The following is a 55,573-nucleotide window of genomic DNA, read 5'->3' as shown; positions in this document are numbered from 1 at the left end:
CACTCCCCCGGCGGTTTCTTCTGGGTCGGTGCTGTGGGGTGGTCGGTCGTCGCGGTCGAGGTCGATCCATTCGCCCGGCCAGTCCGGTGGCGCGGGCAGTGAGGACAGGCCGGTGACCGGTTGGCGGAGGGCGTGGGCGATCTGGGTGGCTCGGGTGAGGTGGCCGGCGCCGTGGTGGTGGATGTAGTAGCCGATCCGGTGTGGGGGTGTGGTGGGTGTCATGCGCCGACTTCCCGGGGGAGTCTGTTGTGTGACCGTAGTCGCGTGTAGATGCGTTCGTGGAGGGTGGCGATCCGGGTGAGTTCTTCGGTGCGTCGTCGTGTTGTCGGGCGGGTGGCGCGGAGTCCTGCGGTGTGTGCGGAGAGGGCTGCTCGGAGTGCGCGTTCGAGGTCGCCGTCGGTGTGGGGGTTCCAGGTCCAGGCGGGGCGTTGTTCGGCCAGGTGTCCGGTGGTGCTGGGGACGAGGACGGGGGTGCCGAGGTCGTGGCACATCTCGAGCCAGCCGGAGTGGGTGCCGCTGCGGTAGGGCAGGACGGCCAGGTCGGCGTCGAGGAGGTCGTTCCACAGTTGTGTGTCGTCGAGGGGGTCGTGGACGAGGATTTCCACGGTGTCGGGTGGGTTGGCGACGAGGCTGGCCAGTTCGGTGTTGTGGCGGGGGTGGTTCTTGTGGAGTGCGTCGGTGTGGAGGTGGAGGCGTAGTCGGGCGCCGGGGATGCGGCTGACGGCGGTGGGGAGTTCTCGTATGGCGCTGTGGAGGTCGATGTTGGCGCGCAGGCTTTTCAGGTGTGTTCCGACCACCCAGCCGTCGTGTTCGGGTCGTTCGCGGTTCAGCCAGGTCCGGTTCACCAGGTGGGGGTGGGGGTGGACGGTGGCGGTGCGTCCCCAGCGGGCGTGTATCTGGGTGGCGGCTCCGGGGGTGAGGGTGAGGATGTCGTCGGCTGCGGCGGTGAGCAGTCGGAGGTTTTCTGCGTAGCGGGCGTGTTCTGCGGGGTGGGTCAGGTGGGGGTTGGTCAGGTCGTGCACGGTGAGTACGAGGGCGGTGGATGTGTCGTGGAGTGCGCCGGTCCATCGTCGGATCTGTTCGGGGGTGCGGTGTTCGAATCCGAAGTGGAGGTGGACGACGTCGATTCGGTCGGCGTGTGTTCTGATCCAGTTCTCTTCGAGGGCTGGGTGTGGCCACCATTGCCCGGGGGGTGCGCCGGGGATCGGTGGGTCGTGGAGGAAGGTGGTGAGTTCTTCGGTGCAGGCGGTGGCGATCGTCCGGGTGTAGGGGTGTCCGGCGGGGATGGCTTGGACTCGGGTGGGTGGGGTTTTCGGGTGCCGGGTGGTGTCGTCGGGGCTGGGTCGGGGTGTTTTCCGGTTCAGCATTCTGATGTCGGCCCGGGTGGTGAGTTCTTCTGCGATGAGTTCTTCGTATTGGTCGAGCATGCGGTCGGCGCCGAGGGTGGTTCTGGCGGTGGCGCAGGCTTGTTGCCGGGAGAGTGCGGTGGCTTGGGGGATCGCTTGTGCCAGTCGTGCGGTGAGGGTGGTGTCGTCGTCTCCGTTGTCGGCGACGAGTACGCCGGTGTGTGCGGTGACCACTTCTTTCAGTCCGCCGCGGGCCAGGGCGACGACGGGGGTGCCGCAGAGTGGTCCTTCGGCGGCGACGAGACCGAAGGGTTCTTCCCATCTGGGGGTGACGAGCAGTGCGGCGCATGTGCCGACGATGTTCGACACCTGTTGGTTGCTGAGGTGTCCGTGGTAGCGGACGTCTGGTCCGATGTGGGGTGAGATGTGGCGGTGGAAGTAGTCGTTGTCGTAGATCGGGCCGCAGAGGTGAAGGCGGTATCCGGCGGCGGCTGCTGCTCGGATGGCGAGGTGGGCGCCTTTTTCGGGGGTGATCCGGCCTATCCAGCACAGGTCGGGGCCGCCGGGGCCGGGGGTGAATTCGTCGAGGCAGATGCCGTTGAGGATGACGTCCGGGCGCCGTGGTGGTGAGGTCCATTGTCGGGCGAGGGCGGCGCTGACGGCGATCTGGCGGGATTGGTGTCCGGCGAGGGCGAGGGCGGCGTCGAGCCAGGGGATCGGTGGGGTGTGGAGGGTGGTGAGGGTCGGTGCGCCGAGGATTTGGCGGATGAGGGGGGCCAGCAGAACTGGTGTCGGGTGGAGGCTGTGGTTGAGCACGGCGTCGATGTCGGTGCGTGTCAGGAGGTTTCGCATGGCACCGTCGAGTGCGTGGTGGTCGGCGAAGAATTGGGGTTCGGGCAGGTGGGGGTCGAGTGCGGCGATGGCGCTCAGTGTGGGCAGGGTGGGGAACTGGATGAGTTCGTCGGCGAGGTCTGGGTCGGAGCCGGCTGCTGCGTAGAGGAGTACGTGGTGTCCGCGGGCGCGTAGGCCTCGGGTGGTCGTGGCTACCAGGGCTTCTTGTCCACCGACGAATGGTGAGGCGATCGGGTGTCGGGTCGGGCCGAGGACTGCCAGCCGGAGGGCTGTCAAGGTCGGGCCGCTGTCGGCGGGTGGCGTCGCTCGGATGGCGCAGCGCCAATCACGGTCAGGTGTCTGATTATTGACATATGTCGGACACTAGTCCGATGGGCGGCCGTCCGCATCGGCAGCTGTTTTGTCGGCGACGTCTTCGCCGGTCGGGGTGCGAGGCTGGGTGTCTGTTGGGGTTGCTTTCTCGGTGGTTCGCGGCTCGGGCGGGGTGAGGCGGTCGCCTGGTCCGATTCTGATCGGGCCGCGTGTCTTCGCGGGGTCGACGACGAGGCCTTTCTGTTGGATGCGCACGATGTCGGCGGCGGCTAGTTCTCGGGCTACTTCGCGGACCAGGTCGAGGCTTTCGCGCCAGTCGGTGCCGCCGATGATGCGGGCGATTTCGCTGGGGCAGATCGTTCCTTCTGCGCGTCGGCGGAGCAGGGCACGGATGGCTGCTGCTGCACGGTCGCTTTGTCCTTGTCGTGTCGGTGGTTCCCACCAGGGTTCGCCGCGTTCCCCGAGGGCTACTTTCGCGTCGGAGACGCGGGGGCGTGCGCTGGTGGGGTCGGTGCGGACGAGTCTGCGGGCTTGCATGAGTTCGGCGACCAGTTCGGTGCGTAGCGCGTCGGGGATGGCGGGGTCGGTGGCTCGCCAGCGGCGGCCGCCGACGACGATATGTCGCCCGTCGGGTGTCTTGTCGACCATAGGTGACCTCGCTGTGCCGGTTCGGGCCTTTTCTTGAGCGGACGGTGGATATTTTCCGGCGACGCCGTGCGTTGACCGCAATCGGTCCCGCGTTGACCCTCGGGCGACCGGGCATCTTCTTTTTCAGGCAGTCACTCGACGGCGTGAGTTTCTGATGTAGAAGGCCACCATTCCTGGGGTTGACAGCCCCACCAAGAACCAATTGTCAAGAAAATAGGCCAGAGTCAAACCGGCTAATATGTATGTGACATCGACTACTCGATGGGCGACTTCATGCTCCGTCTCCCCGACGGCGCTTTCTGGGATTTTTTTCAAAAAAATTGTCGAGACAAGTATCTCGATCACTCCGAGCAGAATGAGAGCGAAGCTGATGCTCTTGTTGCCATAAAGGTAGAGGAGCACCCCTGAGATGAACAGGACAGTTCCGGTGCCGCAGATAATAGCTCGGATGCTCTTCAAGGCCGCTCCAAGTTTCATCGACATGTCCTGCCGAGATCAGCAGATTTCTGATGGCGACGCTGGACCACCGACGTCGAACCTACGGGAAGCTCGATCCTCTGCCACTGTCTTGGCAGTCGCGCGCAACTCTCTTTGCATCGCTCGCGCCACATGTTACCCGTATAAGTCACGCGATAAACGCCGCTTCTATCACTAGGGCTGATTTCCGTCCAGGAACTGGCCCATCAGGCGAAGGCCAGTCATCAGGGTTTCGGTGTCATCGGCGTAGCCGATGCGGACAGTCCGTTCGAGGTCGAAGGCTGCGCCGGGGGTGAGCATGACGCCGGTCTCTTTGAGCAGACGGGTGCAGAACTCGTAGGAGTCCAGCGGTGCCTCGTATCGCAACAGGGCGGTGGTACCGCCGCGAGGCTTGACGTAGTGGACGTCTGGGCGGCCGGCCACCCATGCGTCGAGGATCGCAAGGTTGGTCCGGACAATCCGGCGGGCACGGTCGAGGATCACCTGTCGGTGTTCCAGGGCCAGTGCCGCCAGTGCGTCATCGATGCGTCCCACACTGATGGTGGTGTAGTCGCGGTGGACGGCCACCCGGTCCAGGAGGTCTGTGGCGCCCACGATCCATCCCAGGCGGAGGCCTGCCAGGGAGAACGGCTTGGACATGCTTCCGGTGGAGATGCCTCGGACGTAGAGGTCCGCGATCGAGGCGGTGACCCCGTCGCCGTCCTGGTCGATCCCTCGATAGACCTCGTCGCACAACACCCACGCCCCCACCCGGTCTGCGATCTGGGCGATGCGCCGAAGTCCTTGCTCGTCGATGAGCGCGCCCGTGGGATTGTTCGGGTTGTTGATCGCGATCAGCCGGGTGTCGTCCGTGGTCAGTCGCTCCAGCTCGTCCAGATCTGGCAGCCAACCTTGGTTCTCCCGCAGGCGAAGAGGGGAGACGCGCGCACCATAGCTGGCCGGGATGGAGTAGTGCTGCTGGTAGGTGGGCACGACCGTGACCACGTGGTCCCCCGGTTCCACGAGCGTGGCGTGCACCAGGGCATTCGCACCGACAGCGCCGTGCGTGACGAGCACGTTCTCAGGGCGTTGTTTCTCGTAGAGGTCTGCGATCAGCGCGCGCAGCCGTGGGCTCCCGGTGATCGGTCCGTATGTCAGCTGTGTGGCTTCCAGTTCTGCCAGCACTTCTTCCCTGCGTCCCGACAGTTTCAACAGGTCACCGGTGGTCAAGGAGCGCACGCAGGTTTCGGCCAGGTTGTACCGGCATGTCTCCTCGTACTCGTTCATCCACTGTTCGACGGCGAATTCCTTGATCTGCACCATGTCCGTCCTCTGTGCTCTTGATGTTCCGCGCTGCGGCCCAGGCCGGCGTACTGTCGCTCATCTCGCACCTGAGGGAATGGCAGGGCGTGTGCTCAGGCGCTTGAGGATTCGGGGCAACCCGCATGAATGAGCACTATACTGCGCATTATTACTGAGGGACAATAGTTTTGCGCACTATAATGCGCGTCATGGGTGAGCAGATGGCGGCCGCGTCGACATTCGTCCTTCGCATCGGTCGCCGGATACGGGATATGCGCAAGCAGCGCGGCTGGAGTGTGCAGCGGTTGGCCGATGTCAGCGGGCTGAGTCGGCGGATGCTGACCCAGATCGAGCTGGGCCAGGCCAATCCGAGCCTCGCCACCATCGACCGTATCGCTCACGGCCTGGGCACCGACTTCGCCGCCATCGCCCTTCCTGAAGCGGAACCGGTGCCTCACGCAATGGAGGGAATACTCGCCTGGCAAGGACCTGGCGACAGTCGGGCGCTCTTGCTCAGCGCGACGATCGACCCTCGCGCCGAGCTGTGGCGTTGGACACTCAACCCTCAGGTGCGTTACGAGGCGGAACCTGATCGACTCGGCGCCCAGGAGATCCACCACGTCCTCTCCGGAACGCTCACTCTCGTCCTGGAGGACGAACAACTTGTCGTAGCATCCGGGCAGACCACCACCATCCGGACCGATCAGCGTTACGCCTATCTCAACGACACGGCCCGCCCGGTCACCTTCATCCGAGTCGTCACCGGCGCCTGACGGCACACCAAGACGCCCTACTGCATTTCGCCCGGGCTGCCTTAGCAATATCAGCGGGTTCCACTACGCGAAGGCCCCGGTAACTGCCACTCAGCGATAGAGCTGGAGAAGAGGCCCAAACCCTCGCCCTTCTGTTTCGACTCGTGGCGCTTCGGGTTGGTTTGGTTGTGCGCTGTATTAGCGGCCCCACCTGCACACTTTGTTCGGCTGTGTCTCGTTGCGCTTCGACCGCTTCGGTCGTCTCGGGGGCAAAAAGATGGGCAAAACGATGGGGAGCTGCCCGGTGACCGCACCTGCCTTGACCAGACAGAGCCGCCGACCCTTAGCGGAGCACGGGAGCCGGACGCAGTGCCCGAGTCAAGGGTGGCGCAGCCATCGCGAAGCGACGCGACGAAGGAGCGCCCTGGACGCGGGTACGGAGACCTGCGGATGCTCAGCGCCGGGTCGTCAGCGTCCATCGAGAGCGATTGGCCTGCCCGTGGCGCATACTGCCCAACAGAAGGCTTGCACCGGAAGGACCTGTTTAGATGCGCGAGTGTATGGCGAAGACGCGGCTACGCGTCTCGGCAGGAAGGATTGCGGCGTGGGCACTGGGGGAACCGTTTGTAAAGCTAAATACACCAAGATCGCGGGCCGACGGAGAGCCATCGCCGGTCGCGAACGGGTTGGATAGCGCAGCTTCACAGAGGCAGATATATGACCCCAATCAAGTCGTCATTGGCACGGCAGCTGCGTGTTTTGCTTCCCTTGTGTCATCCCTACTCTTGACTTACGCTTCCTTCGTTCGGAACTCAGTTGATTGCATGGGGAGCAGCCCAGCGACATGTCAATTCTTATCATTTGAATACTTTGGGTGGATCTTCAGCTCAAAGAACACAAGCACCGACCCATCTGGATTGCTGGCAGCAATAGCGTCATTCTGCCTACCACTCTTCGTTGCCGTTCAGTTTCAAGACTGGAAAAGCACCAGTGACGAAGAAGCCAATGCGCTTTCAACTACGACCATAGCAGCGTTGTATTTCTCTGCTATCGCAAGCTGGGGAGCCATCCCTTCAGCGCTGGCCTGCGAGCGGATTTCGACGCTTGGGCCGATTGCGCTCGCATTCCCAGTGGTTCTCTGTGCACTCGCAGCGACCCTGCAGCGGCCGCCAGGCGCGCTCATGAAGTCCATCGAGGGGAGCAATCAACTGGCCGAAAAGGCTCGGCGGTTGTATTCCGCCCTTCCAGAGCAGACGAAAGCTGCCCCGACTGAACCTGTAGAGGCGTCGCCCAAAGAGTCCAATCAGTCGAGACTGCAAGAGCTCTCCAAAGAGGGGGTAGAAGATTCAAAGAAGATCAGGATATGGAATGCAGCCAAGGATATTGTACGCGCCTGGCTTGCCTATATGAAGAGGAGTGCCGCGTGGGCACTCGTGGTGCCCGTCTCTGTAATGCTATGGTCCAGCACCACTCGCCTTAAGGTCCCGGATCTGACCAGCCTCGGGGCCGGATCCTTAGTTTGGCTTACGTTTCTACTTTTAGAGTGTTTTTATGCGCGCGCCTTCGTGCAGGCTACCGTTGCCCGGGGCACCATAGGGCGAGGCGCCGCCATCGGCTCCCTTGCGTTGCCTGCGCTCGTAACGGTTGCGCTCGCCCTGTCCGCGATGATGATCCTGTTCTCGGAGCCAAGCGTCGCTCCGACGATCTTTCTCTGGTTCTTCGGGCCCGCGCTCCTTGCATGGTTCCGGCGAAGACGAGTTGACGTTCTGCCGCTGTTGCGCTTTGCGCTGGTCAAGGTTGCTCGACACGCCGCGCTACGGGCAGAGAAGGACAAAGCACGTTCAGCTGAGCCAGAGCAGAAGGGCGCTGCCAACGCAGACGGCCCCCGGCGAAGTGCTGTTGGGCGGGATGCACGCAGCGCAGCCCGGAGCGTGAGTCCCCGCCGTCGCGCAGCGCGGCGCTCTTGAGAGAGTACAGATATTGCTCCCGCAGCCGGAGCATCACACGATGCAGGCCACGAGTATGGACGGCAGGGAAACTCCTTGCGTGCGCGGCTCAATGGCACTGCGATCCGCCCTCATTGGATGTTGTACTGGTGAAGTAGCTCTTATCGATAGCAATCGGTGTCGGAGACAACGGCGACACGTCATCCGTCACGATGAGGCCAATCACGCGACTAAAGAGCAGCGCGAGCCTGAAGAACTTGAGGACAGCCAGGAGGGCGGCAGCGATGAAAACCCAGATTCCCGCGTACGAATCTACTGTGGATCGAGCGTCTAGCACCGCAGCGATTAGGAACAGCAAGGCAGCCAAACCGGAGCCCAAGAACGTCCCTCGCCAGATACGACTCAATTCAGAGCCATAGACTTTCTTGAGGAGCATCACCCGGTCACCCCTACCGGAAACATACTGGCCGATGCTGACGCTAGCCAAAGTTCCGGTGAGTGAAATAACTACCGCCCATGCGGTGTACAGAGAGACCCTCTTTTCAGGTGGGACTTCCCCCAACAGTAGCGAAACCCCCCAAACATTGTGGGAGACCGCCAGGAGCGCCAGAATCATGAGCAAAACCGGAACGTCCGCCTTTGATTTGGAGAGCCACCAGTTTTCGACCGTCGCAGCGATCGCGGCCGCGCGGCCCCTCGAAGTCATCTTCTTGAACCCCATGCCCAGCACCCTCCCATCGCCCACCGACAGCCCTCAGGCTAGGGCAAATGTCACGTCCTGTCAGCGGCCGTGAGCTCCGCCAAGAGCGCCTCGTCGGTCGCCCTGCTCCTGATGGCTCGCACCGCGCTGTCGTCCTTGATCAGCCTGCCGTCGTCGTCGCGTGTCATAATGAGGGACTTGACGCTCAATTTCTGATTGATGAAATTGATTTCTTCCCTCCGCCGACGGTCCTCGTGATCGCTCAGAACCTTGGCCGACAGCTTATCAACCCCGGGGATTTCCAGGAGTGCCCGGGTGTGATCGCGCAACTCGTTGCGAGCCTCGTCCTTAGTTGGAGTCTGGCCCGGCGGAACCGTAAGGGTAACGGTGACCTGGAGTTCATCGGAAGACTGCAGAGTTTGCATGAACTCGCCGAGTCTGCGAACCAAGTTGTTTTGAGCTTGGCGCATGACGTTGGCTTGTGTGGTGCTGACGCGCACCGTTGCTGAGGTCACCCCGTCAGACCTTACCAATTTTTCCCGCATCTTCTTGGATACGCATGGATCAGCCACGAAAGTGTACTTGGACCCATCCGTGGGCGGAAACATTTTGGTCAGCCATAGGGCGAACGCTGATGCCTTTGGTGCCGCCTGAGAGCCAGTCACGATTCCAAAGATGTTGTTCAGCCCCGGAATGAACGTGACCACGCTCGTCTCGACCAGCGACTGATTCTCTGCCAATTCAAGCTCGCTCGTCTCGTGATCGACGTCAGATCCCGCCTGATTGAGGACTGCGAGCCACGAGGTTTCGTCGCGCGGCGACATTAAAGCGACTGCATACTCCTCTTCGACAAGGAATGGGCGCCCCATGAGCTGTCCGTCGGAAGCAGGCACGGTCCGCTCCTGCAGTGAACGTTGCCGTAGTTTTCCCAGGCCTATTTCCCACTCTTGGGCAGTCATGCCTGTTGACGTCCTGGCCCCTTGGGCATCCTCAACCATGACCTTCCAGAAGCTGATGGTCTTGGTGAGGGGCCCCGTATGCCGCGAGTCCTCTTCCACGGCAACCATTTTGCCAGGCCCGAGAACATGGTGGGGGCAAGACGCGCGATCCCGTGCCCTGATTCGCAGGATCCAACTCACGCGTCGAAGTTGTAGCGGACGACGAAGGCGGCTGCGTCGAGGGTCATGTGGTTGATTTCGACGGGGGTGCCGTCGGCGGTGACGGCGATGCGGGTGATGTCCAGGACGGGCGTGCCGGGGCCGATGTCCAATGCCTGGGGGGCTCCTCGGGCGTGGGCATGCGGGCGATGACGTCTTCGCTGAAGTGTTGGGGTGCATGCCCGAGTTCCTTCAGCCGGGCGTGGGTGCCGCCAGGGTGGGTGATCGCGGAGCCTGCGACGATGCGGGCGGGCAGGTAGGACGTCGCTACCGTGACGGGCTCCCGTCGAGGACGAACCGACGCTTACGGATCGTGACCTTCTCCCCCTCGGTGAGGGCGAGCACCTGGCGTACATCAGCGGGGGCCTCAGCCTCGGGGGTGACGTCCACAGAGTCCACGACCAGGTTGCGCGAGTCGGTCTCGTCCTCCCAGATGGCGCGCCCCGCGCCCCATTGCCGCTCACTGACGCGGGCGATGCTGTTACGGACGATGGGGCGGAAGTCGCGCACGAAGACCCCGGCGCCCTTGCGGGTCCACGTCAAGCCTTCGTTGCGGAGCATGCCCAAGGCATGACGGGCCGTCATCCGGGCCACTCCGTAGGCCTCTATCAGGGCGTTCTCCTCTGGGAGGCGATCACCGGCGGCGTAGACGCCGGACGCGATGGCAGCACGCAGCTCGGCTGCGATCGGTATCTGGCTGGGGCACGGAAGAAAGCGGGTATGGATTAGGTGACCTCGCACGCCTGGCGCAAGACCACCGCGAGCGTGCTGGACGAGTCCGGCCTCACAGCCCGGTTGATCGTCAACCAACTCGGTCGCTCCTGCGTCTCGATGGACTAAGACGTTTACCTTGGCAGGAGCGCAGCAGACCTCGGCGTGGTGGCGGTATTGGAGCTGGACAGCCCGTGGACCGACCGTCTAAAGGTGAATAAAACGATGGCTTCACACCCGGCGAGATGAAGCCACTGCTCAGAGAGCTGGAGAAGGGACTCGAACCCTCAACCACCTGTGTCGCATGGCTGAGTTTCGTATTGCTTCGGCTGTTCACGGTGCTGGTGACCCCACCTGCGGCGTTCCCCTCGTGTGGCCTCGCACTGCTCACGCTGGTTCGTAGCGCTTCTGACTCAAAGCGAGGACGTAAGCGTGTACCTCGCCACGCCCCAGACGGGCTGGGCAAGGTAAGCCACCGAACCGATAGCGCCTCTGTGTGTCAAGGCCTTGGGCTTGTGAATACATGTCGGGGCCGGACACTAGCCGTGGTTCGGAGCTTGCCGCGCGGGTCAAGGGCTGCCGAAGGCAGGTGCGAAGCACCGCGCAGCGTCCTTGAGGCGTGCGGCGGGGTCCGTATGCTCGGGCGGTCCGGTCCTGCGGGGTTAGCTGGCGTGTCGCAGGGCGCGCAGTTGTTCTCGGCGCAGGCGCCGGTAGATGACGTCGGAGAGGCGTCGCTTCAGGGCGCGGCGGGCTTCGCGGGGAGTCTTGGATTCGGCCTTCTTGACTTGGTAGTAGGTCCGGCCCGGGCTGGGGCGGGCCATTTGGGTCACCGCGACGATGTGCAGGGCGGAGTTGAGGCGACGATGGCCGAGGCGGTTCATCCGGCGGCGGGTGTTCTCCCCGCTGGAGGCATCGACCGGAGCGGTCCCGTTGAAGCTGGCGTAATGCCCGGCTGTGGGGAAGCGGGTGATGTCGCCGGTGTGGCCGATGATCGTGGCGGCCACGATGGGCCCCACGCCGGTGATCTCGGTCAGCGTGGTCCCCGACGCTGCGACGAGGGTTTCGATCTGCTTGGTCACGGCGGCGATGCGCGCGTCCAGGTGCCGAATGCCGGTAAGGAGATCGCGGGCGAGGTCCTTGCGGACACGGTCAGCTTCGGTCTGGGGCCGGGCGTGGCGCAGCAGTTCGCTGGCTTGCTTGGCGGTCAGCCGTACGGGTGCCCCGCCGGGGATAAGCTCGCGCAGCAGCTTGTGTAGTCGGTTGACCACGGTGGTGCGTTCACCTACGAGCTCTTCGCGGTGGTCCACGACCAGGCGCATGACAGTGGCCTGATCCTCAGGCTGCACGCGCCGGAGCCCGTGGTGGTGCTGGGCGACCAGGGCCACGGCCAAAGCGTCCGCGGCGTCCGTCTTGCGGCCCGCGCCGGTCGAGAGCAGCCGAGCCCGCGCCGCCAACGATGCCGGGACATCGACGACGGATTCCCCCGCGCTGACCAAGGCTTGAGCAACCCCCAGGCCCAGACCGCTGGCCCCCTCAACACCCCAGCGACGCTCGGGAAAGCGCTGGGTGAACTCCAGCAACCGGGCCAGCAAGTCGCGGTCCACGACCAAGCGGGCCCGTGCGATGACGGCACCGTCGGCGCCGATGGCAACCGCGGTGATCGAGGCTTTGTGCGGGTCGATTCCGATCGTGATCATGAGGGTTGCCCTTCCATCGGGAGAAGTGAAACCCGCGGCGGACATGCTGACTTCAAGGTCGGTCACGCCTCTGCTGAGTCACGCCGCGACGGACGCCGGCAAGCCGGACAGGCTATAGGCAAGCCAGCCACGAGGGCGGCACGGAGCACAAAGAATCAGGCCCACCGGCGTCCTTGGCACCCTAGGGCTGCAGACCCCTTGATGCCTTCCCCCACTTAACAAGTCAGCGGAGCACAAGAGGCCGTCGAAGGTCCGGGTCAGGGGCGGCTCAGCCATCGCGAAGCGACGCGACACAGGAGCGCCCTTGATGCGGTCCGAAGTCGGCCGGATGCTCGGCCTTCGGGTCGGCGGCGACCACTTCATTGCGAGCGTCAGCGGACTAGCCGTGCGGCGGCCAACCGCTTTGGCCTGCGACGACCGTACGTATCGGGTCGCCTCGGGCCGGTCGTTCTCTGTGGGCGTACGGCCGAAATGCGGCCACGCACCCGGACCAGAACCCACACCTCTCGTCCATGCCTGCAATGAACACCGGGGGCGTTGCCCTGCTGCCAGACCAGTGTGCGGCGCCGACCCGATACCGGAGCACAAGAGGCTCACGGAGCGGTGGTTTCAGGGGTGGCCGTAGGCCTTCGCGTAGCGATGCCTGTCAAGCGGCCTTGAGTCCACAAGAAGTGGGCTGGATGCTCGGCGGTCGGCTCGGCGTCATGCAGGCGACACGTGACACAAAAGATCGGGGGGAGTTTGAAACTGCGCCAAGGCCTGCTCAAGGCGGGCATGCATGCGCGGGCTCTCGAACCATGTCTTGTAGCTCAAGGTTCGCCAGTGATTGGGACCAAACTTAGCGTTCGCCCGGTTGGCTTCGTCGGCCAGATGTCTTCTGATCCTTAAAGGCGGAAGCTCGGTGGATTGTGAGAGGCGCAGTTCCTGGAGGACTACGGGCAATTCGCTAGCTGATAGCGCTTCATATTGGGTTTGAAGTTTAAGTTGCTTCCACTGCGCACAAAGTCTTTGATAGTCACGGTCGGAGGTTGCCGTATCTTGCGGTGCCAATGAAAAGGTAAGAACGCCCGACTCTTCATCACTCTTGAAGCTTGCGAGGATCCAACAACCGCCCGGGAGATAATCAAAATATGCGTGGTGGTAGCGGGTCGACTCTTGATTCGGGACACTTTGAAGTTTCACTCTATTGCATTTACCGCAAATTGGGACCAGGTTGGCAGGGGTGAATGCCAGAGTGGGAAATTCCCCCTGTGGCAAGTAGTGGTCTAGCTCGTCAGCTGGATTTATGCTGCAATAGGGGCAAAGCTGTTGCTGCCTACCGAGAAGCTCATCGTATATACCCCGCCTTTTATGATTCACAACGTACTGCTTGTAGATATACCGACATTCGCAGTCGGTCATGGGGATAGCGCATCTATTGCTTTTTGCGTGACCTGGCATCTCATACAGGGCAGCTGTCTGAGCGTGGGCTATATAGGCCGACTCTAGCCGTTTCAGCGCTAGCCTGGAGTTCTTTACCTGATCCTCCAGGGGGGGGCGAAAATGAACGCCGTCTAAGACTGAGTCTATGCAGTGTGCGGGAAGATTCAATGACCGCATGGCTAGAAATCCAAACGGGGTTCGCGTTGTGAGGGCTGAATGGCGCGCAGAAGCGCGCGCGCTTCACTTCCTAGCTGGTCATTAAACTTCGCAATCGTGGCGTCATAATCACAACCAGTACCGGTGACAACTTCGCGAATTAGTCGATGAAATCCTGAAGCATCCACTTCTAGGCCGAAGACATCTCGTGTCAGAACCCCAACGTTCTCACCAAACGTCTCGCTCATCGGAGACCTTAAAGACCCCGCGTCACCGTGTCTCTCGACAATGTGAACGCACTTCGATGGGACTTCTTGCAGAACGACAGGCGAGTGAGTCGCTATAAGTGCAACAGCGTTATTTTTCTCCAGAAGCTCGGATACGGCCCGAATAAGTGCAGCAAGTAGGGGTGGGTGAAGGTGCCCCTCTGGTTCGTCGAAGAAGACGATACTTCGCTCCTCGAGATTTGCGACAAGAGCGGTGACCGTCAACAGGACTACTTGGTGTCCCGAACTTAGCTTTTCGAAGCGGCGCTCCCCCGAGCTGGTCAGCCTAGGAGGCTCTTGAGGCGCTGCAGGGGCCAGTTCGTCGATAAATCGCAGAGGTTCAACGTTGGCAAATAGTGGGTCTGATTGGAGAGTTTCCACTGCCTGCTCCCATCGTGTTTGCGACCGCATTTTGCATCCATAGAGGGCTGCGGCCATATCGGCCAATATATCTGTGTAGTCTTTGATTGCCACGGCATCTTGCAGCGGCGCCTCTTCGCGGATAATTTCGCCAAGTCGTTTGGGTTCGCGGCTGCTGCGGCTGGAAAGAGGCGCATCGTCCGCTTGACCGTCGGCGGAGGCTCGCACGTTCTTTCGTAGGCCGACATTAAATACGGGAATATCGACGCCATTCAATCCCGGAGTGAGAGGTGGACTGTGATCAAAAGCGCTGAAAGAAATGTAGCCGACGTTTCCGATCGCATCAGCGTGGTCGTTGGCGTCAGATTCAAAGTAGCCGTATTCTGACTCGCCGCCCGCCATTAGGGTGTGGGTCATACGCTGAATCAGTCGTGTTTTTCCGCTCCCGTTCCGACCAATCAGAACGTGGATGTTGGTAGGCGGAGTAGCGTGGCTGCGGCCCTCGAAAGAGATCTCATGGCCTTCGCGGTCAACGTATTTTAGCGTAAAAGGCTTCTCTTTCCGCTCACGCTGGACTATGCGGGTAAATTGACCATTGATGGAAGCGTCGGACACTGTTCTAGTTAGCGAGACTTGCATAACTCGGGTGTCCTTGCACTGTTCGTAAATGTCGCGCTTGTATACAATGTCCCTGAGGGCCGCCAGTGCCGCCTCGCCAGCTTCGCTTGGGAGTTCCATGAGGGCTGAGTAGTACTCTTTATCCTGCCCTAAAGAAAAAAATTGTGGGTCTAGCTTAGTGAACTCGCTGGGCAACTCCGGCCTACTACCTTCCATGGGCTCGGAAGCGATCTTGACGGCACCTATAGGAGTAGCGGACCCGTTCTCCCAGTATGTGAGAAAAAAAGGGTTTCGAACTCCCAATAGTCATTCCAGTTATCATGCTCAAGGGTGAAATGGGGCCTATTGCTCAAAGTGCGAGGGCGGTCAGAGTAGAATCTCATCGGATAAATCTCCTTGCAGTGCCCAAGTATCAGCCATGGTGGGAGCGCGTAGGCCGAGGGCGAAGCCCGGAGGCCGGAGCGCAGGGTCCCTCCGCTGCGCCCGCGGAGCGGGCGCCTTGAACCAGTAAGGATATTCCTCACGCCGCAGCCGGTGGCGCTTCACCAGCAGGCGGATGTGTCGAGAGATTGGGAGCATTGAGGCATGGCGATGACGGTCGACACGGCGCGGGACTTGGCCCGGACGCTGGTCGGCGAGATGGGCCGTCGCTGGGAACACGTGCAGGCTGTTGGTCAGCGGGCGGAAGAACTTGGCGACTGCTGCGACCTTCCCGAGCACGTCATCGTCGCTGCCTGGCTACACGACGTCGGTTACGCCCCGCCGCTGGTCTCGACTCACCTGCATGCCTTGGATGGCGCCCAGTTCCTCAGCCAGGAGGGCGCCCCTGATGAAGTCGTGCGGTTGGTCGGTTGGCACACAGGCGCTCAGTTCGAGGCCGACGAACGCGGCCTCGTCGCAGAGTGGTCGATCATCCCTGAGCCGCAGCTTGTAGGGCTGGATGCGCTGACAATGATCGATTTGTCTACTGGACCGGACGGCGCTCCCATGGTCGACACGGCGCGGCTGGCAGAGATCCTGCGCCGCTACTCCGAGGACGATCCGGTGCATCGCGCTGTGGAGCGGTCGGCCCCCGCGCTACTGGCGGCCTCCCGACGGGCGAAGGACCGTCTTGGTCTACCGCAGGACTGGCCGATCTGCAGTTAGAGCATCGTCGATGCGCTGCCGCATGGACGGATGCATAGTCAAAGCGCCCAGGTCAGCCACCGGCACCCATTCCACCTGATCACTCTCACTGCTCGTCCGGGCTTCACCGCCGACCAACCGGGCCCGGAAGGCCAGAGAGAACTGCTGGCGCACCTCTCCATCGTCATAGGCCATCACGTGCCGAGGATTGGTGTAGGTCCCCGTGAGCGTCTCCACCTCGACGTCGTACCCGGTTTCTTCCTTGACCTCGCGGACCACGGTCGCGGTAATGCTCTCACCGGGGTCATGGCCGCCGCCGGGCAGGGCCCACTTGTCATTGTCCGTCTTGTGGATGAGCAACAGCTCGCCTCGATCGTTCTGCACGATGGCAACCACCGACGGCACCACGCTGTTGACCGCTGGGGCATTCGGGTCATCGATGTAATCGATGCGGACCATGACGGCATGGTAGGCCGCGCAGGCTAGGGCGTGTTGCTAAAGGGTTGTCGAGGCGTGTGAGTGACCCTGGCGTCAAGAGATGTCATCACGGACGAGGTGTGGGAACTGATTCGGGGGGTGTTCCCGCCAGTAGCGCTCAGGGAGCGTCCGCCGGTGGATCGGCGCACTGTGATCGAGGCGACCGCGTAGCGCGGTTCCGGACGGGGCCGGCGTGGCGGGACCTGCCCGAACGGTTCGGGTGCTGCCGTCATACAGGCCGCGCGGGATCACGCCGTGCGGATCGGTGGGGGCCGGGAGGCGTTCGAGGCCGCGCTGACCGAGAACGACGTGCAGTGGCGCGCCAACGTTGCGTCCACGGGACGGATGAACGGCTATTCCTTCCGCGACACCGGACACGTCGACGCAGCCGGGAAACCGGTGGGGCTGAAAGCCTCCGACCTCGACCGGGAGGCTGTCCTGGGGCGACTGCCGAAGGATCTGGTGCTGCGCCCGGTCCAGGTGCGGGTGCCCCCCGGTAGAGCCCAAGAAGTTCCTTGAGCGCGCGTCGTCCTACGAGGCGCGCGTGCAGACCGCGACCGTGGCCGCGCACGAGAAGCACCGCGCCATGAGCGCGGTCACGATGCACCGGCAGATCAGCGCGGGCAGCGTGCAGGGAGGTTTGTTCTGGGCCACACGGCGCGCGAAGAAGGCCACGGTGGTCAAGCAGCGGACAATGAACGCCCAGCAGCGGTCCGAGCAGCGCGCGAACCTGGCTCAAATCCAGGCGATCCGACGCGCCAACGGCAGCCGCCTCGGGCCCCTGCGGGGCATACCTGCCCTCGGTCCGGGAGCCGTCGTGCAGGGCTTGAGCCACCTGGACCGAGCCCGCCTCGACCTCGATACGAACCGCACCCGTGGGATGAGCCGGTAACGGCCGCGTCGAGCAGCGTTGTGGCGGTGTCTGGTCCGGAAGTATCGAGGAGCGTTTTGACCCAGCGCCCAGGTCAGGCCGGATATCCTAGGACGGTCATATTGGGCATCAGGAAGGAGACGACATGACTCCCTCACGGCCCAACGCCCTGACCCTGGGTCTTGTGGCCCTGACCGTACCAATTGCCTCTTTTCCTTCACGGTCCGCGCAGGCTGCCGTAAAGGAAAAGCAGCTGCCTGAGCACGCTCCGGCTCATAGTCGACGACGCCAGTGCGCTGTCGCCCCTGTTGCACAGTTGACCTATCAAGACATTCAGGAGGCCCAGTCTCTTATCGACTCGGGGTATCTCTCTGATGAGATCATCAGAGCTCTGGATGGCGTTGAGGTTCAATATGAATTGATCGGGCCAGCGCCTCGTGCGCTTCCTGCCGTCGCCGCTATTGCTGTAGCTGCCGTTGCTTGGTTCGCCAAGGGGGCGCTCAGCTCCTTGCCTGCCTCCGCCATCCAGGATCTTGCTAGCCGGGCGAACCAGAATATCCCCCCTCCCACGTGGGTTTGGAACGCGATCTTTGACTGTGCGGGTGGGCCTGTGATTGGCGCCCTTACATCGCAATGGATGAAGACGAAGTTCATCGCTGCCGTCTTGGCTATGATTATTCGACTCTCTTCTTGAAATGAGTCAGATCTGGTTCCCCATCCTGATCCTCCTTGCGTGCATAGTTTTGAACTTTACTGCATTTAGGGCTACAGGAAGTCTTCACCCCGATCATCCTTTGGTGGAGCGACACTCTCCGAAGAGCCGAAAGTTCTTCGCCGTCGCAGCCGTGACATATGCGGTCTCGCTAGCAATTATCATGGCGAAGCATGACGCTTGGGTTATAGCAGCTGCTTTGGCGGCTATTGGGATGTTGTTCACGTTGCTCGGGTCGCACGGGTCTAAGAAGTAAGTTGAAGAATTCAAGAGTCAAGTAAGATAGCTGCCTTTTGTGGTCCCTCCGGTTGGAGGTGGGCGGGGAGCCCTCGTGCACGGCCTGAGTCACCTTGACCGAACCACACCCGAGACCGTGGGGTGAACCGGTAACGGCCCGTAGAGCGGCGTCAGGGCGCGGCGGGCCAGGGTGCGGCCGAGCGTGCACAGCTCGACCAGCGGCTTGGGCACGCCCTCGGTGAGGGCGTCGATGACCGAGCTCATCTCGGTGCGACCGGCCGTGCGGTCCGGGTCCCGGTAGGCGGAGATCATGCGCTGGCAGATGCCCCAGGTCACTCGACCTGCAGGTGCCGGTCGCCAGCGAACAGCTTGTCGAGGCGGTCGTGCTGCTGGTCGGGGTCGGGCCCGAGGAACCGGTCTTCGGCACCATCGACGCCGGTTTCCGCGACCCCCGCAACGTCGGGCGCTGGCTCGGGGAAGCGCGGCAGAAGGCGGGTATGGATTGGGTGACCTCGCACGTCTGGCGTAAGACCACCGCGAGCGTGCTGGACGACTCCGGCCTCACAGCCCGACTGATCGCCGACCAACTCGGGCACTCCCGCGTCTCGATGACCCAAGACGTCTACCTAGGCCGGGGCGCTCCCGATCCTCGCGTCGTGGCGGCATTGGAGCTGATCGACCCGCTCGGGGCACTCCAAAGCGAGGACGTAACCGTGTACTTCCCGAACGATGGAGAGGGGAACTAACATGAATCTGCTGTTCAGAGAGCTGGAGAAGGGACTCGAACCCTCAACCACCTGTTTACAAGACAGGTGCGCTACCGATTGCGCCACTCCAGCAGTGCCTGCGCGTTGGTCAGGCCTGGTTCAGACTAGACGATTTTAGACGGGCAGCCGAACTCGCCGGCCACCGGAGGGGGCGGTCTGTGTCTTTCCTCCGGTGAGCTGCCCCGGAAAGTCGTCGTGGGTGCGCCTTCTCCTGGCTAGGAAGGCGCACCCACGACGGGTGGAGCATGTGGTCACCCGGTCGAGGTGAGCACCGCAGTCAACTGCGGTGACGACCGGGATCGCCGGCTCGGATCAGCTGTAGGCGACCGGGTCGGCGTTGAGGCCGACGGTCTCCGGGGAGATGTTGCCGCCCTCAGCGGCCAGCATCAGCGACTGGAGGCTCGCTGCGGCCACCTCAGCGCGGGCATGTGCCGCGAGAGAGACCAGCATCGGCTGGGTGAAGTAGTCCAGGCCGGAAGCCTTCATACCGAAGAGCTTCTCGGTGGCGGCGATGGTCGCGGCATCGGTCTTGCCGGTCTCGGAGACCCCGAGTCGCGCCTGCAGCGCGGACAGGGCTGCCTTGTCCCAGGTGCCGGTGGCTTCGCCACCGAGCCACTGCTGCACCATCTGCGTGTCCGAGGCGCTCAGCTGGCCGTGGGCCGGCTTCACCGGGGCAACCGCCTTGGGAGTGGCAGCTACGGCTGCCGGTTTCGTCGCCACTGCGGGCTTCGCAGCGGTCTGCGCGGGGTTGGCCAGCGCGGCAGGCTTGGCGACGGCGCCGCCGCCCACCGAACCGGAAGCCTTGGTCAGACCGGCTTTGACCGAACACACCGGCCAGGCTCCGGGGCCCTGCATGGCGAGGAGTTTCTGACCGACGGCGATCTGCGCCTCACGGCTGGCCAGGTCGGGGCGTGCCGCGTAAGCGGAGCCGCCCGCGCCCTGCCAGCTCCTCAAGGAGAACTGGAGGCCGCCGTAGTAACCGTTGCCGTTGTTGATGTGCCAGTTTCCGCCGGCCTCGCACTGGGCGAGACGGTCCCAGGCGTTGCCGCCGGCAGGTGCTGCCTGCGCGGGGACGGCGGCCATGCCGACGCCGACCGTGGCGGTGGCGACGCCGAGGGCGCCGACTTTGACGGTGCGACGGACTGAACGGCGAGGGGAAGCGTGCTTAGGGGTATAGGCCATGTGCTGCTCAAAGTCCTTCCTGACGAGCGCCTACGGGGTCAGCTGCCGGGTTCGGGCTGCCAGGTGCCCGGCCGACCGGAGTCGGCTTCACCCCAAGCCGTACGGTTACGGCGATCCGGCGGGTGCCGGTGGGTTCCCCGTCATCGTCTATGCCGGCCCGGAGGCCGACCGTGCCCGCCGACGAATGTTGGGCGCACCGGACACGTGTAACGGTTGGTTGTGCAGTTTAGTTGTACTGGCTGAATACCGTACGTCGTTCGTCCGGGCCGCCCACGCTCGGGTGGTGGGCTCGGAGGTACGGCCACTCACACGCGGTTGAGACGACTTCAGCGTAACGACAGGGATGCTGCTGAATCTCAATTGCGCAACGTCGATCATCCGGATCTGCGGGCCTCTCGCCGCCCCCTTTGGCAATTCTGCAGGCGAGAGGCGTATTCCGTTCCAGGCCCCCACTCGACCGCGAGACACCGAACCTGAAAATAATCTCAGAAAACGACCGGCATTATGTCCGTATTCCGAGAGTCTGACCGCTCTCCGCCCGAATCCTCACCCCCCGGTCCCAGCCGGCACCCAGCGGGAGTAGAGGATGTACGAATCGTCCTGCGCTACGGGCAGATCCGAAAAATGCCTGCTCGCGGCACCGTTCCCTCACCTAGATCACGATTCGGAATCGACCGCGACGGAACCGCCCCAGGACACCCCCGCCCGGAGCCGGGCACGAAAAAGGGCGGGGGCCTCCCGGCCACCCGCCCCGCATCCTCAGCGCAAGGCTTTCCGCAACCACCCGAACGGGTCCCCGGACAAGGGCTCCCACGAAGGCGTGAAACCGGTCGACTGCGAGATCAACGCGATCACCGCAGCCAACCCCAGCAACAAGGCCGCCGCGCACGCAGAGCCATAACGCCACGCCCCCACACTCTCCAACACGGCGCGGGTCCCCAAACGGACATGCTCGCTGCCCGTACCCCACCAGAAGACCACCATCGCCGTCACCGAACCCACGAACAAAGGCCCCGGAGCACCAGGATTGAACGAGGACCCCGGAAGAACCCCGGTCTTCTGCAAAGTGATGCACCCCAACACCGCGCAATAGGCGGCCACCGTCGGAGCCAACGCCCCGACCAGCGTGCTCACCAGGGTGGTCACCGCATGCAAAGGCATCAACAGCAACGCCTTCGTCGTATCCCACCGGCGCACACCGTGCTCACTACGCTGACGACCCAGGATGCGCCCGGCACGTTCCACCGACCTGGCCAGCCACGTCCAGGAGATCGCCAGGAGCAAGGACTTCACCGGAGCCGCCAAGGTCAGCGCAGCGAACAGCGCGGCCAAGCAGATCACCAGACCGGAACTACGATGCCGCTTGGCCCGACCCAGCGTCTCCTCCCACAGAGGCTGCGCCCGGTCGACCGCCTGTTTCCAGGCCGGAGCCGGCGCCGAGGCCTCCGCCGTCGGAGCGGGCACTTGAGGAGCCACCGGAGCCGCAGCCGTCGCACCCGGAGCCGCCACCGGGGCCGCCGCCGTCTGTGCCGCACCCGGAAGAGCCCGCGTCACCGGCATCGCCGGGATCGCCGCCGTCTTCCGGCCACCGGAGGCATAACGCTCCAGTTCGTACAAGATCTGCTCACGAGTAGGACGCGCCCCCGGCCTCGGATCGAGCGCCGCACGCAACAACGGCGCCAACTCCGGGTCGACCCCGGTCAGATCACACTCCCCCGCCCTGATCCGAGCCAACACCGCATCCACCGGCTGATCACCGAAAGGAACCCGCCCCGACGCAGCGAACGCCAAGGTCGCCGCCCAAGCCCACCAGTCAGTAGCCGGCGTCACATCGGCCCCGTCGAGAATCTCCGGCGCCAGGAACCCAGGAGTACCCATCACCAGACCCGTCGAGGTCAACCGCACATCACCGGAACCATGCGCGATACCGAAGTCGATCAACACCCCCCGGCCGTCGTGGATCAAGACATTTCCCGGCTTCAGGTCCCGGTGGACCACATCGGCAGTGTGCACCGCGGACAATGCCGCGGAGAGGTCCTTCGCCAGCCCCAACAACTTCGGCGCGCTCAACGGGCCGTGCTGGGCGACATACTGCTCCAGGGAAGGCCCGGGCACATACCTGGTCACCACATACGGGCGAGCGCCTTCGACATCCGCATCGATGATCCCGGCGATCCCGGGGTGACGGATACGGGAAAGGTGATCGGCCTCCCTGGACAGGCGGGCGCGCGCAGCCGGATCGTCCAACACGTGGTCGCGCAGCACCTTGATCGCCACGGCCTGGCCTTCTTCGTCCAGCGCGAGATGCACGACACCCATGCCGCCACGGCCCAGTTCGGAACAGAGCCGGTACCGACCCAGCCGTCCTGCGCCAGGGCTAGGACCACGACCGACGGTCGCGCTCATGTCACCTCCCGATATGGACCGTGGACCCCTGCGGTCATCAGGACACTCGTATCAGAGTCCCGAACAGCCCAAGAGTACGTCCCTTCACTGTGCGCTCGCTGAGGGTGGTCCCTCTGTGGACCCGCCGGATTCCGCACGACCCCGGACCTGCTCCGTCGAAGTTTCATCGTTCTCGACGAGCCTTGCCCCGAACCTGTCCACCGTAGAGTGTCACTACCAGGGAGCAGGGGACACAAGGCCTTTCGAGCGAGCAGCGCTCGGTCGGTGTCCGGTGAGGAGTGGTTTCACGTGCAGGAGCACACCGGGAAGTCCTCCGGAAAAGTAACTCGCACCTACGACTTCGTCGTGGCGGCGAACCGACTGCCGGTCGACCGTCACGACGAACCCGACGGGAGCTCGTCCTGGCAACGCAGCCCCGGCGGACTGGTGACCGCGATGGACTCGGTCATGCGTGGCCGCGAAGGCGCCTGGGTGGGATGGGCCGGGGACGCCGGCGACGCGCCGGACCCCTTCGAGGACGGCGGCATGTACCTGGTACCGGTGGCGTTGACGGCCGAGGACGTCGCCGACTACTACGAAGGCCTGTCGAATGACACCCTCTGGCCGATCTACCACGACGTGATCGTGCCGGCGACCTTCCACCGTCGCTGGTGGCAGGCCTACCGTCGAGTGAACGGCCGGTTCGCGCAGGCCTTGGCCGAGGTGGCGGCCCCCGGTGCCACCGTGTGGATCCACGACTACCAACTCCAGTTGGTGCCCGCTCTGTTGCGCCAGATACGCCCCGATGTCCGGATCGGCTGGTTCAACCACATCCCCTTCCCCCCGGTGGAACTCTTCGCCCAACTGCCCTGGCGCGCGGAGATCATCGCCGGTCTCATCGGAGCAGACTTCCTCGGCTTCCAGAAGCCCAGCGATGCCGGCAACTTCATCCGGGCCTGCCGCCAATTGGGTGGCCTGCCCACCAAACGGGACACCGTGACGGCCACCGACGCCGACGGCAGCACCCGACACGTGCGAGCCGCCGGGATCCCGATCTCGATCGACACCGAACAGCTCGACCGGCTCGCCCGCAGCCCCGAGGTCATCGCCCGGGCCCAGGAGATCCGCGAATCACTGGGGAACCCGCGGGTCCTGATGTTGGGAGTGGACCGGCTGGACTACACCAAAGGCCTGAGGCACCGGTTGAAGGCCTACCAGGAGCTGCTCAAGGACGAGAAGATCGCGCCACCGGACGTGTGTTTCATGCAGGTGGCCGTGCCGAGCCGGGAGCGGGTGGACGCCTACCGTGACCTGCGCGACCAGGTGGAACTCACCGTCGGCCAGATCAACGGTGACTACTCGGGGATCGGCGCCACAGCGGTGCACTATCTGCATCAGAGCTTCGATCAGGCGGAGATGGCAGCCATGTACCAGGCCGCCGACGTCATGCTGGTCACTCCGCTGAGAGACGGGATGAACCTGGTCGCGAAGGAGTACGTGGCCTGCCACCACGACGGCAACGGCGCCTTGGTCCTGTCCGAGTTCGCCGGTGCCGCCGACGAACTGAACCATGCATTCCTGTGCAACCCGCATGACATCCAGGGGTTGAAGAACACCATCATCCGGGCGGCCACAGCCACCGACCGGGAGAAACGGCGCCGGATGCGTTCCCTACGGAAGCGGGTCGCACAGCACGACGTCCAGCGATGGGCCGGACGTTTCCTCGACGCCCTCGAGTGCGCTCCCCATCGCCCGCCGTCGGAGCAGCGGCGTACACCGTCGGCCAAGTTCGCGGGAGCATAGAGCGGTGGAACCTGCGCTGACACCGGAGCTGATCGACCGGATCCACCGGATGGCCGCCCTCGACTCCGTGCTGTTGGCCAGCGATTTCGACGGCACCGTCGCGCCTTTCGAGGACGACCCGATGCAGGTGTCCCCCGCGCCCGGGGCCATCGAAGCCTTACAGGCCGCCGCACGGCTACCCGGGGTGACGGTAGCCCTGGTGTCCGGCCGGGAGCTTGCCGTCCTCCGGGAGCTCTCCGGAGTCGGCGACGACCCGCCGATCGTCCTGATCGGCACCCACGGAGCCCAGTCGACCAGACGGCCGGGCTCCGGGTCGCTGACCGACGCGCAACGCTCGCTGCTGGCGCAGATCGACCAGGCACTGCAGGAGGTCTGTTCCGCCCACGAAGGAAGCCGGGTGGAGCGCAAACCTGCCGCGGTGGTCCTGCACACCCGCGGGATGGCCGAGCCGGGCAATTCCCGCGCCCTGGCAGCAGCCGCCGAGGTGCACGAGCATTTCCCCGGATCGCACGGGCTGCACGGGAAGGACGTCTTCGAGATCGGTGTCGTCCGGGCCGACAAGGGCAGCGCGCTGGCCGATCTGGCCGAGGAGACGTCGTCCGAGGGCACGATCTTCCTGGGTGACGATGTCACCGACGAACGGGCCTTCGAGGTCCTCGACGCCGCAGCCGGTGACCTGACCGTGAAAGTCGGCCCGGGCGAGACGGCAGCCGGTGCGCGGGTGCGCGATGTCGCCGGGGCGGTGGCCGTTCTGCAGGAGTTCGTCGCCGCCAGAAGCTCCTTCCGACGACGGACCTACTGACGGGGCTTCGTCGGCACCGGACCGTTCTCCCCGGAGGATGCCACCGGGGTACCGACCGACGAGGACGGCCTGGAAGGGACCGGAGCAGTCGATCCCCGTTCGACCAGTTCGGCGTGGAAGACGAGGTCGGCCCGGGGCGCCGGACGGCCCTCGATCTCGCCGAGCAGCGAGACGACTGCGGCGTGCCCCATCGCGTCGACGTCCTGCCGCAATGTGGTCAACGGCGGATCGGTGAAAGCGATCAGTGGCGAGTCGTCGTGCCCGATGACCGAGATGTCCCCGGGCACGTCGAGCCCCCGTCTGCGGATCTCCTGGACGGCGCCCAACGCCATGATGTCGCTCCCGAAGACCAAGGCGGTACATCCCTGGTCCACGAGACGGGACGCGGCCTCGGCGCCGCCCTCGACGGTGTACCAGGTGGTGGCGACGAACCGGTCGACCTCGCTGATCCCGGCCAGCTGTGCCATGGCCTGACGGAAACCGGTGACAGAACGTTGCACCGGGACGAAACGCTCCGGCCCGGTAGCCAACCCGATCCGACGGTGGCCCAACGAGGTCAGATGGGCGACCGCCTGGTGCATCGCGGCCACGTCGTCGCAGCTGACGCAGGCGGCGTCGACATTCTCCCGGTACCCGTTGATCAGGACGAAGGGCAGTCCGCGAGTGCGGAGTTGGTGATATCTGTCGAGGTCTGCGGTGGTGTCGGCGTGTAGTCCCGAGATGAAGATGATCCCGGAGACGCCGCGTTCGCACATCATCTGCACGTAGTCGTCCTCGGCGATGCCGCCGGGGGTCTGGGTGCACAGGATGGGGGTGAAGGCGTGGGCGGCGAGGGCTCCTTCGATGACCTGGACGAAGCCGGGGAAGACGGGGTTGACCAGTTCGGGGACGATCAGGCCGACCAGGCCTGCGCTGGCTCGGCGTAGTTTGGCGGGCCGGTCGTAGCCCAGCATGTCGACGGCGGCGAGCACGGCGGTACGGGTGCTCTCGGCGACGCCGGGTTTGCCGTTCAGGACCCGGCTGACGGTCGCTTCAGAGACCCCGGCACGTTCGGCCACATCGGCGAGGCGGGGTGCGCGCATAGTGAGCTCCTACAGGCAGGCTCGTGTTGGGTCACGAGCACCTGAGCAGCATGACCTATGACGGATATTCCCTGCAAGATGATTGCAACTTCTTGTGCAATTTCTTGCAGGCTCGTAATCTGGCTGATGACGCGGGCATCGGAGCCCGATCTGATCAACGAGGAGCCAAAGACATGCGTCGCAGCATTCTGGTCACCGCCATACTCACCACCACGCTCATCGCAGTCACGGCCTGCGGCGGCGGAAATGCCGGTTCCGGAGGATCCGGCTCCTCGGCAAATGCCAATGACGTCAAAGGCGAACTCACCTGGTGGGATACCTCCGATGCCACCAACGAAGGCCCGGCCTACAAAGAACTGATCGACGAATTCCAGAAGAAGTACCCGAACGTCAAGATCAATTACCAGTCCGTGCCCTTCGCCGAAGCGCAGAACAAGTTCAAGACCGCTGCCGCCGCGAAATCCGGAGCCCCGGACATCTTCCGTTCCGATGTGGCCTGGGTCCCCGAACTCGCCTCGCTCGGTTACCTCTACAAACTCAATGGCACCGCCCTCGACAAGGACACCGACGACTTCCTGGACGCCGCACGCGGCTCCACCCAGTGGAACAAAGGCACCTACGGCGTCCCCCAGGTCACCGACACCCTCGCGCTCTTCTACAACAAGAAGCTCCTCCAGGAAGCCGGCGTCGAGGCCCCCAAGACCTGGGACGAGATGAAATCCGCCGCCGCCACGATCAAGTCCAAGTCCGGCAAGGACGGCGCCTATCTCAACCCGGTCGGCTACTACACCCTCCCCTTCATCTACGGAGAGGGCGGCGACCTGCTCGACACCGCCACCAAGAAGATCACGGTGAACTCCGCTGAGTCCGTCGCAGGCGTCGCCAAGATGCAGGAACTCATGGGGGCACCAGGATTCGTCAAGCCCCCGGCCTCCGAGGCGTACAAAGCCATGACGGACGCCTTCAACGGCGGAAATGTCGGCATGATCGTCCAAGGCCCCTGGGAGATCGCCGGCATCAAGAAGGCCGAGGCCTTCGGCGGGATCGACAACCTGGGCATCGCCCCCGTCCCGGCCGGGAGCAAGAAGGCCGCCGGGCCCATCGGAGGACACGACTACGTCGTCTGGTCCGGCATGAGCGAGGACAAGGCCAAAGCAGCCGTCGCCTTCGTCGAGTTCATGACCTCGGCCGACACCCAGGCGAAGATCGCCGACAAGATCGGGGTGCTCCCCACCCGTAAGTCGGCCTATGCCAAGGTGACCAACCCTGTGGTCAAGCAGTTCCAGCCGGCGATGGACGCGGCCAAGGCCCGCTCGTGGATCCCCGAGGCCGGCCAACTGTTCACCCCGATGGACAAGAGCATCACCGCCGTGGTCGTGAACTCGGCCGACCCGAAGGCGACCATGACCGAGCTCGCCCAGAAGTACAAGACCGAGGTCGTCAAGGACTACGCCACCGAATGAGCGACCGGGTGGCCTGCCCCGGGAAGGGGCGGCCACCCGCACCCGCCGACCACCGCAGAACACCGCCGTCAGGAGACGCAGCACATGCAGGTCCACGCTGTCCCCCTTCCGGGCCGAACCGCCGGAGACCGTCGATGAACAAGCTCCGAGCGACATGGGAAAAACATTGGTATGCATGGGCCTTCGTGGCCCCGGTGGTCATCGTCCTCGCCGTTCTCATCGGCTATCCCCTGGTCCAGGGCATCGCCCAGTCCTTCACCAATCTCACCGAGGCCAACCAGGCCGCCGAGATCTGCCAGAAGACCCTCGGCGGCGGGCAGAGCTGCGAACCCAACCCCCACCAGGCCAGATTCGTCGGGCTGCAGAATTACACCGACCTGTTGACCGGCCGCGTCGGCGAGTTCTGGCACCAGCTGCTCATCACCTTGATCTGGACCGCGGCCTGCGTCTTCCTGCACTACACCCTGGGTCTGGGGCTCGCCATCCTGCTCAACCGGGAGATGCGCTTCCGCGGCCTCTACCGCGTCCTGCTCATCCTGCCCTGGGCCATCCCGGCCTTCGTCTCCGCCTTCGCCTGGAAATTCATCTACGACCGGGACGCCGGAATCGTGAACGCGGCCATCCGCGCCCTGGGCGGCCAGAGCATCGACTTCTTCGACAGCACCCCCAAGGCGCTGCTCGCCGTCATCGTGGTCAACGTCTGGTTGGGCGTTCCCTTCATGATGGTGGCCCTGCTCGGCGGGCTGCAGTCCATTCCCGCCGAATTGCACGAAGCCGCCGAGATGGACGGCGCCTCCCCCTGGCAACGGTTCGTCCACGTCACCCTCCCGGGACTACGCCCCGTCTCGAACTCGGTGATCCTCCTGGGCACGATCTGGACCTTCAACATGTTCCCGATCATCTTCCTGGTCAGCCGAGGAGGCCCCTCCGGCGGCACCGAGATCCTGGTCACCGGCGCCTACCGGGCCGCCTTCGAAGGCGTACGCAACTACGGCTTCTCCGCAGCCTACGGGGTCGTGATCCTGTCTATCCTCATCGTCTACTCGATGGTCTACCGTCGCGCACTGCGCAAGCAGGGAGAGGTGTGGTGACATGAGCCATTCCCAGACCGCACCCGTCGCCCCGACCGCCGGGCAGACCCCCACGACGCCTGCCGTCCGGGGGCGTCGGACCGGCGCCGTCCGCTCGGTGCCCGCCTCCATCGCCCTGCACACCACACTCATCCTGGCCACCCTGATCGCGGTCTTCCCGATCCTGTGGATCGCCCTGGCCTCCTTCCGCCCGGCGAACAAGGTATCGTCCACGTCCGTCCTGGTGGCCCCGACCCTGGAGAACTACCAGAAGCTGCTCTTCTCCACGAACTTCGTGACCTGGTTCGGGAACTCGCTGGTGGTCGCCCTGTTCACCATGCTCTTCGGAATCACCATGTCGGCCACCGCCGGTTATGCCATCTCCCGGTTCAACTTCCCCGGCAAACGGTCCCTGATGTGGATCTTCCTGATCACCCAGATGTTCCCCGTCTCGATCCTGATCGTGCCGATCTACACGATCATGAGCGCGCTCGGGCTGATCAACACCCACCTGTCCCTGGTCCTCGCCTACTGCACGATCGCCGTGTCCTTCTGCACCTGGATGCTCAAGGGCTACTTCGACTCGATCCCGACCGAACTCGACGAAGCCGCCCAGGTCGACGGGTTAGGCCCCTTCGGCACCTTCTGGCGGGTCATCCTCCCGCTGGCCAGGCCCGGGCTGGTGGTGACGGCCTTCTACACCTTCCTCACCGCATGGGGAGAGGTCGCCTACGCCAGCGCCTTCATCAACACCGACGACCGGTTCACCCTCGCCTACGGCATGCAGATGTTCGTCCCACCGGCGCCGGCCCTCCCCCACTGGGACCTGCTGACCTCGGCGGCCGTGCTGATCACGCTCCCGGCAGCGATCGTCTTCTTCTTCGCCCAACGTCACCTCGTGACCGGCCTGACCGCCGGATCCACCAAGGGGTGAGGAAACCGACAGAACAGGCTGACCTGCAGCCACCGGTAGGGTGAAGACCGCAATGCTGCAACACTGTCCGATCCGACCGGATCGGAGCCAGCCTTTTACAACGGATCGTCCGGCACGTTCCTGCCGGTGAAAGGAAAGACAACGTCGTCATGGCCACCGTACGTTTTGAACAAGCCACCCGGACCTACCCGGGCAATGACAAACCCAGCGTGGACTCCCTGGACCTCGATATCGCCGACGGTGAATTCCTGGTTCTCGTGGGCCCGTCCGGCTGCGGGAAATCCACCAGCCTGCGCATGTTGGCCGGCCTCGAGGAGGTCAACTCCGGCCGGATCTACATCGACGACCGTGATGTCACCGAGCTGTCCCCCAAGGACCGCGACGTGGCCATGGTCTTCCAGAACTACGCCTTGTACCCGCACATGTCCGTGGCGGACAACATGGGTTTCGCCCTGAAGATCGCCGGCGTGGACAAGGCGGAGATCCGCAAAAGGGTCGAAGAAGCCGCGAAGATCCTCGATCTCACCGAATACCTGGAGCGCAAGCCCAAAGCGCTCTCCGGGGGTCAACGTCAGCGGGTCGCCATGGGCCGAGCCATCGTCCGTGAGCCCAAGGTCTTCCTGATGGACGAACCCCTGTCCAACCTGGACGCCAAACTGCGGGTGCAGACCCGCACCCAGATCGCCTCCCTGCAGCGCCGACTGGGCATCACGACGGTCTACGTCACCCACGACCAGGTCGAGGCCATGACGATGGGAGACCGGGTCGCCGTCCTCAAGGACGGTCTCCTCCAGCAGTGCGACAGCCCGCGGCAGATGTACGACCACCCGAACAACGTCTTCGTCGCCGGGTTCATCGGTTCCCCGGCGATGAACCTGTTCGACATGGACGTCGTCGCAGGCGGAGTGAGCTTCGGCAATGCCACCCTCGCGGTCGACCTGGGCCCGACACCGCCCCCCGCCGGACGGGTCACGCTCGGGGTCCGCCCGGAGGACCTGGAGATCGCCGACTCCGGCCTACCGGTGACCGTGGAGGTCGTCGAGGAGCTGGGCGCCGACGCCTATGTCTACGGTTCCAGGGAGGGTGCCGACCCCACCGACAAACCGATCGTCGTGCGGGTCGACGGACGTGTCCCCCCGGCGAAGGGCACAAAGGTCCACCTGATGCCCAAGTTGGAGCATGTCCACTGTTTCGATGTGACCACCGGAGCTCGACTGGGTAGCTGAACACCCACGACGGTTTCCCGTCGGTGGCCTCGGGGCGGGGCGTCGCCCGGTGCGGCGCCCCGCCCTCGCCGTCCCCACCCTCGGACGTCGTGCGAGCATGGTCCTGTGCCTCTGCAGATCACTGCCGCCCGCCCTGATCCGGCCCTGCTCGACCTGCCCTGGTCGATGCCCCTGGAGGAGTGGCACGGGCCGTTCATGGCCAATCTGCCCCGCGGGATCTCCCGACACGTGGTGCGTTTCGTGAAGGTCTCCGGGCGAGTCCTCGCCGTCAAGGAGATCAAGGAGGACATCGCCCGGCGCGAGTACCACACCCTGCGTTCGTTGCGGCGCATGGAACAGCCCACGGTGAAACCCTTCGGCGTGATCAGCGGCCGCACCACACCCGACGGGGAGCCCCTGGACGCCTGCCTGCTCACCCGGCATCTGAAGTTCGCCCTGCCCTATCGCGCCCTCTTCAGCCAGCGGGTCCAACCGGACACCACCCGACGGCTGCTGGACGCCTTGGCGGTACTGCTGGTGCGCCTGCACCTGGAAGGTTTCTGGTGGGGGGACGTGTCCTTGTCGAACACCCTGTTCCGACGAGACGCCGGTTCCTTCTCCGCCTACCTGGTCGACGCGGAGACCGGGCAGCTGCTGCCCTCGCTGAGCGACGGGCAACGCGCCCACGACCTGGACATCGCCCGGGTGAACATCGCCGGCGAGTTCATGGACCTCGAAGCCCTGGGCTGCAATCTGGAGGATCTGGACCCCATCGCCATGTCGGACCGGGTGGTGCACCGTTACGAGCAGCTCTGGGAGGAGCTGACCGGGATCGAGACCCTCGAACCGGGTGAACGGTGGCGGATGGACGAACGGATCCGCCGCCTCAACAAACTCGGGTTCGATGTCGACGAACTGTCCTTGTCGACCAGCCCGGACGACACGACCATCCAGATCCAGCCCAAGGTGGTGGACGCCGGCCATCACTGCCGACGGCTGATGCGTCTCACCGGATTGGACGTTCAGGAGAACCAGGCCCGACGACTGTTGAACGACCTGGACAGCTACCGGATGGGCGAGGACAGGCAGGGCGACAACGAGGAACTGGTCGCCCACGACTGGATGGCCCGGGTGTACGAACCGATCGTGTCGAATATCCCTCCGGATCTCCAGGCCAAGCTGGAACCTGCCGAGGTCTTCCACGAGGTTCTCGAACATCGTTGGTACATGTCGGAACGGGCCGGACACGATGTCACCACGCTGTGGGCCTTCGTCGACTACCTCAACACGGTGTTGCCCAAGAAACGGGACGAGGAGGCCATCGTCGGAGTGGACACCGTGGAGACCCCCGTCGTGGCGACCTTCGACGACTGATCCTGGGCGCGGCAGAAGCGGGCCGGGGTGAGGGTGTGTCTCCGCCGATGACGGACCGCGCCCTGGCGGTCACCCCGTATGACGTCCTGGTCTGCGACGATCCGCTGCCTGGCCCGGGGATGTCAGGTCCCGGGGCCAGACAGCGAGGGATCGTCAGCGTCCGGCGCGTCGGCAGGCCACCGCGTACAGGGCGACGCCCGCTGCGATACCCGCGTTCAACGACTCGATCGCGGAGATCGGGATGGACACCACCTGGTCGCAGGTCTCCCGGACGAGCCGTGACAGGCCTTTGCCCTCGGAGCCGACCACGATCACCAGAGGGACATCGGTCAGCTGCAGATCGGGCAGTTCGACCTCACCGTCCATGTCGAGCCCGATGACGAAGAAACCGGCTTTGCGATAGCCCTCCAACGTCCGGGTGAGATTGCCCGCCTGAGCGACGGGGATCCGTGCCGCTGCTCCGGCCGACGTCTTCCAGGCCGCCGCGGTCATTCCCGCGGACCGCCGTTCGGGGACGACGACTCCGTGTCCGCCGAAAGCCGCCACCGAGCGGATGATGGCGCCCAGGTTGCGGGGGTCGGTGATCCCGTCGAGGGCGACGATCAGCGGCGCGCCGGGGATCTCCATCTCCATGAGGTCACGCGGGTCCGCGTAGGAATAGGGCGGGATCTGCAGTGCCAGGCCTTGATGGATGGCGCCGTCGGTCAGCCGGTCCAGCTCGGTACGGGGGGTCTCCAGGACCGGCAGGCCTCGTTCGTGGGCCAGCTTGAGGGCTTCCTTGACCCGGTCGTCGCTGTCGATCCGGGAGGCGACGTACATCGTGGTGACCGGGACCTGCGCCCGCAGGGCTTCCACGACGGAGTTGCGCCCGGCGACCATCTCGGTCGAGCCCTTGGTCCGTCGGACAGGCCGTTGCGGATTGGCCGCCGAGGGCCGTCGAGCCCCCTGGGTCGTCGCACGCTGGGCCGCCTTGTAGGCCTTGTGATAGGGACGGTCCTCCGCTTTGGGCGTGGGACCCTTGCCCTCCAACCCGCGACGGCGGTTGCCGCCGGAGCCGACGGTGGCTCCCTTCTTGCTGCCCGCTTTACGTATGGCGCCTTGGCGGCGCGAGTTACCGGCCATGTCAGTCCTTCGAGTTCTGTTCTGTGTCGCTACGACGTGCCAGCGACCAGCGAGCCCCGGAAGGGGTGTCCTCGACCGCGATCCCGGCTTCGGCCAGGGAGTCACGGATCGCATCTGCGGTGGCGAAATCGCGAGCCTTCCGAGCTACCGTACGCTCTTCGAGCCGTTGGGTGACGAGGGCGTCCAGCGCGGTACGGGTGGCGTCCTCCGCGGAGGTCGCACCTTGGGACCAGGTCGGGTCCAGCGGGTTGACCCCCAGGACGGAGGTCATGGCCTGCACGGCGTCGGCCGCGGCGCGTCCGGCCTCCGGGTCGCCTTCGTCCAGGGCGGTGTTCCCGGCCCGTACGGTGTCGTGGATGACCGCGAGCGCACCGGAGACACCCAGGTCGTCGTCCATGGCGGCCCGGAAGGCTGCGGGGAGGTCCGTCCCGGTGACGGTGGGTTTCCAGGTGGAGTGGGCTCGGCGGAGGAATCCTTCGATCCGGTCGACGGCGGACTCGGCTTCGGCGAGGCTGCCCTGGTGGTACTCGATGGTCGACCGGTAGTGCGACGAGCCGATGTAGTACCGCACGGCCAGGGGGCGGGCGATCTTGGTGATCTCGGCGACGGTCATTCCGTTGCCGAGGGATTTGCTCATCTTCTCGCCTTGGACGGTGAGCCAGCCGTTGTGCATCCAGTACTGGGCGAATCCGCATCCTGCGGCGCGGGACTGGGCTTGCTCGTTCTCGTGGTGCGGGAAACGGAGGTCGACTCCGCCGCCGTGGATGTCGAAGGTGTCACCCAGGTATTTGCGGGCCATGCCCGAGCATTCCAGGTGCCAGCCGGGGCGTCCTCGGCCGTATCGGGTGGGCCAGCTGGCGGTGAGTGGTTCGCCGTCCTTGTGTCCCTTCCAGAGGGCGAAGTCGCGGGGGTCGCGTTTGCCTCGGGGGTCGGCGTCGCCGGCGGCTTCCATGTCGTCGATGCCCTGGTGGGTGAGTTCGCCGTACTGCGGCCAGCTGCGTACGTCGAAGTAGACGTCTCCGCTCCCGTCGGGAGCAGGGTAGGCGTGTCCGCGGTCGACGAGGGTGTCCATCAGGTCGAGCATCTCGGGGATGTGGCCGGTGGCGCGGGGTTCGTAGGTGGCCGGTAGGACGCCCAGGGTGTCCAGGGCCTGGGAGGTCTCCCGTTCGTGGCGGTAGCTCCAGGACCACCAGGGGGTGTCGTTCTCGGCGGATTTGCGCAGGATCTTGTCGTCGATGTCGGTGACATTGCGGACCAGGGTGACCTCGTAGCCGTGGCCGACGGTCAGCCAGCGGCGGAGGACGTCGAAGGCGACGGCGAAGCGGAGGTGCCCGATGTGCGGTGTGCCCTGGGTGGTGAGTCCGCAGATGTACATACCGACGCGGCCTGGTTCCAGCGGGACGAATTCGCGCAGTTCACGTGCGGAGGTGTCGTAGATATGCAGGCTCACGAGAAGCAAGGTTACCGGGAGACCGTGCGCGGGTTCCTCTCCGGCTGTCGGGCATCGGGGTCGAAGCTGGTGCGCTCTCGCGGGTGCCGGGTCGGGGGGTCACCAGTCGCGTCTGCGGTTGCCGCGGACCGCGGTGGAGGCGGTGAGCAGGTCGCCCCAGAGCAAGGAGCTGTGTCGTCCGCGGATGAGCACCTGGTCGGTGTCATGACGTATCGCGTAGGTTCCGTGTCCTTCGACGTCGAGGTAGCTCAGGGAGATGTCGTGGGGGTCGCTCTGGACGCCCCATATCCTCCAGGGCCTTTTCCACAGTTCGTGTTGTCCGCTGTCGAGTGCGAGCAGTGGTGTCGGGTCTCCGGTCATGAGGAGTTGCCAGAAGTCGCCGGTGTCGATCGGACCGTACTGCCGGTCGGTGGTTTCCTCGTTCGGGTGCAGGCGTCCCCATCGGGCCAGGACGATCGGTACTGCGTCGGCGGGGTAGACCAGGATCTCGGCCGTGTCCGGGCCGGTTCCGCCGACGTAGAGCAGACGTCGGCGGCCGACGTGGAGACGGGCCCGGTGCACGCCTTCGGTGTCGACGGCGAAGAGGAGGACGACCGAGGAGCTCCGTAGGTCGTGACGAAGGAGTTGCCCTGCCGCGGTGGGTCTTCCGTCGGCTTCCAGGAGTCCTTTCCGGTGCAGGAGGGCGCGGTCGTCGTCGGGGATGGTGGTGAGTCCGCCGAGTCCGCGCAGGGCGTCCGCTGTTCTCCTGTCGACGCGGGCGGCCGGGGTCGCAGCCGTGCATTTCCAACTCATCGGCGGTCGGCCTTGGGTCGTACATGGGACACGATGTCAGCCACCTCTTCTTCCACGGTCAGCAGGTCAGCCAGTGCGCATTCGATCTCTATCCGGATCGTCCGGTGTCCCTCCACGAAGATGTAGCAGTCGTGGGCGACGGCGATCCCGGCTTCTATCCGTGCGGTCTGGACGAGGCGTCCTTCGCCCCAGTACGGGTGCGGCCAGATGTCCTGGCTCGCCAGCAGGGAGTGGGGGCAGCGTTCACGCAGTTCTTCCCAGATCCGGTTTGCCACCTGGTCGATCCGGTCGGTGCCTTCTTCGAAGATGACCCTGAGGCGTGGAGAACGTCCCCAGCGGCTACCGGGCCCGATGAGCAGGAGGTCGACCTGGCCGGCCTCGTCCGGGTGCGGTTCGGCGCACCGCCAGGTCGCGGGCGTTTCCGCGTCGACCTCGGCCGAGCCTCGGCAACGTCGTCGTTCTCCGATGATCATCCACTCCACACATTCGGTGCCGCCCGCTGTCTCGTGACATGGGTCTGCCCTCGACAGGGCAGAGGGAGCCGACCGTCGAGACGGTGTTTCCCTTGTTTCCATAGGGGCGGTGGGGGTTTATCAGCGTCTCAGGCGGAGTTCTGAGTTTAGGGCAACTTAACTCTTAGTGCGCGGATTAGAAGGTAGCACCCCGGATGACAAGGGCACCAGATGTTGTCCACCCTTTCACCAGCGTTCTTTAACCGGACGGATGTCCATCAACAGGGTCATTCACGTCGACCGGCAGGCAGAAAAAACAGTTCGGCCATTTAACAGTTACACCAGTGACAGGTGTGTTACACGGATTGACTTTCTGTGGAACCGTGGATTCTTTGCCATGTCATCGCGCAGCGACCACCAAGGCGGTGGCGACGGCCGCCACACCCTCCGCGCGTCCGGTGAGCCCGAGCCCGTCGGTGGTGGTTCCACTGATGCTCACCGGAGCTCCGCAGGCCTGGGACATCACCGTCTCGGCCTCGGCACGACGCTGCCCGATCTTGGGACGGTTACCGACCACTTGAACCGCCACGTTCCCGATGTGGAAGCCGGCCTCACGAACCAATCGGGCAGCCTCGGCGAGCAGTGTCAGCCCGGACGCGCCGGTGAGTTCCGGACGGGAGGTGCCGAAATGTGCGCCCAGGTCCCCGATACCCGCTGCGGAGAAGAGCGCATCGCAGGCGGCATGCGCTGCCACATCAGCGTCGGAATGACCCTCCAGCCCCCGTTCCCCCGGCCAGTGCAGCCCGGCCACCATCAGCGGACGGTCCGAGCCTTCTGCAGCAAAAGCGTGGACGTCGACGCCCACACCGACCCGCGGCAGCAGGAGTGAAGATGGCACAGCAGATTCACCGGGAGAAGCAGTGGTCATGCCCCCAAGCCTAGGCTCCCGCGCCTTTCCGCGGTCAGCCGGTATTCGAAGAACGCAAGATCGTCAGGAGTGGTGATCTTCGCGGCGGCGACCTCCCCCGGGACCACCGTCACCCGAACCCCGCAGGACTCCACCAGAGCAGCGTCGTCCGTCGCGCCCAGACCTGTTTCGACCGCACGCCGGTGTGCCTCGGTCAGCACCTCCCGGGTGAACCCCTGGGGCGTCTGGACAGCACGTAAAGCGGACCGGTCGGGAGTCGCGGTCACCAGACCCTCGTCGTCCACCTGTTTCACGGTGTCGACGACCGGTATCCCCGGCACCACGGCGCGACGACCCGAACGCAACGCCCGGATCACCCTGGTGAACAGAGCCGGTGGGGCCAGGCAACGGGCCGCGTCGTGGACCAACACGAACTCGGTGCCCTCACGGACCGCGGACAGTCCGTGCAGGACCGACTCGGTACGTTCGGCGCCGCCGACCACCACCTCGACGCGAGTGCGCTCTGTCTCGGTCAGGAGCGCCCGGGCCTCCCCGAGGTGGGTCGAGGGGGCCACCAGGATCACCTCGTCGACATCCGGGCAGGAGAGCACCTGGTCCAGCGCATGACGAAGCAACGGACGATCGATCAGAGGAACGAAAGCCTTAGGGAGGTCATGTCCGAGCCGACTACCGGATCCAGCAGCGACGAGAACGACGGCGATGCTCAGGAGGCGAGCACCTCGTCGAGCATGGACTCCGCCTTCACCTCGTCGGTCTTCTCCGCGAGCGCGAGCTCCGAGACCAGGATCTGACGGGCCTTGGCCAGCATGCGCTTCTCACCTGCGGAGAGGCCACGGCCTTTCTCCCGGCGCCACAGATCACGGACGACTTCGGCAACCTTGATGACATCCCCGGAGGCCAGCTTCTCGAGATTGGCCTTGTACCGGCGCGACCAGTTGGTCGGCTCCTCGGTGTGCGAAGCGCGCAGAACGGCGAACACACGGTCCAGCCCTTCCTGCCCAACCACATCGCGCACTCCGATGTCTTCACAGTTGTCGGCTGGAACTTCGATGGTCAGGTCACCCTGCGCCACCTTCAGCACCAGATAGAGTTTCTCCTCGCCTCGGATGGTGCGCGTCTTGATCTGCTCGATCAACGCCGCACCGTGATGCGGGTACACAACCGTCTCGCCGACATTGAAGGCCATGTGTTCGGTTCCCCTTTCGCGACCTTCAGGGTACCACGCCCGGTTTCCTCCCTGTAACCCCAGCGCGTCATTTGCGCTGGTCAGTGCGCCGAACCTCCGAAAAGCGGGCGTGAACACCCTTTGACAGCCAGCCCTGTCACATGCCACGCGCGCAGGAGGAGCGCCGGGGTCCGTGGACCGGAATGTGCACCGCCCACCCGAAAGCCGACCTTCGCCGACCGCCCGTCGCGTCGCCCGACCGCCTGTCGACCCGACCGAGCTCGCTCTCCGGCAGCGCACCCCCCGCGCCATTACGCTGACCAGCGTGAATCGCCCTAGGACCCTGCGCAGCACCGCTCCTCGCCGCTCGCCCCGCGTCGCCGCAGTCGGCGCCATCGGCCTGGTCGCCATGACGGCTCTCTCCGGCTGCCAGTGGACCTCGCCGATCACCACGCAGCTCCACTACGACCCTGCCGACGGCAAATCCGCCGAGATCGGCACCGTCAAGGTCCTCAACGCCCTCATCGTCGCGGAGGCCAAGGACAGCGCGGGAACGCTGGCAGCAACCCTGGACAACCAAGGACCCGACAAACAGATCGTCAAGATCCGGGTCGGTGAGCAGTCCGTGGCCTCCATCGAGATCCCCCCAGGACGCAGCGTCCAGACCAGTCACGGCGGGAAGACCGTCCGGATCGACAAAGTGCCTGCCGCACCCGGCGAACTCACCGCGCTCGTCTTCAGCACCGAGAGCGGCGGAGCGACCCCGGTCAGTGTCCCGGTCCTCCTCCCCCACGAGGGCGGCCCCTACGCGACCCTCAAACCCTCCGGCGGTGCCTCCCCCGCAACGCCACCCACCGCGTCCACGGCCCCTGGCACGAGCACCAGGCCGGCAGAGGAGCCTGCTCGGCACTGACCCAGACGGGGCTGGTGGTCGGGACCGGTCCGATCCCGACCGCCAGCGAAAGCCCTCAGCCGACGCCCACTTCTTCGAACTTGTAACCCAGCCCACGCACCGTGACGATATGCCGTGGCGCACTCGGATCGACCTCGATCTTGGCCCGGAGCCGCTTGATGTGGACGTCGAGGGTCTTGGTGTCACCCACGTAATCGCTCCCCCACACCCGGTCGATCAACTGCATCCGGGTCAACACCCGACCCGAATTACGCAGCAGGATCTCCAAGAGCTCGAACTCCTTCAAGGGCAGAGCCGTCTGGTCGCCCCGCACCGTGACGATATGCCGTTCCACATCCATCCGGACCGGCCCGACCTCGATCGCGCTGGGCATGAGCTCCTCCGGCTCGGCCCGGCGACGCATCACGGCCTTGATCCGGGCCAGCAGCTCCCGGCTGCTGTACGGCTTGGTCACGTAGTCGTCCGCCCCGATCTCCAGACCGACGACCTTGTCGATCTCGCTGTCCTTCGCGGTCAACATGATCACCGGAACAGAAGAACGTTGACGCAACGCCCGGCAGACATCCACCCCGGAGATCCCGGGAAGCATCAGGTCCAACAGGACGAGATCAGCTCCGCTGCGTTCGAATTCCTCCAGCGCGGCCGGCCCCGTCTCGGCCACCGTGACGTCGTACCCCTCTTTCTTCAAGAGATAGGACAACGGGTCGGAGAACGAGATCTCGTCCTCCACCACCAGGATCCTGGTCATCTCCTCACCTCTCTGCCGGCCGCGAGGAACGGCTCGAGTCCTGGGAAAAAGCTCCGTCCTCGCCGCGGGCGTGTATCCCGTCCACCGGCGAGTTCACCTCCGTCGAAGGCGTGTCCCCGACATCCGAGGTGCCGGCGACGTCCACGCCCTGTGCCGCGGCCGGAAGACGCATCGTGAACGTCGACCCCCGGCCCTCTTCGCTCCACACCTTCACTTCACCACCGTGGTTCGTACAGATATGTTTCACGATCGCCAATCCGAGCCCGGTGCCTCCCGTCGCCCGGGAGCGTGCAGGATCGACGCGGTAGAAACGTTCGAAGATCCGATCCTGCTCCGCAGCGGGGATGCCCTGCCCCTGGTCCGACACCATGATCTCCACCACAGCCCCGACACGGCGCACCCCCAAAGCCACCCGGGTACTGTTTCCCGAGTAGTTGACCGCATTGGTCAACAGATTGTCCACCGCCGTTCCCAGCATGTGCGCGTCCCCGTAGATCCAGACATCGGGATCACTGGCGATCACCACATTCATCTGTTTAGCCTCGGCCAAAGTCATGATGCGTTCCGCAGCTTCTCTCGCCACCACAGCGACATTCACCAGCACCGGATCGGACAGCGAATCCGAAGCCTGAAGACGCGACAGATCGACAATTTCCTGGACCAGTCTGCTCAAGCGGGAGCTCTCGACCTGAATCCGCCGGGCGAAACGACTCACCGCCTCGGCGTCGTCCCGGGCGTCCAATACGGCCTCGGCCAACAAGGAGATACCTCCCACCGGTGTCTTCAGCTCATGGCTGACATTGGCCACGAAATCACGCCGGACCGCCTCGACCCGCTGTGCCTGGGTGTGATCCTCGACCAACAGGAGCACCTGATCCTGTTTCAGCGGAGCCACCCGCGCCTGCACCGACAAGGTGCCCTGCCCCATCGGCCCGCGGGCGAGTTCCAACGAGGACTCCCGGATCACGCCCTCCCTGCGGACCGCCCGCACCAGATCCCGCAACTCCGCATGGGCCAGGTCCCGCCCACGGATCAGCCCCAGCGCCAACGCAGCCGGGCTCGCGATGACCACGGCGTCCCCGGCGTCCAGGACCACCGCGCTGCTACGCAGCACCCGCAGGACATCGGCCACCCCCGAGGTCGAGGGGTCTGCACCGTCCTCGTCCTCACCATCAGTGCCCCCGCACCGACCGGAAACGACCCGGGCGCCCAGGACCGCGCCGACCACGAGTCCCCCGACCAGAGCCAGGCACAGCCACACTGTCATCTCCACGACAGGCAGGTTACGCACTCCGGCCGCCCCACCGGACTTCACCGGGCAGTGCCACGGCCCAGGCGCATACTGTTCACTTGAGCGCCCGAAACTGTTCATCCTGAACTGAAAACCTCACCAAGAACACCCATTGAGAGCACCCGTCGGAGTAGGAGACCATGCGCGACGCATTCCACGAGGACCTCAACTGGATCTCAGAACAACTCGTCGAGATGACACGACTGGCCGGTTCGGCGATGAGCCGCGCCACCACAGCCCTCCTCGACGCCGACATCGCCCTCGCCGAAGGAGTCATCGCCGCAGACCAGCGGCTGGACGACATCCGCGTCCAGATCGACGACCGCGCCATCGACCTCCTCGCCCGACAACAACCCGTCGCCACCGACCTGCGGATGATCGTCACCGCCATGCAGATGGGCGCCGACCTGGAACGGATGGGCGATCTCGCGAAACATATCGCCAAGGTCGCCCGGCTGCGGTTCCCCAACTCCGCTGTCCCCGCCGAGATCCGCCCCATCATCATCGAGATGGACACGGTCGCCAAACTGATCGTCACCCAGACCGGCGCCATCATCTCCCGCAAGGACGCCCAGGGCGCCACCCAACTCGTCCAGGCCGACGACCGGATGGACGCCCTCCACAAGCAGGTCTTCACCCTTCTTCTCGACGAGCGTCGGCAGTACGGCATCGAAGAAGCCATCGACATCACCCTGCTCGCCCGCTACTACGAGCGTTTCGCCGATCATGCCGTCCTCGTGGCCCACCGGGTGGCCTACCTGGTCACCGGAGAATGGCAGACCGTCGAAGGACGCCAGCCGACCGACAACGACCCCCAGAGCACTCATTAGGAGACCGCCCGGGACACATTTCCTGGTCGACACACGTGTAGGGGCCGGATCTCGGAGGAGATCCGGCCCCTACACGGTGAGAGCCGAGGTCAGCGCCCCTGGTTGGCCACTGCCTGGGCCGCCGCGGCCGCGGCCTCCGGATCCAGGTAGGTGCCACCCTTGGTGACCGGCTTCATGTCCTCGTCCAGCTCGTACACCAGAGGCTGGGAGGTCGGAATGTTCAGCGCGGCGATGTCCTCGTCGGAGATCCCGTCGAGATGCTTCACCAGTGCCCGCAAGCTGTTGCCGTGCGCCGTCACCAGAACGACCTTCCCCGCCTTCAGATCGGGGACGATCTCGTTCTCGAAGTAAGGAACCAGACGTGCCACGACGTCCTTCAGGCACTCCGTCTCCGGATTGACCCCGTCGATGGCGGCATAACGGGCGTCATGGGCCTGGCTGAACTCGTCGTCGGCGGCGATCGGCGGCGGCGGCGTGTCATAGCTCCGACGCCAGAGCATGAACTGCTCCTCGCCGAACTCCTGCAGGGTCTGTTTCTTGTCCTTGCCCTGGAGCGCACCGTAGTGGCGCTCGTTCAGACGCCAGTTGCGCTTCACCGGGATCCAGTGACGATCGGCCGCATCCAGCGCGGTGTTCGCCGTATTGATCGCCCGCCGCAGCACCGAGGTGTGCACGATGTCGGGCAGAACACCCTTGGCCTTGAGCAGCTCGCCACCCTTGGCCGCCTCGGCGCGCCCCTTGTCGGACAGATCGACGTCCACCCAGCCGGTGAACAGATTCTTGGCATTCCACTGGCTCTCGCCATGGCGCAACAACACGAGGGTGTAGGTCATGGCCCCAGTTTATTCGGTCCCTCCGAGAAGGGAACCGGACCACCGTCCTTCGCCTCCACGAGCTCCTCGCGGAAGGCCTCCAGATTGCGCAGCGACTCCCCCCGCTCGACCCGCCAGGCCCACTCCTTGCGCATCGACGTCCGGAAACCGGCCAACAACAGGTCGTTGAACGCCCCATCTGCTGCAGCCAGGACCACCCCGAACAGCCGGTCGACGCTCTGCACGTCCACCGACGCCAGGGGCAACCGCCCCACCACGTAGACGTCGTCGTGGACATCCACCGCATAGGCCAGGCCGGGCATCCGTAGATTGCGCCGCAACAGCTCCCGGAAGAAATCGGCCTGGTTCTCGTCGGGATGGCGGATCACGAACGCCGAGAGGGATAGGTCGCCGACGCCCAACAGCAACGAACACACCGTCCGCAGCTTCTGCTCCCCCGGGAGGACCACCACGAGTTCACCCGGACGAGAACCCTCCTCGACATCCAGCCCCTGTTCCCGAGCGAACTCACGGACCGCCTTCTCCGCTGCAGCACGTATCTCTTCCACCCGCCGTCTCAGCTCCTCCGTGTCGGGGCGAGCGCACTCGCCCGGGCCAAGGCCTCCAGTGTGTCCGACCGGCGGCTCGCCGCAGCCTCCTCGTAGACCCCCAGGAGCCGATCGGCGGTCGTCTGCCAGCCGAAGGACCGCGCATGTTCCACGCCCAACGCCCCCAGGCGTTCCCGCCGGGCACGGTCGTCCACCAACTCCTCGAGATGACAGGACCACAGCTCCACCTCGTGCCCCGGCACCAGGACGCCGCCGCCGACCGCAGTAGGCAGTCCACCGACGTCGGCAGCCAGCACCGGGGTCCCGCAGGCCTGAGCCTCCAGAGCCACCAGACCGAAGGATTCGTTGTGCGAGGGCACCGCGACCAGGTCGGCGGCCCGATACCAATGGGCCAGCCTGTCCCGAGGGCCGGGACGTTCGAAGATCACCCGGTCGGTGATCCCCAGGTCCTGGGCCAGCTCCTGCAAGGCGGTGGGCCGCTCCAGCCCGTTACCGCTCGGCCCCCCGTTGACCACGACCCGCAGCCGCCCCCCGAGGTCCTCCCGCCGGGAGAGCAGATCGGCGACAGCGGCCAACAACAGGTCAGGCGCTTTCAACGGTTGGATACGTCCGACGAAGGCGATCAAGATCTCGTCCGGGTCGATGCCCAGCAGTGACCTGCTGTACGCCCGATCCCCAGGGTGGAAAGTACGCAGGTCCACTCCCGGGTTGACCACCCGCACCCGGCCCGGGTCGGCCTCGTACAGGTCGACGAGCTCGGCCGCCTCGGCGTCGGTATTGGCCACGAGCCGGTCCGCGACCGCAGTGACCTGCACCTCACCGATCTCACGGACCTGCGGTTCGGGCTGGTCCCCGACGGCCAGGTGGTTGTTCTTCACCCGGGCCATGGTGTGCATGGTGTGGACCAGCGGCACCTGCCAGCGTTCGGCGGCCAGCCAGCCCACCTGACCCGACAGCCAGTAGTGCGAATGGACGACGTCGTAGTGACCCTCCGGACGGGAGGCGACGGCCTGCATCACGCCGGCAGCGAAAGCACAGAGCTGGCTCGGCAGTTGTTCCTTGGCGAGTCCTTCGTAGGGTCCCGCCGGGACGTGCCTGACCAGTACGCCGGGTTCGACCTCGACATCCGCCTGCCCCCCGGCGGTCGCACGGGTGAAGACCTCCACGCAGACCCCTCGCCGGGCCATCTCCACAGCACTGTTGTAGACGTAGACATTCAACCCGCCGGCATCGCCCGTACCTGGTGTGGCCAGTGGTGACGTATGTACGGCGATCATCGCCACCCGGTCGATCTGCGGGCTCAACGCCGCTCCTCTCACCCACGACACCTGCGGGCCCCCGTAGGGGATCCCTCGGTGCCGTTCCCTCGTCCTCCACGCCTCCGGACGAGACGTCATCGCCCTGTCAACGCTGCAGGAGCCTGTGTGCTTCCCCCACGGTGAGTCCTGTTTCCTGTGTTTTCGACGGATGGTCCCCAGGCATCGCACGATCGCACCTCGAGATCCCACCCCGATGGCCTCCGCCGAGGCGCGAGGGGAACGAGCGGCCCGGACCTGCGGCGTACCGTGTGCGGGTGAGCAGGCGAACGATGGTGGGTGCAATCACCCGGGGGACCACGAATCCCAACCGGTTGAGACGCTGTGACCGATGGCTCGCCCAGACCCAGCGGTGGCGCCTGTACGACACCTCCGACCCGGTGGTGGTCGATCTGGGATTCGGTGCCTCCCCGGTGACCACGGTGGAGTTACGGGACCGGCTGCGCAAAGCGCACGACCGGGTCTCGGTCGTCGGTGTCGAGATCGACCCTGCCCGGGTCGCCGTGGCCGCACCGATGGCCGGGGAAGGGCTGGAATTCCGCGTCGGTGGTTTCGAGGTGCCCCTGCCGGGTGACAGCAGGGCCGCTGTCATCCGGGCGTTCAACGTCCTGCGGCAGTACGCCGAGGACGATGTCCCCCAGGCCTGGGAGATGTTGTGCGCACGGCTGACTCCCCGCGGCCTTCTGATCGACGGCACCTGCGACGAGATCGGACGACGAGCCACCTGGGTCGCCGTCACCCGGCAGGGCCCGCAATCGTTGACCCTGTCGATGAACTTCGGGGCCTTCGACCGGCCGTCCGATGTGGCGGATCGACTGCCCAAGTCCCTCATCCACCGCAATGTCCCCGGCGAGCGGATCCACACCTATCTGCAGGCGCTCGACGCCGCCTGGGCTCACCAGGCCCCCCTGGCCTCCTACGGACGCCGCCAGCGGATGGTCGCCACCGCACATCAGATGAGAGCGGCAGGGTGGCCACTGGCCGACGGGCCACGACGGTGGCGGCTGGGCGAGCTCACCGTGCGATGGGATGCGGTGTGTCCTGCCTGACGAACCGGACGGCGGCGGACCTGTCCTTCGTCACAGGTCCGCCGCCGTCGGTACGTATTCGGTCTCAGTCGCGTGCGTAGTCGTCCTCGATGCGGACGATGTCCTCCTCGTCGAAGTGGCCGAAACCTACCTCGAGGATCCTGGCGGGCCGGTCGCCCGTGTTCGCCATCCGGTGCACGGCGCCCTGGGGAACCCAGATCAACTCGCCCTGCTCGGCACTCCAGGTGCGTTCACCGACGGTGACCTCCAACGGCGCGGCATCGAGGACCGTCCACATCTCGGCCCGCTGCGCGTGGGTCTGCAAGGAAAGGCGCTGCCCCGGGTTGACCGTGATCACTTTGACGGTGGCACGTTCGTTCTGGCAGAAGCTGCGGAAGTCACCCCAGGGGCGCTCGACGCTGAAAACGTCTGCTCGACGGTCATCCAGGTTGGTCACGTGCAGTCCTCTCAGGTGTTCGGCCGCTGCCTTGGGGCCCCACGACCTGGGGATTATCCCCTAGGAATTCTCCGACGACGGCCCTCAGCTTAACGCGGTGAGCCCACAACAACCCACCCGGGGGGAAGACTTCCAGGTGCGCACCAGGCAGGATCTCGGCGAGTTCTCCAGCCACCGAGACAGGATGCACCGGGTCGTCCTCCTGGGCGACGACCAGCACCGGCACACGCACGGAGGACAACTCCGCCCGATCGGCGACAGCGGTCCGGCACGGCAGCTCACGCAAGGCCCGGACGACCCCGGTGGAATCCAACAACCAACGGGCCTGAGCCTCGGCCCACCGATGACGCTCTCCCGGAACTGCCCCCGACCCGGCGTGCTCGGTGACCAGAGCCGCGGCCACCCGATCCGGGTCGCCGGACTCGAGCAGCTCGGCGAAATCCGTCGACCGTCTCACCAAGGTCTCGTCCCGCGCCCGGTCCAGCACAGCGGGCAACATCAGCACCGCCCGGGCGAAGCAGGAGGGGTCACGGGCCAGAGCCGCACAGACAGCGCCTGCCCCCATACTGACGCCCAGGACCCGATCCGCACCGCACCGCCCGACGACGGACATCAGGTCGTCCGCCAGGTCGAGATAGGTCCAGGGGCCCGGTGGCGCGACCGAAGCGCCGTGCCCACGGAAATGGAAGAAGACCTTCCGCCCCGGCACACCCGATGCGAAAGGCCTCGTCGTCGCGATCGATTCGCCCAGACCATGGGCGACCACCGTGGTCGGCCGTCCTTCCCCGAACGCACACCACTCCACCTGCGCGGGAGCGGCGGGACGATGCCGGGCGGGCAGCGACGCGGTCACCACGAACCGTACGGACCGTGCCCCGAAGCCCCACCCCGACCGCGGGGCCGGTGGTACTGACGGATCGCCGGGCGGACATCTGCGAGGAAGACTCCCGCGGCGACCACCGCCAACAGGCCGATCCCGAAAACCCGTTGCACTCCTGCGAAACCCACGAGGACGGCCACGCCGGTGATACCGACCCAGGCGGCCTTCGTGAGCTTGCCTGCCGCGGAATATGTGGCCGCCGGATAACGGATCGCCTCGACGAAGGCGAAGACCTCCATCGCGAGAGCGGCCACGCCCAGCAACAGGATCACCCAGGCCTGGGCGCTGTACAGCGATTGGATCATGCACCCAGCGTACGGGGAGCCGGAGGCAGACCGTCGAAACTGCAGTGCAAGGCCTCGGTCGCGGGTCAGATCTCCACGATGACCGTGAACGGCCCGTCGTTGACCAGTTCGACCTGCATGTCGGCCCCGAAGACACCCGTCGCCACTTCGATGCCCTGAGCCCGCAGCTCCCGGGCGACCGCGGCCACCACCGGCTCGGCCTGCTCCCCCGGAGCGGCAGCGGACCAGGACGGCCGGCGCCCTTTCCGGGTGTCCCCGTACAGGGTGAACTGACTGATCAGCAGGACCGGGGCCCCGGCCTGGGCGCAGGAGAGCTCGCCGTGGAGGATCCGCAGGCCTGCGATCTTGCGGGCCATCGCCGCAGCCTGGTCGGAACCGTCCTCACGATTGACCGCCAGCAAGGCCACCAGCCCCGCACGGTCCACCGATCCCACCACTTCGCCGTCGACCCGCACCGCGGCGCGGGTGACCCGTTGCAGGACGGCTCTCATCGACGACCTCCGCTCACGACGACATCGCTCGACGGTGAGCGTACTGCGGGGCCGGGACAGCCATGTGTCCCGGCCCCGCCGCGATATCCGTGCGAACGGTCATGCCCCGTGCGGTGGGAGCTGCGCGCTCGGCGACGAACCGGGCTGGCTGTTCTTGGCCGCCTCGGCGACGACCTCCCCGCTGGGCGGAGGAGGCACCGCCGCCGTCGCCGGCATGTCGGACGGAGATGCCGCCGTGCGGCGGGTCGTCGCCTTACGGGCCGTCGTCTTACGTTCCGTCCGCTTCGCCGGGGTACGGGTGCTCGCCCGACGTTCCCCGCCAGTCGTGCGGCTCGTGGCCGTACTGCTCCGGCGGGCAGTGGCCTTCTTCGTGGGGCGCGCCGACGGGGAGTCGCTCTTCTTCTCGTCCGCGGGGACGGATGCGGTCTGCACGACCGGGGACGCCGCGGGCGATGCCGCCGGGGATGCGGTCGCGGCCGTGCTGCCCGGTGAGCGCCGACGGCGGGCCGTCGGTTTACGCACCGGCGCGGCGACAGCCGAGTCGACGGTGTCCACCGCTTCGTCGACGGCACGACGGCCGGCGTGGGTGACGGCCTCGACGACATGGGAGGCCTGGTCGACGACCGCACCGGCCTGGTGGACTGCGGCCTGCCCGGTCCGCAGAGCCGCTTTGCGGGTCTTGTCGACCCGGCGTTCGGCCTCGGTCCGGCCTTGTTCGACGACGTGCTCGGCCTGGGAACGCCCCCGTCCGACCAGGTCGGTGGCCTGTTGCATGAGCCCCAATGCGGTGGTGGTGGCCTGCCCGGTGAGATCCACCGAACGTCCACGCTCGGCCAGGTCGGTGTAATGCTGCCGGCTGCGGGCCATCATCTCCAAGGCCTGGTTGAGTGCCAGGTGGGGCACCTGTTTGGCGCCCTCGACGACCTTGGCGAGATCGTTCCCGGCTTTCTGTTGGAGACCGTCGATACTCTCCTCGGCGTCCTTGGCCGCTTTGGCGCCGAGTTCGCGCAGCTTCTCCACGGCCAGATCCGAGGCGCCGAGCATCACGTAGATCGGGGTCAACGCGGAGATCTCGGTGGATGCGCGAGAAGGCGCACCTTTCGATCCTGGGGCATTCATGCGGTCCTCCTGGGGTACGTAGCGGTTCCCCTCCGGGAACAGGTCCTCGTCGGCAGGGCACTCGGTCGCCGCCTTCGACGGTTGCACCGGTGCTGCTGCCCTGTCGTACGGCGGTTCGCCGATGATCCGGGCGTATGCCTCGAGCATGGCACGACGTTGGATGATGTCCAGCCGCGGATCGGCACGGATCGCCCGAGAGGTGTCCGCGCTCTCAGAGTCCCGGGTCGCCTGGAGCAGTCCCGCACGGACGTAAAGGGTCTCCGCCGAGAGGGAGAGCCCCTGGGCGATCTGTTGGAGGATCTCGGCGCTCGGCCGACGCAGGCCTCGTTCGATCTGGGACAGATAGGGGTTGCTGATCCCCGTGAGTGCAGAGAGTTGTCGGACGGACAGGTCCGCGGCGGTGCGCTGTTGCCGGAGAAAAGCACCCAACTCTCGCATCCTGGTGCTGGGAGTCGTGGATGTGCTCATGGTGTCAGTCTGCTAACCCGGATAAGCGGCCAGCAAGCACCTGGGCTGCGATCTTGGACACGTTCGGCCCCGCATGGCCCGAAGATCGGCTTTCCTATGGAAAGTACTCGGCCGGAAGACTTTTCAGGGTCGCACGATCGTCGTCTGTGCGACGGTCGTCCCCCCGGCGACAAGCACCGCGTCGACCGGCACCGAACGCTTCACCACGGCCAACGCGACGGGACCGTCCTCGACATGCCGGGCGATGCTCGTGAGTCGCCCCACCGTCCGTCCACCGAAGGACAGCTCGGCACCGGGCTCGGGCAGGACGTGCTCCGAACCGTCGACATGACAGAAGACCAACCGTCGAGGAGGACGGCCCAGGTTGTGCACCCGCGCCACCGTCTCCTGGCCGCGATAACAGCCCTTCTGCAGGTGCACCGCCGTCCGGAGCCAATCCAGCTCGTGCACGATCGTGCGATGGTCGACCTCACAGGCAGCCCGGGGGCGCCACGCCGCGATCCGGAGCGCCTCCGCGGCCCAGACACCAGCCAGAGGACGCCCAGCCACCGCCTCGACCAGGGAAGCCCGAGGGACGATCACTTCCCGCCAGGCCCGCTCCGCCCCCGGATGCGCCTCCTCCGGCCCGTAACAGGCCGTCCTACCCACCGGGCCCGGCCAGGGGTCACGCCAGGTCGGAGCTTCCTCCGCCGTGCCCTCCCGATCACACGGCTCACCCAGCACCGCATACTCCGCGGACCGATCGGTCACCTCGACCCGCAACATGAACCGCATCCGGTCCAGCCAGGACACCAACGCCGACACGGCCCCCGGTTCGACCGTGATCCACGACCGCTCCCCGTCGTCCACCAGATGGAGCGCGTGTTCCACATGACCCTTCGGGCTGAGCACCAGGGTCTCCGTCGAGCGTCGCGCCGGCAGTTCGGTCAGATGCTGGGTCGTCAACGAGTGCAACCAGCTGAGACGGTCCGGACCGGACACCGTGACCACGCCCCGGTGGGACAGGTCCACCACGGCCGTCCCGTCCAGAAGACGTCTTTGTTCACGGGCAGGGTCTCCGTAGTGGGCGGCGACCCCGACGTCCGGACCGGACGCTGCCACCGCACCTGATACCTCCATGAACGGTGAACTCGTCATCTCTCCTCGCTCCTCACGCCCCAGGTCGATCGGTGACCCACCTCGGGCGCGCACTCGGCACACCAGCCCTGCACCGCCATATGACGCAGGTCCACCACGAACCCTGAAGCCTCCTCCACCGCGGCGGCGAAGGCCCGGGCACCGTCGACAGGTGCTTCCCCGACCTCGCGGCAACACGAACAGACCACGTGCACGTGATCGCCGTGGGACGCCAGATGGTAGGACGGCGCGCGTTTCCCCAACTGTGTACGGGAGACCGCCCCGATCCGTTCCAGGGTGTCCAGGTTGCGATACACCGTCGACGGAGGCATCAAGGACCCGCCGTCGGCGTTCACCATCGCCGACACCTCCTCGGGAGTGCCGTGCACCAACCGGGCCACGGCACGCAGCACACGTTCCCGTTGGGAAGTCATCCGTAATCCCCGGGACCGCAGGACCTCTGCGACCTCCTCGACGGGAAGCCCACGGGTCCCCGGTACCGGATCGTCCAGCATCAACTCAGCCTCGCCATAAGAAGTCGGACATTGATACAGCCCGAGACTGTTATCCCCGACCACTTTTGCACAAAAAAAGTCCGGCGAAGTACCCCATTGCCCCGGGCCGACTTGACCAAGTCGGACGCCCGACCTGATTATGCAATTCGGGATTGTGTCGAAAGCGGTTCGTACCGCGGCGGCCGTTCGGAACGAAAAGCGCGGAGGGGGCGCCGATCCGGCTTCCCGAGAGATTTGGCGAGCCATCCAGAGCCGTCCCGTCGACGCCAACAAGGGGGAACCCGGTGCCACCGATGCCCGAGCAGACGATGATCAGTCCGAAGGACCCCGTCCGTACTCTTCCGCCGAAGAAAAAACCCGGACGCCGGAAACTTCGCATCGTCATCGCCTCACTCCTCTCCGTCGTCCTCGTCGCCGTTCTCGGCGTCGTCGGTTACGCCGCCTACCTCGAACATGTGGTCAACTCCTCGCTGACCCACTCCCCGTTGCTTCCCGAGGAGAACGCCGCCAAGCCCGGCCCCACGAAAGCACCCGAAGCCGGAAATGCGCTCAACATCCTCCTCCTGGGATCGGACCTGCGCCCAGGCGAAGGCAAAGGCCGCTCGGACGTGATGCTGCTGGTGCACATCGACCGGGCCCGACAGAACATCACCATGGTCCATCTGCCACGCGACATGCAGGTCAGCATTCCGGGACACCGCGACGACAAACTCAACGCCAGCTACGCCTACGGCGGGGCACCGCTCACCGTCACCACCGTGCAGAACATGCTCGGCGTCCGTATCGACCACGTCGCTCAGATCGGCTTCGAAGGTTTCAAGGCCATGACCGACGCCGTCGGCGGCGTCGACGTGCACGTCGCCGAAGGAAGCCGCGAATTCCCCGTCGGTCAGACTCACCTCAACGGAGAACGAGCGCTGCTCTTCGTCCGACAGCGCTACGAGCTCCCCGAAGGCGACATCTCCCGCGGACGCCGAGAACTGGCCTTCGTGAAAGGGCTCATGATGAAGGCCCTCGCCCCGCAGACCCTCGCCGACCCCCGCAAACTCACCTCCTTCGTGGAAGCCGCGGCCAAGAACGCCACCGTCGACAAGGGGATCACCACCGACATGATCCGGTCCCTGGCCTTCGAACTACGTTCGGTGCGAGGCAACAACATCCACTTCCTGACAGCGCCGATCTCCGGTTTCGCCACCCGACCCGACGGGGCAGCGATCAATATCGTCGACACCGAAGCGATGAAACGTCTCGGACACGCACTGTCCGTGGACGACATGCCTTCCTACCGGCGCTGACCCGGCAGGAATCACACACCCGCGTCGTGCTGGAGGGCGGGGTCGGACCATGTGGTCCGACCCCGCCCTCCAGCACGACGCGGGACCCTCAGCCCACACGCCGCAACTTCGCCGAAGCATGGCTCTGCAACGGATGACCGCACGCAGCCATGTCCATCGCCCACATCAACTGCGAATCCACGAAGCCGTACATCCGGGTCGCCGCGTTGTACTCCTTCGACTCCGGGCTGCGCATCACACCGTCGGTACGCAACTGCACCACCGGACGCTGCTCGTCCCGTTTGCCGGCATACATCTCCACCACCCCCGTGGGATGGCTGAGCAACAGCTCGATCTCCCCGGACTCCAGCACCCGCCAGAAACCCAGCTCGGTCGCCAACGGGCGCACCTGCGAACCGTCGTCGGCCAACAGCCACGTGCGGCTCTCCCAGCGCAAGAAAGCACGCTCGTCATGACTGCAGACGATTTCCTGACCGAAATTGGCCGACTCCATGTCGGGATAACCGATCACCCCCGCGCCCTCCCAGCGCCCGACCAGCCAGGCCAGGGGCGCCAGCACAGGCTGGAGAGTGACGTCGAGTTCGAAGGCCATTCATTCCTCCTCGGTGCGGGACAATGCCCCCATTCTCCCGCACCGGCCAAGCGCCCCGCATCCGTCGCAGAACCCACCGGAGGCACCCGCCCGCCGGCCACCGCCGAGAATCTCAGGCCGCCAGACCCACCAGCACGGAGACGACCACCCCGACGATCAGCCACGACCCGGCCCCCGAAGCAATCTGAGGACGACGACGCGACTGAGTCGGCTGCACGAAGAAGATCTGACGCAGCGAATAAGAACCCAGACCGGCCACCGACCCGGCCCCCACCAGGACCCACGCCGGTAAACCGGCCACATCCACCACGGTATGAGCCGCATAGGCCCCCGCCCCGGCAAGAGCCGCAGTGATGACCACCGCCGGGCCGTCGTCCACCCAACGTCCGCGCACGATATCCCCCAGAGCGGCACAGGCCACGGCAGCCGCGACCACGACCACCGCCCCCAACGCCCCAGGCCGGGTCAACATCGGCAACGAACCCGCCCACGCCGCGATCAACAACACACCGGAGACCGTCGACACCAAGGACTCCACCAGCCGAGGCCTGCCGTCCCGCCGCGCCAGCTGATGGACGAAAGCAGCCAGAACGGACCCGGCCAGAGCCACCAACACCGCCGAAAGATCCCCGATCCCACTGGCCACCGGACGGGCCGACCAACCGGTCACCCCCAGAGTCACCGCCGCATACGCCAGAACAGCGGTCGTCCCCCGCGGAGCAGGAAGATTCAACAGAGGCACCCACCCGACGACCACCGCCACCACCATGACCCCACCGGTCAAGGCCACCCCCAAGGGCATGTGCGCCGCAGCGAAAGCCGCCGACACCAACGCCGCACCCACCGCAGCACCGGTCACCAACGGACGCCAGGGCCGGACCGGCATGAGCGGACCGGCCACCGCGCTGGGCAGCGGCGGCGGATGATGCGCCCTGTCGTCACCGGTCATCTCCGCGGCACTCCTCGCAGTCTCGCCCACAGGGCGCATTCTCCCATCACCCGCCGGCGAAAGGAGGGAGCACTTCGAGAGTGCACCCCGCAGGCGCCTCGGCATCACGGTCAACGGCCAAGCCGTCCACGAGCACCGATGCCACCGCCACCACCGGAGCCAGCTGAGGGTGCCGGGCCTCGGCCGCCGCCAGGACATCAGCGACCCGCCCCGGCACAACCGACTCCTCGGCCACCCCGGCGGCGGCCCGGGCCGCCGCCCAATAGCGCACGGTCACCATCGCGAAAGAACTCTCTGTCACCTGCCCAAGCCTGCCATCCCGGCACCGGACTTCCCCGACGGTCCGGACAGCGGGACGACCTATTCTGGGACGATGGCGGAGCTGATCCTCATGACGTCCGCACTCGGTGCGAGCACGGAGATCCTGCCCGGTCTCGGTTTCCTCTCCCATCAAGTCCACATCGTCCGCCCGGACATCCACGAGCTCCTCCTCGGAAGACGAGGAGACATCGTCCTCGTGGACGCCCGCCGCGACCTGGCCGGAGCCCGCGCGCTGTGCCGCCTCCTCGCCACCACCGGGACGAGCTGCCCGGTGATCGTCGTCCTCACCGAAGGTGGACTGGTCGCAGTCGCCCACGACTGGACCTTCACCGACATCCTGCTGGACTCCGCCGGCCCGGCAGAGATCGACGCCAGGATCCGCCTCGCCCTCACCCGCGCCCCGCAGGACGACCCGGACCTGAACTCACCGATCACCAACGGAAACCTGGAGATCGATGAATCCACTTACGCGGCAAGACTGGACGGACGACTCCTCGACCTGACCTACAAGGAATTCGAACTCCTCAAATACCTGGTGCAACACCCCGGCAGAGTCTTCACCCGGACCCAACTGCTCCAGGAGGTCTGGGGATACGACTACTTCGGCGGAACCCGCACCGTCGACGTACACATCCGACGGCTACGGGCGAAACTCGGCACCGACAACGAAAACCTCATCGGCACCGTCCGCAACGTCGGGTACCGGTTCGTCCCCGACGAGGTGCCCGCCTGACCTGCCTGCAGACACCTCGTCGACGACCCGCCGCCCACCGGCGCGGACGACGGATCAGAGCTACTTCTTCGTGATCCGGGTCAACGGTGCCGGGGTGTACGACGCATGCTTCTCCAAGTACTTGGCAAAGCTGTCCAGGTCCTGGCTCCCGGTGATCCGGTTCCGCCCCTGGGCGAAGGCCGCGAAACCGTCACCTCCATCGGCGAGGAAGGAATTCGCCACCACCCGGTAGGTGGCCTTGCGATCCACCGGCTTACCGGCGATCTTCACGCTGCCGTCCACGACCCGCGGGCCCTTCGGCCCCGCCGTCCACACGTACTCGAACCCCTTGCTCACCTGCAGAACCTTCGGGTCGCCGGCGTTCTTCCCGGTGAACTGCTGGTTCAACAAGGCGTACAGCTGCTCCCCGGCCAGATCCATCGACACCAGGTTGTTGCCGAAGGGCTGCACCGAGAAGGCCTTCCGGAAGGTGACCGTCCCCGGTTTCTCCCCGGCCAGCGGAGCGAAGAGCAGATCCGCACGGATCCCCCCGGGGTTCATGAAGGCCACCGCCGGAGCACCCTTCGCGGCCACACCCGGGTCCGCCAACTGGGCGTCCGCGACCAGATCACCCAACTGGCTCTCCCCTGCGGCATTCGGCACACGGGTGACATCGGCGGAGATCGTCCCCAACCCTCGGTCCGCGATCGGCTTCACCTTCGCGGTGTACGCCGAGACGATCCGTTG

At 65.4% G+C, this 55,573-nt stretch carries 58 protein-coding genes, 1 tRNA gene, 1 pseudogene and 1 riboswitch (2 of these 61 only partly in view); of the genes and pseudogenes, 19 read left to right on the top strand and 41 right to left on the bottom strand.

Features of this window, described 5'->3' with window-relative positions:
* From AUCHE_RS17255 to AUCHE_RS07170, 5 genes are all read right to left on the bottom strand, one after another.
* Positions 1-222, bottom strand: the start of a protein-coding gene (locus AUCHE_RS17255; RefSeq protein WP_006502619.1) for a glycosyltransferase. The gene continues 1,722 nt to the left of window position 1, outside the view; the window shows 222 of its 1,944 coding nt (coding positions 1-222); the start codon lies at positions 220-222; its stop codon lies beyond the left edge, outside the window.
* Positions 219-2,474, bottom strand: a complete 2,256-nt coding sequence (locus AUCHE_RS17250; RefSeq protein WP_006502618.1) for a glycosyltransferase — start codon at positions 2,472-2,474, stop codon at positions 219-221. Before AUCHE_RS17250 ends, AUCHE_RS17255 begins: the two co-directional genes overlap by 4 nt.
* Before the next feature lie 87 nt (positions 2,475-2,561).
* Positions 2,562-3,158 (bottom strand): DUF3253 domain-containing protein, encoded by a 597-nt coding sequence (locus AUCHE_RS07180; protein WP_006502617.1) that lies wholly within the window; start codon positions 3,156-3,158, stop codon positions 2,562-2,564.
* A gap of 123 nt (positions 3,159-3,281) precedes the next feature.
* Positions 3,282-3,635 carry a hypothetical protein gene (locus tag AUCHE_RS07175; protein WP_006502616.1) on the bottom strand — a complete coding sequence of 118 codons (354 nt, stop codon included), beginning with the start codon at positions 3,633-3,635 and terminating at the stop codon, positions 3,282-3,284.
* Between the two features lie 174 nt (positions 3,636-3,809).
* Positions 3,810-4,937: an aminotransferase gene (locus AUCHE_RS07170; protein WP_217994358.1), complete on the bottom strand. Its 1,128-nt coding sequence runs from the start codon at positions 4,935-4,937 to the stop codon at positions 3,810-3,812.
* Positions 4,938-5,125: 188 nt separating this feature from the next.
* Here AUCHE_RS07170 and AUCHE_RS07165 point away from each other — a divergent pair, with 188 nt between their 5' ends.
* Positions 5,126-5,689 (top strand): helix-turn-helix domain-containing protein, encoded by a 564-nt coding sequence (locus AUCHE_RS07165; protein ID WP_052024861.1) that lies wholly within the window; start codon positions 5,126-5,128, stop codon positions 5,687-5,689.
* A gap of 1,160 nt (positions 5,690-6,849) precedes the next feature.
* Positions 6,850-7,635, top strand: coding sequence for a hypothetical protein (locus AUCHE_RS07160; RefSeq protein ID WP_143114755.1), 786 nt, complete (start codon positions 6,850-6,852; stop codon positions 7,633-7,635).
* A gap of 88 nt (positions 7,636-7,723) precedes the next feature.
* On the opposite strand, the gene AUCHE_RS07155 is transcribed toward AUCHE_RS07160, so the two are convergent.
* The 7 genes from AUCHE_RS07155 to AUCHE_RS16140 all read right to left on the bottom strand — a co-directional run bounded on the left by AUCHE_RS07155 (position 7,724) and on the right by AUCHE_RS16140 (position 14,821).
* Positions 7,724-8,335 carry a hypothetical protein gene (locus AUCHE_RS07155; RefSeq protein ID WP_006502612.1) on the bottom strand — a complete coding sequence of 204 codons (612 nt, stop codon included), beginning with the start codon at positions 8,333-8,335 and terminating at the stop codon, positions 7,724-7,726.
* Positions 8,336-8,385: 50 nt separating this feature from the next.
* A complete protein-coding gene (locus AUCHE_RS07150) occupies positions 8,386-9,372 on the bottom strand; it encodes a hypothetical protein (RefSeq protein WP_155889043.1) in 987 nt (328 codons plus the stop codon).
* A 77-nt stretch (positions 9,373-9,449) separates the two neighbouring features.
* Complete coding sequence (locus AUCHE_RS17720; RefSeq protein ID WP_281242612.1) at positions 9,450-9,584, bottom strand: hypothetical protein; 135 nt, start codon at positions 9,582-9,584, stop codon at positions 9,450-9,452.
* Between the two features lie 154 nt (positions 9,585-9,738).
* Positions 9,739-10,212: a GntR family transcriptional regulator gene (locus tag AUCHE_RS17465; RefSeq protein WP_006502610.1), complete on the bottom strand. Its 474-nt coding sequence runs from the start codon at positions 10,210-10,212 to the stop codon at positions 9,739-9,741.
* Positions 10,213-10,844: 632 nt separating this feature from the next.
* Positions 10,845-11,879 (bottom strand): IS110 family RNA-guided transposase, encoded by a 1,035-nt coding sequence (locus AUCHE_RS07135; RefSeq protein ID WP_006502609.1) that lies wholly within the window; start codon positions 11,877-11,879, stop codon positions 10,845-10,847.
* A 702-nt stretch (positions 11,880-12,581) separates the two neighbouring features.
* On the bottom strand, positions 12,582-13,061 hold the full coding sequence (locus tag AUCHE_RS16585) for a hypothetical protein (protein WP_143114750.1): 480 nt from the start codon (positions 13,059-13,061) through the stop codon (positions 12,582-12,584).
* A 419-nt stretch (positions 13,062-13,480) separates the two neighbouring features.
* Positions 13,481-14,821: an ATP-dependent nuclease gene (locus tag AUCHE_RS16140; protein ID WP_162137227.1), complete on the bottom strand. Its 1,341-nt coding sequence runs from the start codon at positions 14,819-14,821 to the stop codon at positions 13,481-13,483.
* A gap of 465 nt (positions 14,822-15,286) precedes the next feature.
* Between AUCHE_RS16140 and AUCHE_RS07130 the strand changes: the two genes are divergently transcribed.
* Positions 15,287-15,847, top strand: coding sequence for an HD domain-containing protein (locus tag AUCHE_RS07130; RefSeq protein ID WP_006502607.1), 561 nt, complete (start codon positions 15,287-15,289; stop codon positions 15,845-15,847).
* Here the strand turns inward: AUCHE_RS07130 and AUCHE_RS07125 are convergent.
* Entirely contained in the window at positions 15,818-16,285 is a 468-nt protein-coding gene (locus tag AUCHE_RS07125) for an NUDIX hydrolase (protein WP_006502606.1), read from the bottom strand. The genes AUCHE_RS07130 and AUCHE_RS07125 overlap by 30 nt on opposite strands.
* A gap of 273 nt (positions 16,286-16,558) precedes the next feature.
* On the opposite strand from AUCHE_RS07125, the gene AUCHE_RS07120 reads away from it, so the two are divergent.
* The 3 genes from AUCHE_RS07120 to AUCHE_RS07110 all read left to right on the top strand — a co-directional run bounded on the left by AUCHE_RS07120 (position 16,559) and on the right by AUCHE_RS07110 (position 17,868).
* Positions 16,559-16,822 carry a hypothetical protein gene (locus AUCHE_RS07120; RefSeq protein WP_006502605.1) on the top strand — a complete coding sequence of 88 codons (264 nt, stop codon included), beginning with the start codon at positions 16,559-16,561 and terminating at the stop codon, positions 16,820-16,822.
* A gap of 25 nt (positions 16,823-16,847) precedes the next feature.
* Positions 16,848-17,195 carry a hypothetical protein gene (locus AUCHE_RS07115; RefSeq protein ID WP_006502604.1) on the top strand — a complete coding sequence of 116 codons (348 nt, stop codon included), beginning with the start codon at positions 16,848-16,850 and terminating at the stop codon, positions 17,193-17,195.
* A 124-nt stretch (positions 17,196-17,319) separates the two neighbouring features.
* Positions 17,320-17,868 carry a hypothetical protein gene (locus AUCHE_RS07110; protein WP_006502603.1) on the top strand — a complete coding sequence of 183 codons (549 nt, stop codon included), beginning with the start codon at positions 17,320-17,322 and terminating at the stop codon, positions 17,866-17,868.
* A gap of 432 nt (positions 17,869-18,300) precedes the next feature.
* Here AUCHE_RS07110 and AUCHE_RS17970 read toward each other — a convergent pair.
* Positions 18,301-18,518, bottom strand: a pseudogene (locus AUCHE_RS17970) (ISL3 family transposase); the annotation flags it as partial.
* On the opposite strand from AUCHE_RS17970, the gene AUCHE_RS17240 reads away from it, so the two are divergent.
* Positions 18,471-18,869, top strand: a complete 399-nt coding sequence (locus tag AUCHE_RS17240; RefSeq protein ID WP_052024837.1) for a tyrosine-type recombinase/integrase — start codon at positions 18,471-18,473, stop codon at positions 18,867-18,869. The pseudogene AUCHE_RS17970 and the gene AUCHE_RS17240 sit on opposite strands and share 48 nt — an antisense overlap.
* A gap of 20 nt (positions 18,870-18,889) precedes the next feature.
* Here the strand turns inward: AUCHE_RS17240 and AUCHE_RS07090 are convergent.
* From AUCHE_RS07090 to AUCHE_RS17710, 3 genes are all read right to left on the bottom strand, one after another.
* A tRNA-Thr gene (locus tag AUCHE_RS07090) sits at positions 18,890-18,962 on the bottom strand.
* 240 nt (positions 18,963-19,202) lie between these two features.
* Positions 19,203-20,072, bottom strand: coding sequence for a transglycosylase family protein (locus tag AUCHE_RS17715; protein WP_006502599.1), 870 nt, complete (start codon positions 20,070-20,072; stop codon positions 19,203-19,205).
* A 10-nt stretch (positions 20,073-20,082) separates the two neighbouring features.
* Positions 20,083-20,240: riboswitch (cyclic di-AMP (ydaO/yuaA leader) on the bottom strand.
* A 591-nt stretch (positions 20,241-20,831) separates the two neighbouring features.
* On the bottom strand, positions 20,832-22,478 hold the full coding sequence (locus AUCHE_RS17710) for a serine/threonine-protein kinase (RefSeq protein WP_006502597.1): 1,647 nt from the start codon (positions 22,476-22,478) through the stop codon (positions 20,832-20,834).
* A gap of 288 nt (positions 22,479-22,766) precedes the next feature.
* Here AUCHE_RS17710 and AUCHE_RS07075 point away from each other — a divergent pair, with 288 nt between their 5' ends.
* Both AUCHE_RS07075 and otsB read left to right on the top strand, forming a co-directional pair.
* Positions 22,767-24,260, top strand: coding sequence for an alpha,alpha-trehalose-phosphate synthase (UDP-forming) (locus tag AUCHE_RS07075; protein WP_006502596.1), 1,494 nt, complete (start codon positions 22,767-22,769; stop codon positions 24,258-24,260).
* A gap of 4 nt (positions 24,261-24,264) precedes the next feature.
* On the top strand, positions 24,265-25,062 hold the full coding sequence (gene otsB, locus AUCHE_RS07070; RefSeq protein ID WP_006502595.1) for a trehalose-phosphatase: 798 nt from the start codon (positions 24,265-24,267) through the stop codon (positions 25,060-25,062).
* On the opposite strand, the gene AUCHE_RS07065 is transcribed toward otsB, so the two are convergent.
* Positions 25,056-26,144 (bottom strand): LacI family DNA-binding transcriptional regulator, encoded by a 1,089-nt coding sequence (locus tag AUCHE_RS07065; protein WP_006502594.1) that lies wholly within the window; start codon positions 26,142-26,144, stop codon positions 25,056-25,058. The genes otsB and AUCHE_RS07065 overlap by 7 nt on opposite strands.
* Positions 26,145-26,317: 173 nt before the next feature.
* Here AUCHE_RS07065 and AUCHE_RS07060 point away from each other — a divergent pair, with 173 nt between their 5' ends.
* From AUCHE_RS07060 to AUCHE_RS07035, 5 genes are all read left to right on the top strand, one after another.
* Entirely contained in the window at positions 26,318-27,607 is a 1,290-nt protein-coding gene (locus AUCHE_RS07060; protein ID WP_006502593.1) for an extracellular solute-binding protein, read from the top strand.
* A 134-nt stretch (positions 27,608-27,741) separates the two neighbouring features.
* Entirely contained in the window at positions 27,742-28,698 is a 957-nt protein-coding gene (locus tag AUCHE_RS07055) for a carbohydrate ABC transporter permease (protein WP_006502592.1), read from the top strand.
* A gap of 1 nt (position 28,699) precedes the next feature.
* Complete coding sequence (locus AUCHE_RS07050; protein WP_006502591.1) at positions 28,700-29,611, top strand: sugar ABC transporter permease; 912 nt, start codon at positions 28,700-28,702, stop codon at positions 29,609-29,611.
* Between the two features lie 149 nt (positions 29,612-29,760).
* Positions 29,761-30,837, top strand: coding sequence for an ABC transporter ATP-binding protein (locus AUCHE_RS15595; RefSeq protein ID WP_006502590.1), 1,077 nt, complete (start codon positions 29,761-29,763; stop codon positions 30,835-30,837).
* A 105-nt stretch (positions 30,838-30,942) separates the two neighbouring features.
* Positions 30,943-32,190 carry a DUF4032 domain-containing protein gene (locus AUCHE_RS07035; RefSeq protein WP_006502589.1) on the top strand — a complete coding sequence of 416 codons (1,248 nt, stop codon included), beginning with the start codon at positions 30,943-30,945 and terminating at the stop codon, positions 32,188-32,190.
* 153 nt (positions 32,191-32,343) lie between these two features.
* Here AUCHE_RS07035 and rlmB read toward each other — a convergent pair whose 3' ends face one another.
* The 7 genes from rlmB to AUCHE_RS07000 form a co-directional block, all read right to left on the bottom strand.
* A complete protein-coding gene (gene rlmB / locus AUCHE_RS07030) occupies positions 32,344-33,312 on the bottom strand; it encodes a 23S rRNA (guanosine(2251)-2'-O)-methyltransferase RlmB (RefSeq protein ID WP_006502588.1) in 969 nt (322 codons plus the stop codon).
* A 1-nt stretch (position 33,313) separates the two neighbouring features.
* Positions 33,314-34,762, bottom strand: a complete 1,449-nt coding sequence (gene cysS / locus AUCHE_RS07025) for a cysteine--tRNA ligase (RefSeq protein ID WP_006502587.1) — start codon at positions 34,760-34,762, stop codon at positions 33,314-33,316.
* A gap of 99 nt (positions 34,763-34,861) precedes the next feature.
* On the bottom strand, positions 34,862-35,554 hold the full coding sequence (locus tag AUCHE_RS07020; protein WP_006502586.1) for a hypothetical protein: 693 nt from the start codon (positions 35,552-35,554) through the stop codon (positions 34,862-34,864).
* Complete coding sequence (locus tag AUCHE_RS07015; protein ID WP_006502585.1) at positions 35,551-36,027, bottom strand: hypothetical protein; 477 nt, start codon at positions 36,025-36,027, stop codon at positions 35,551-35,553. Before AUCHE_RS07015 ends, AUCHE_RS07020 begins: the two co-directional genes overlap by 4 nt.
* Before the next feature lie 379 nt (positions 36,028-36,406).
* Positions 36,407-36,934, bottom strand: coding sequence for a 2-C-methyl-D-erythritol 2,4-cyclodiphosphate synthase (gene ispF, locus AUCHE_RS07010; RefSeq protein WP_006502584.1), 528 nt, complete (start codon positions 36,932-36,934; stop codon positions 36,407-36,409).
* A complete protein-coding gene (gene ispD, locus AUCHE_RS07005; RefSeq protein WP_081578160.1) occupies positions 36,931-37,635 on the bottom strand; it encodes a 2-C-methyl-D-erythritol 4-phosphate cytidylyltransferase in 705 nt (234 codons plus the stop codon). Before ispD ends, ispF begins: the two co-directional genes overlap by 4 nt.
* A 2-nt stretch (positions 37,636-37,637) precedes the next feature.
* Positions 37,638-38,120 carry a CarD family transcriptional regulator gene (locus AUCHE_RS07000; protein WP_006502582.1) on the bottom strand — a complete coding sequence of 161 codons (483 nt, stop codon included), beginning with the start codon at positions 38,118-38,120 and terminating at the stop codon, positions 37,638-37,640.
* Positions 38,121-38,424: 304 nt separating this feature from the next.
* Here AUCHE_RS07000 and AUCHE_RS06995 point away from each other — a divergent pair, with 304 nt between their 5' ends.
* On the top strand, positions 38,425-39,012 hold the full coding sequence (locus AUCHE_RS06995; RefSeq protein WP_143114747.1) for a hypothetical protein: 588 nt from the start codon (positions 38,425-38,427) through the stop codon (positions 39,010-39,012).
* A 55-nt stretch (positions 39,013-39,067) separates the two neighbouring features.
* Here AUCHE_RS06995 and AUCHE_RS06990 read toward each other — a convergent pair whose 3' ends face one another.
* The gene (locus AUCHE_RS06990) at positions 39,068-39,760 is read right to left on the bottom strand and encodes a response regulator transcription factor (RefSeq protein ID WP_006502580.1); all 693 of its coding nucleotides are present in this window, start codon (positions 39,758-39,760) and stop codon (positions 39,068-39,070) included.
* 4 nt (positions 39,761-39,764) lie between these two features.
* Entirely contained in the window at positions 39,765-41,027 is a 1,263-nt protein-coding gene (locus tag AUCHE_RS06985; RefSeq protein WP_143114968.1) for a sensor histidine kinase, read from the bottom strand.
* 164 nt (positions 41,028-41,191) lie between these two features.
* On the opposite strand from AUCHE_RS06985, the gene phoU reads away from it, so the two are divergent.
* Positions 41,192-41,881, top strand: a complete 690-nt coding sequence (gene phoU / locus AUCHE_RS06980; RefSeq protein WP_006502578.1) for a phosphate signaling complex protein PhoU — start codon at positions 41,192-41,194, stop codon at positions 41,879-41,881.
* Between the two features lie 89 nt (positions 41,882-41,970).
* On the opposite strand, the gene AUCHE_RS06975 is transcribed toward phoU, so the two are convergent.
* Genes AUCHE_RS06975 through mshA form a run of 3 tightly spaced genes read right to left on the bottom strand, consistent with a single transcriptional unit; the run spans position 41,971 to position 44,566 of the window.
* Positions 41,971-42,714 carry a phosphoglyceromutase gene (locus AUCHE_RS06975; RefSeq protein ID WP_006502577.1) on the bottom strand — a complete coding sequence of 248 codons (744 nt, stop codon included), beginning with the start codon at positions 42,712-42,714 and terminating at the stop codon, positions 41,971-41,973.
* Positions 42,711-43,262 carry a YbjN domain-containing protein gene (locus AUCHE_RS06970; RefSeq protein ID WP_006502576.1) on the bottom strand — a complete coding sequence of 184 codons (552 nt, stop codon included), beginning with the start codon at positions 43,260-43,262 and terminating at the stop codon, positions 42,711-42,713. The genes AUCHE_RS06975 and AUCHE_RS06970 overlap by 4 nt, the downstream gene beginning before the upstream one ends.
* A gap of 8 nt (positions 43,263-43,270) precedes the next feature.
* Complete coding sequence (mshA, locus tag AUCHE_RS06965; protein ID WP_006502575.1) at positions 43,271-44,566, bottom strand: D-inositol-3-phosphate glycosyltransferase; 1,296 nt, start codon at positions 44,564-44,566, stop codon at positions 43,271-43,273.
* A 263-nt stretch (positions 44,567-44,829) separates the two neighbouring features.
* Between mshA and AUCHE_RS06960 the strand changes: the two genes are divergently transcribed.
* On the top strand, positions 44,830-45,627 hold the full coding sequence (locus AUCHE_RS06960; RefSeq protein ID WP_006502574.1) for a class I SAM-dependent methyltransferase: 798 nt from the start codon (positions 44,830-44,832) through the stop codon (positions 45,625-45,627).
* A gap of 64 nt (positions 45,628-45,691) precedes the next feature.
* On the opposite strand, the gene AUCHE_RS06955 is transcribed toward AUCHE_RS06960, so the two are convergent.
* The 7 genes from AUCHE_RS06955 to AUCHE_RS06925 form a co-directional block, all read right to left on the bottom strand.
* Positions 45,692-46,063, bottom strand: a complete 372-nt coding sequence (locus AUCHE_RS06955) for a phosphomannose isomerase type II C-terminal cupin domain (RefSeq protein ID WP_006502573.1) — start codon at positions 46,061-46,063, stop codon at positions 45,692-45,694.
* Positions 46,047-46,916, bottom strand: coding sequence for an alpha/beta fold hydrolase (locus AUCHE_RS06950; protein WP_074788415.1), 870 nt, complete (start codon positions 46,914-46,916; stop codon positions 46,047-46,049). Before AUCHE_RS06950 ends, AUCHE_RS06955 begins: the two co-directional genes overlap by 17 nt.
* On the bottom strand, positions 46,913-47,248 hold the full coding sequence (locus tag AUCHE_RS06945; protein WP_006502571.1) for a DUF2516 family protein: 336 nt from the start codon (positions 47,246-47,248) through the stop codon (positions 46,913-46,915). Before AUCHE_RS06945 ends, AUCHE_RS06950 begins: the two co-directional genes overlap by 4 nt.
* A 65-nt stretch (positions 47,249-47,313) precedes the next feature.
* Entirely contained in the window at positions 47,314-47,739 is a 426-nt protein-coding gene (dtd, locus tag AUCHE_RS06940) for a D-aminoacyl-tRNA deacylase (RefSeq protein WP_006502570.1), read from the bottom strand.
* Positions 47,740-47,838: 99 nt separating this feature from the next.
* Positions 47,839-49,326 (bottom strand): helix-turn-helix domain-containing protein, encoded by a 1,488-nt coding sequence (locus tag AUCHE_RS15590; RefSeq protein ID WP_217994356.1) that lies wholly within the window; start codon positions 49,324-49,326, stop codon positions 47,839-47,841.
* Between the two features lie 123 nt (positions 49,327-49,449).
* Positions 49,450-50,463, bottom strand: coding sequence for a CAF17-like 4Fe-4S cluster assembly/insertion protein YgfZ (gene ygfZ / locus AUCHE_RS06930; RefSeq protein WP_006502568.1), 1,014 nt, complete (start codon positions 50,461-50,463; stop codon positions 49,450-49,452).
* Positions 50,460-50,957, bottom strand: coding sequence for a Fur family transcriptional regulator (locus AUCHE_RS06925; protein ID WP_006502567.1), 498 nt, complete (start codon positions 50,955-50,957; stop codon positions 50,460-50,462). The genes ygfZ and AUCHE_RS06925 overlap by 4 nt, the downstream gene beginning before the upstream one ends.
* Positions 50,958-51,250: 293 nt before the next feature.
* Here AUCHE_RS06925 and AUCHE_RS06920 point away from each other — a divergent pair, with 293 nt between their 5' ends.
* Positions 51,251-52,252 (top strand): LCP family protein, encoded by a 1,002-nt coding sequence (locus tag AUCHE_RS06920; protein ID WP_245706820.1) that lies wholly within the window; start codon positions 51,251-51,253, stop codon positions 52,250-52,252.
* A gap of 88 nt (positions 52,253-52,340) precedes the next feature.
* On the opposite strand, the gene AUCHE_RS06915 is transcribed toward AUCHE_RS06920, so the two are convergent.
* The 3 genes from AUCHE_RS06915 to AUCHE_RS06905 form a co-directional block, all read right to left on the bottom strand.
* Positions 52,341-52,844: a heme-binding beta-barrel domain-containing protein gene (locus AUCHE_RS06915; RefSeq protein ID WP_006502565.1), complete on the bottom strand. Its 504-nt coding sequence runs from the start codon at positions 52,842-52,844 to the stop codon at positions 52,341-52,343.
* Positions 52,845-52,956: 112 nt separating this feature from the next.
* Positions 52,957-53,793 carry a hypothetical protein gene (locus AUCHE_RS15585; protein WP_052024835.1) on the bottom strand — a complete coding sequence of 279 codons (837 nt, stop codon included), beginning with the start codon at positions 53,791-53,793 and terminating at the stop codon, positions 52,957-52,959.
* A gap of 46 nt (positions 53,794-53,839) precedes the next feature.
* Complete coding sequence (locus AUCHE_RS06905; protein WP_281242610.1) at positions 53,840-54,094, bottom strand: MoaD/ThiS family protein; 255 nt, start codon at positions 54,092-54,094, stop codon at positions 53,840-53,842.
* Between the two features lie 72 nt (positions 54,095-54,166).
* Between AUCHE_RS06905 and AUCHE_RS06900 the strand changes: the two genes are divergently transcribed.
* A complete protein-coding gene (locus AUCHE_RS06900; protein WP_006502562.1) occupies positions 54,167-54,847 on the top strand; it encodes a winged helix-turn-helix transcriptional regulator in 681 nt (226 codons plus the stop codon).
* Between the two features lie 60 nt (positions 54,848-54,907).
* On the opposite strand, the gene AUCHE_RS06895 is transcribed toward AUCHE_RS06900, so the two are convergent.
* A protein-coding gene (locus AUCHE_RS06895) for a bifunctional metallophosphatase/5'-nucleotidase (protein ID WP_052024834.1) crosses the window boundary here: on the bottom strand, positions 54,908-55,573 show its 3' end. It continues 1,527 nt past the right edge of the window; only the last 666 of its 2,193 coding nucleotides appear in the window; its start codon lies off the right edge, out of view; the stop codon is at positions 54,908-54,910.

This window comes from Austwickia chelonae NBRC 105200, from assembly GCF_000298175.1.
GTDB classification, from domain to species: Bacteria; Actinomycetota; Actinomycetes; order Actinomycetales; family Dermatophilaceae; genus Austwickia; species Austwickia chelonae.
Note: the sequence above shows the minus strand (reverse complement) of the source record. Positions and strands in the feature narration are given on the sequence as shown.

Excerpts from the sequence above, each read along its gene's own strand:
- AUCHE_RS07180 (WP_006502617.1), bottom strand. The coding sequence starts at position 3,158 with ATGGTCGACAAGACACCCGACGGGCGACATATCGTCGTCGGCGGCCGC.
- AUCHE_RS07175 (WP_006502616.1), bottom strand. The coding sequence starts at position 3,635 with ATGAAACTTGGAGCGGCCTTGAAGAGCATCCGAGCTATTATCTGCGGC.
- AUCHE_RS07170 (WP_217994358.1), bottom strand. The coding sequence starts at position 4,937 with ATGGTGCAGATCAAGGAATTCGCCGTCGAACAGTGGATGAACGAGTAC.
- AUCHE_RS07165 (WP_052024861.1), top strand. The coding sequence starts at position 5,126 with ATGGGTGAGCAGATGGCGGCCGCGTCGACATTCGTCCTTCGCATCGGT.
- AUCHE_RS07160 (WP_143114755.1), top strand. The coding sequence starts at position 6,850 with ATGAAGTCCATCGAGGGGAGCAATCAACTGGCCGAAAAGGCTCGGCGG.
- AUCHE_RS07155 (WP_006502612.1), bottom strand. The coding sequence starts at position 8,335 with ATGGGGTTCAAGAAGATGACTTCGAGGGGCCGCGCGGCCGCGATCGCT.
- AUCHE_RS07135 (WP_006502609.1), bottom strand. The coding sequence starts at position 11,879 with ATGATCACGATCGGAATCGACCCGCACAAAGCCTCGATCACCGCGGTT.
- AUCHE_RS16140 (WP_162137227.1), bottom strand. The coding sequence starts at position 14,821 with ATGGAACTCCCAAGCGAAGCTGGCGAGGCGGCACTGGCGGCCCTCAGG.
- AUCHE_RS07130 (WP_006502607.1), top strand. The coding sequence starts at position 15,287 with ATGGCGATGACGGTCGACACGGCGCGGGACTTGGCCCGGACGCTGGTC.
- AUCHE_RS07125 (WP_006502606.1), bottom strand. The coding sequence starts at position 16,285 with ATGGTCCGCATCGATTACATCGATGACCCGAATGCCCCAGCGGTCAAC.
- AUCHE_RS07110 (WP_006502603.1), top strand. The coding sequence starts at position 17,320 with ATGACTCCCTCACGGCCCAACGCCCTGACCCTGGGTCTTGTGGCCCTG.
- AUCHE_RS17715 (WP_006502599.1), bottom strand. The coding sequence starts at position 20,072 with ATGGCCTATACCCCTAAGCACGCTTCCCCTCGCCGTTCAGTCCGTCGC.
- AUCHE_RS17710 (WP_006502597.1), bottom strand. The coding sequence starts at position 22,478 with ATGAGCGCGACCGTCGGTCGTGGTCCTAGCCCTGGCGCAGGACGGCTG.
- AUCHE_RS07065 (WP_006502594.1), bottom strand. The coding sequence starts at position 26,144 with ATGCGCGCACCCCGCCTCGCCGATGTGGCCGAACGTGCCGGGGTCTCT.
- AUCHE_RS07060 (WP_006502593.1), top strand. The coding sequence starts at position 26,318 with ATGCGTCGCAGCATTCTGGTCACCGCCATACTCACCACCACGCTCATC.
- AUCHE_RS07055 (WP_006502592.1), top strand. The coding sequence starts at position 27,742 with ATGAACAAGCTCCGAGCGACATGGGAAAAACATTGGTATGCATGGGCC.
- AUCHE_RS07050 (WP_006502591.1), top strand. The coding sequence starts at position 28,700 with ATGAGCCATTCCCAGACCGCACCCGTCGCCCCGACCGCCGGGCAGACC.
- AUCHE_RS15595 (WP_006502590.1), top strand. The coding sequence starts at position 29,761 with ATGGCCACCGTACGTTTTGAACAAGCCACCCGGACCTACCCGGGCAAT.
- rlmB (WP_006502588.1), bottom strand. The coding sequence starts at position 33,312 with ATGGCCGGTAACTCGCGCCGCCAAGGCGCCATACGTAAAGCGGGCAGC.
- AUCHE_RS07020 (WP_006502586.1), bottom strand. The coding sequence starts at position 35,554 with ATGAGTTGGAAATGCACGGCTGCGACCCCGGCCGCCCGCGTCGACAGG.
- AUCHE_RS07015 (WP_006502585.1), bottom strand. The coding sequence starts at position 36,027 with ATGATCATCGGAGAACGACGACGTTGCCGAGGCTCGGCCGAGGTCGAC.
- ispF (WP_006502584.1), bottom strand. The coding sequence starts at position 36,934 with ATGACCACTGCTTCTCCCGGTGAATCTGCTGTGCCATCTTCACTCCTG.
- AUCHE_RS07000 (WP_006502582.1), bottom strand. The coding sequence starts at position 38,120 with ATGGCCTTCAATGTCGGCGAGACGGTTGTGTACCCGCATCACGGTGCG.
- AUCHE_RS06990 (WP_006502580.1), bottom strand. The coding sequence starts at position 39,760 with ATGACCAGGATCCTGGTGGTGGAGGACGAGATCTCGTTCTCCGACCCG.
- AUCHE_RS06985 (WP_143114968.1), bottom strand. The coding sequence starts at position 41,027 with ATGACAGTGTGGCTGTGCCTGGCTCTGGTCGGGGGACTCGTGGTCGGC.
- phoU (WP_006502578.1), top strand. The coding sequence starts at position 41,192 with ATGCGCGACGCATTCCACGAGGACCTCAACTGGATCTCAGAACAACTC.
- AUCHE_RS06975 (WP_006502577.1), bottom strand. The coding sequence starts at position 42,714 with ATGACCTACACCCTCGTGTTGTTGCGCCATGGCGAGAGCCAGTGGAAT.
- AUCHE_RS06945 (WP_006502571.1), bottom strand. The coding sequence starts at position 47,248 with ATGATCCAATCGCTGTACAGCGCCCAGGCCTGGGTGATCCTGTTGCTG.
- dtd (WP_006502570.1), bottom strand. The coding sequence starts at position 47,739 with ATGAGAGCCGTCCTGCAACGGGTCACCCGCGCCGCGGTGCGGGTCGAC.
- AUCHE_RS15590 (WP_217994356.1), bottom strand. The coding sequence starts at position 49,326 with ATGAGCACATCCACGACTCCCAGCACCAGGATGCGAGAGTTGGGTGCT.
- ygfZ (WP_006502568.1), bottom strand. The coding sequence starts at position 50,463 with ATGACGAGTTCACCGTTCATGGAGGTATCAGGTGCGGTGGCAGCGTCC.
- AUCHE_RS06925 (WP_006502567.1), bottom strand. The coding sequence starts at position 50,957 with ATGCTGGACGATCCGGTACCGGGGACCCGTGGGCTTCCCGTCGAGGAG.
- AUCHE_RS06920 (WP_245706820.1), top strand. The coding sequence starts at position 51,251 with ATGCCCGAGCAGACGATGATCAGTCCGAAGGACCCCGTCCGTACTCTT.
- AUCHE_RS06915 (WP_006502565.1), bottom strand. The coding sequence starts at position 52,844 with ATGGCCTTCGAACTCGACGTCACTCTCCAGCCTGTGCTGGCGCCCCTG.
- AUCHE_RS15585 (WP_052024835.1), bottom strand. The coding sequence starts at position 53,793 with ATGACCGGTGACGACAGGGCGCATCATCCGCCGCCGCTGCCCAGCGCG.
- AUCHE_RS06900 (WP_006502562.1), top strand. The coding sequence starts at position 54,167 with ATGGCGGAGCTGATCCTCATGACGTCCGCACTCGGTGCGAGCACGGAG.